This is a genomic window from Stenotrophomonas sp. STEN009 (assembly GCF_056760395.1).
Genome location: NZ_JBRRES010000004.1, coordinates 56660 through 111917, shown reverse-complemented (window position 1 = coordinate 111917; position 55258 = coordinate 56660). Strand labels below are relative to the sequence as shown.

General features: G+C 67.9%; 52 protein-coding genes, 1 pseudogene and 1 riboswitch (2 of these 54 cut by a window edge). Of the genes and pseudogenes, 28 read left to right on the top strand and 25 right to left on the bottom strand.

Annotation, left to right across the window (positions count from 1 at the left end; all coding sequences use genetic code 11):
* Together ACVOMM_RS03270 and ACVOMM_RS03265 are read left to right on the top strand one after the other, a co-directional pair.
* Positions 1-547: the final stretch of a putative DNA modification/repair radical SAM protein gene (locus ACVOMM_RS03270; protein ID WP_481525879.1), read on the top strand. It extends 737 nt beyond the left edge of the window; 547 of the gene's 1284 nt are visible here — the last part of the coding sequence; its start codon lies beyond the left edge, outside the window; the stop codon is at positions 545-547.
* Complete coding sequence (locus ACVOMM_RS03265) at positions 528-2024, top strand: UdgX family uracil-DNA binding protein (protein WP_481525878.1); 1497 nt, start codon at positions 528-530, stop codon at positions 2022-2024. The genes ACVOMM_RS03270 and ACVOMM_RS03265 overlap by 20 nt, the downstream gene beginning before the upstream one ends.
* Before the next feature lie 32 nt (positions 2025-2056).
* Here the strand turns inward: ACVOMM_RS03265 and maiA are convergent, their stop codons facing one another.
* Together maiA and ACVOMM_RS03255 are read right to left on the bottom strand one after the other, a co-directional pair.
* On the bottom strand, positions 2057-2725 hold the full coding sequence (gene maiA, locus ACVOMM_RS03260) for a maleylacetoacetate isomerase (RefSeq protein WP_053516994.1): 669 nt from the start codon (positions 2723-2725) through the stop codon (positions 2057-2059).
* Between the two features lie 14 nt (positions 2726-2739).
* Positions 2740-3729 (bottom strand): fumarylacetoacetate hydrolase family protein, encoded by a 990-nt coding sequence (locus tag ACVOMM_RS03255; protein WP_111186697.1) that lies wholly within the window; start codon positions 3727-3729, stop codon positions 2740-2742.
* Between the two features lie 892 nt (positions 3730-4621).
* Between ACVOMM_RS03255 and ACVOMM_RS03250 the strand changes: the two genes are divergently transcribed.
* Positions 4622-6034, top strand: a complete 1413-nt coding sequence (locus tag ACVOMM_RS03250; RefSeq protein WP_053518302.1) for a DEAD/DEAH box helicase — start codon at positions 4622-4624, stop codon at positions 6032-6034.
* 113 nt (positions 6035-6147) lie between these two features.
* Here ACVOMM_RS03250 and ACVOMM_RS03245 read toward each other — a convergent pair whose 3' ends face one another.
* Both ACVOMM_RS03245 and ACVOMM_RS03240 read right to left on the bottom strand, forming a co-directional pair.
* Positions 6148-8742: a M14 family zinc carboxypeptidase gene (locus tag ACVOMM_RS03245; RefSeq protein ID WP_481525877.1), complete on the bottom strand. Its 2595-nt coding sequence runs from the start codon at positions 8740-8742 to the stop codon at positions 6148-6150.
* A 72-nt stretch (positions 8743-8814) separates the two neighbouring features.
* A complete protein-coding gene (locus ACVOMM_RS03240; protein WP_193396950.1) occupies positions 8815-11454 on the bottom strand; it encodes a TonB-dependent receptor plug domain-containing protein in 2640 nt (879 codons plus the stop codon).
* A gap of 193 nt (positions 11455-11647) precedes the next feature.
* On the opposite strand from ACVOMM_RS03240, the gene queD reads away from it, so the two are divergent.
* The gene (gene queD / locus ACVOMM_RS03235) at positions 11648-12010 is read left to right on the top strand and encodes a 6-carboxytetrahydropterin synthase QueD (protein WP_065175366.1); all 363 of its coding nucleotides are present in this window, start codon (positions 11648-11650) and stop codon (positions 12008-12010) included.
* Between the two features lie 115 nt (positions 12011-12125).
* A complete protein-coding gene (locus ACVOMM_RS03230; protein WP_065175367.1) occupies positions 12126-12479 on the top strand; it encodes a phasin family protein in 354 nt (117 codons plus the stop codon).
* Positions 12480-12857: 378 nt separating this feature from the next.
* On the opposite strand, the gene ACVOMM_RS03225 is transcribed toward ACVOMM_RS03230, so the two are convergent.
* Together ACVOMM_RS03225 and ACVOMM_RS03220 are read right to left on the bottom strand one after the other, a co-directional pair.
* On the bottom strand, positions 12858-14333 hold the full coding sequence (locus ACVOMM_RS03225; protein ID WP_481525876.1) for a sensor histidine kinase: 1476 nt from the start codon (positions 14331-14333) through the stop codon (positions 12858-12860).
* The gene (locus tag ACVOMM_RS03220) at positions 14330-15049 is read right to left on the bottom strand and encodes a winged helix-turn-helix domain-containing protein (RefSeq protein WP_476342619.1); all 720 of its coding nucleotides are present in this window, start codon (positions 15047-15049) and stop codon (positions 14330-14332) included. The genes ACVOMM_RS03225 and ACVOMM_RS03220 overlap by 4 nt, the downstream gene beginning before the upstream one ends.
* A gap of 143 nt (positions 15050-15192) precedes the next feature.
* Between ACVOMM_RS03220 and msrB (ACVOMM_RS03215) the strand changes: the two genes are divergently transcribed.
* The 4 genes from msrB (ACVOMM_RS03215) (at position 15193) to ACVOMM_RS03200 (ending at position 19887) form a co-directional block, all read left to right on the top strand.
* Positions 15193-15771 carry a peptide-methionine (R)-S-oxide reductase MsrB gene (msrB, locus tag ACVOMM_RS03215; protein WP_481525875.1) on the top strand — a complete coding sequence of 193 codons (579 nt, stop codon included), beginning with the start codon at positions 15193-15195 and terminating at the stop codon, positions 15769-15771.
* Positions 15771-17540 carry a cytochrome c biogenesis protein DipZ gene (locus tag ACVOMM_RS03210; RefSeq protein WP_459062656.1) on the top strand — a complete coding sequence of 590 codons (1770 nt, stop codon included), beginning with the start codon at positions 15771-15773 and terminating at the stop codon, positions 17538-17540. Before msrB (ACVOMM_RS03215) ends, ACVOMM_RS03210 begins: the two co-directional genes overlap by 1 nt.
* Positions 17541-17554: 14 nt before the next feature.
* Positions 17555-18292: a peptide-methionine (S)-S-oxide reductase MsrA gene (gene msrA, locus ACVOMM_RS03205; RefSeq protein ID WP_053518286.1), complete on the top strand. Its 738-nt coding sequence runs from the start codon at positions 17555-17557 to the stop codon at positions 18290-18292.
* A 152-nt stretch (positions 18293-18444) separates the two neighbouring features.
* Positions 18445-19887 (top strand): aminotransferase-like domain-containing protein, encoded by a 1443-nt coding sequence (locus ACVOMM_RS03200; protein ID WP_164150978.1) that lies wholly within the window; start codon positions 18445-18447, stop codon positions 19885-19887.
* A gap of 34 nt (positions 19888-19921) precedes the next feature.
* Here ACVOMM_RS03200 and bioD read toward each other — a convergent pair whose 3' ends face one another.
* Positions 19922-20608 carry a dethiobiotin synthase gene (gene bioD / locus ACVOMM_RS03195; RefSeq protein ID WP_053518282.1) on the bottom strand — a complete coding sequence of 229 codons (687 nt, stop codon included), beginning with the start codon at positions 20606-20608 and terminating at the stop codon, positions 19922-19924.
* A gap of 67 nt (positions 20609-20675) precedes the next feature.
* On the opposite strand from bioD, the gene ACVOMM_RS03190 reads away from it, so the two are divergent.
* Positions 20676-21158 carry a GAF domain-containing protein gene (locus ACVOMM_RS03190; protein WP_053518280.1) on the top strand — a complete coding sequence of 161 codons (483 nt, stop codon included), beginning with the start codon at positions 20676-20678 and terminating at the stop codon, positions 21156-21158.
* Entirely contained in the window at positions 21155-21517 is a 363-nt protein-coding gene (locus tag ACVOMM_RS03185) for a TfoX/Sxy family protein (protein WP_053518278.1), read from the top strand. Before ACVOMM_RS03190 ends, ACVOMM_RS03185 begins: the two co-directional genes overlap by 4 nt.
* A gap of 15 nt (positions 21518-21532) precedes the next feature.
* Here the strand turns inward: ACVOMM_RS03185 and ACVOMM_RS03180 are convergent, their stop codons facing one another.
* A complete protein-coding gene (locus ACVOMM_RS03180; protein ID WP_065175373.1) occupies positions 21533-22111 on the bottom strand; it encodes a histidine phosphatase family protein in 579 nt (192 codons plus the stop codon).
* Positions 22112-22263: 152 nt separating this feature from the next.
* A riboswitch (cobalamin riboswitch) is annotated at positions 22264-22485 on the top strand.
* Between the two features lie 116 nt (positions 22486-22601).
* Here ACVOMM_RS03180 and btuB point away from each other — a divergent pair.
* The gene (btuB, locus tag ACVOMM_RS03175; RefSeq protein ID WP_481525874.1) at positions 22602-24443 is read left to right on the top strand and encodes a TonB-dependent vitamin B12 receptor; all 1842 of its coding nucleotides are present in this window, start codon (positions 22602-22604) and stop codon (positions 24441-24443) included.
* 27 nt (positions 24444-24470) lie between these two features.
* On the opposite strand, the gene gph is transcribed toward btuB, so the two are convergent.
* Positions 24471-25139 carry a phosphoglycolate phosphatase gene (gph, locus tag ACVOMM_RS03170; protein WP_481525873.1) on the bottom strand — a complete coding sequence of 223 codons (669 nt, stop codon included), beginning with the start codon at positions 25137-25139 and terminating at the stop codon, positions 24471-24473.
* A gap of 62 nt (positions 25140-25201) precedes the next feature.
* Positions 25202-26131: a LysR family transcriptional regulator gene (locus ACVOMM_RS03165; RefSeq protein WP_065175376.1), complete on the bottom strand. Its 930-nt coding sequence runs from the start codon at positions 26129-26131 to the stop codon at positions 25202-25204.
* Between the two features lie 109 nt (positions 26132-26240).
* Between ACVOMM_RS03165 and ACVOMM_RS03160 the strand changes: the two genes are divergently transcribed.
* The gene (locus ACVOMM_RS03160) at positions 26241-26879 is read left to right on the top strand and encodes an NAD(P)-dependent oxidoreductase (protein WP_065175377.1); all 639 of its coding nucleotides are present in this window, start codon (positions 26241-26243) and stop codon (positions 26877-26879) included.
* Between the two features lie 47 nt (positions 26880-26926).
* Positions 26927-27838: an MBL fold metallo-hydrolase gene (locus ACVOMM_RS03155; RefSeq protein WP_111186587.1), complete on the top strand. Its 912-nt coding sequence runs from the start codon at positions 26927-26929 to the stop codon at positions 27836-27838.
* A gap of 13 nt (positions 27839-27851) precedes the next feature.
* Here ACVOMM_RS03155 and dinB read toward each other — a convergent pair whose 3' ends face one another.
* Positions 27852-28946, bottom strand: coding sequence for a DNA polymerase IV (dinB, locus tag ACVOMM_RS03150; protein WP_053518266.1), 1095 nt, complete (start codon positions 28944-28946; stop codon positions 27852-27854).
* 190 nt (positions 28947-29136) lie between these two features.
* On the opposite strand from dinB, the gene fabA reads away from it, so the two are divergent.
* Positions 29137-29652, top strand: a complete 516-nt coding sequence (fabA, locus tag ACVOMM_RS03145) for a 3-hydroxyacyl-[acyl-carrier-protein] dehydratase FabA (RefSeq protein ID WP_053518264.1) — start codon at positions 29137-29139, stop codon at positions 29650-29652.
* Complete coding sequence (gene fabB, locus ACVOMM_RS03140) at positions 29652-30860, top strand: beta-ketoacyl-ACP synthase I (protein WP_164150991.1); 1209 nt, start codon at positions 29652-29654, stop codon at positions 30858-30860. Before fabA ends, fabB begins: the two co-directional genes overlap by 1 nt.
* Before the next feature lie 111 nt (positions 30861-30971).
* On the opposite strand, the gene ACVOMM_RS03135 is transcribed toward fabB, so the two are convergent.
* From ACVOMM_RS03135 to ACVOMM_RS03125, 3 genes are read right to left on the bottom strand one after another with little or no spacing between them, the layout of a single operon-like run.
* Complete coding sequence (locus ACVOMM_RS03135) at positions 30972-31661, bottom strand: HAD family hydrolase (protein WP_065175381.1); 690 nt, start codon at positions 31659-31661, stop codon at positions 30972-30974.
* Positions 31658-32359: a pseudouridine synthase gene (locus ACVOMM_RS03130; RefSeq protein WP_065175382.1), complete on the bottom strand. Its 702-nt coding sequence runs from the start codon at positions 32357-32359 to the stop codon at positions 31658-31660. The genes ACVOMM_RS03135 and ACVOMM_RS03130 overlap by 4 nt, the downstream gene beginning before the upstream one ends.
* On the bottom strand, positions 32356-33420 hold the full coding sequence (locus tag ACVOMM_RS03125; protein ID WP_481525872.1) for a class I SAM-dependent methyltransferase: 1065 nt from the start codon (positions 33418-33420) through the stop codon (positions 32356-32358). The genes ACVOMM_RS03130 and ACVOMM_RS03125 overlap by 4 nt, the downstream gene beginning before the upstream one ends.
* Positions 33421-33579: 159 nt before the next feature.
* On the opposite strand from ACVOMM_RS03125, the gene ACVOMM_RS03120 reads away from it, so the two are divergent.
* A complete protein-coding gene (locus ACVOMM_RS03120) occupies positions 33580-33843 on the top strand; it encodes a hypothetical protein (protein ID WP_053518254.1) in 264 nt (87 codons plus the stop codon).
* A gap of 73 nt (positions 33844-33916) precedes the next feature.
* Here the strand turns inward: ACVOMM_RS03120 and ACVOMM_RS03115 are convergent, their stop codons facing one another.
* Positions 33917-34210: a DUF3247 family protein gene (locus tag ACVOMM_RS03115; protein WP_053518253.1), complete on the bottom strand. Its 294-nt coding sequence runs from the start codon at positions 34208-34210 to the stop codon at positions 33917-33919.
* A gap of 44 nt (positions 34211-34254) precedes the next feature.
* On the bottom strand, positions 34255-36240 hold the full coding sequence (locus tag ACVOMM_RS03110; protein WP_065175384.1) for a hybrid sensor histidine kinase/response regulator: 1986 nt from the start codon (positions 36238-36240) through the stop codon (positions 34255-34257).
* Positions 36241-36488: 248 nt separating this feature from the next.
* Here ACVOMM_RS03110 and ACVOMM_RS03105 point away from each other — a divergent pair, with 248 nt between their 5' ends.
* Positions 36489-37055, top strand: coding sequence for a DUF3016 domain-containing protein (locus ACVOMM_RS03105; protein WP_481525871.1), 567 nt, complete (start codon positions 36489-36491; stop codon positions 37053-37055).
* A 113-nt stretch (positions 37056-37168) separates the two neighbouring features.
* Here ACVOMM_RS03105 and alr read toward each other — a convergent pair.
* Together alr and ACVOMM_RS03095 are read right to left on the bottom strand one after the other, a co-directional pair.
* Positions 37169-38230, bottom strand: a pseudogene (gene alr, locus ACVOMM_RS03100) (alanine racemase); the annotation flags it as partial.
* Positions 38209-39513: a D-amino acid dehydrogenase gene (locus ACVOMM_RS03095; RefSeq protein ID WP_053518245.1), complete on the bottom strand. Its 1305-nt coding sequence runs from the start codon at positions 39511-39513 to the stop codon at positions 38209-38211. The gene ACVOMM_RS03095 and the pseudogene alr, both read right to left, overlap by 22 nt.
* 149 nt (positions 39514-39662) lie before the next feature.
* Here ACVOMM_RS03095 and ACVOMM_RS03090 point away from each other — a divergent pair, with 149 nt between their 5' ends.
* On the top strand, positions 39663-40142 hold the full coding sequence (locus ACVOMM_RS03090) for a winged helix-turn-helix transcriptional regulator (protein WP_053518243.1): 480 nt from the start codon (positions 39663-39665) through the stop codon (positions 40140-40142).
* 45 nt (positions 40143-40187) lie between these two features.
* On the opposite strand, the gene ACVOMM_RS03085 is transcribed toward ACVOMM_RS03090, so the two are convergent.
* Positions 40188-40394 carry a lana protein gene (locus ACVOMM_RS03085; RefSeq protein WP_481525870.1) on the bottom strand — a complete coding sequence of 69 codons (207 nt, stop codon included), beginning with the start codon at positions 40392-40394 and terminating at the stop codon, positions 40188-40190.
* A 140-nt stretch (positions 40395-40534) separates the two neighbouring features.
* Positions 40535-40909, bottom strand: coding sequence for a classical arabinogalactan protein 4 (locus ACVOMM_RS03080; protein ID WP_481525869.1), 375 nt, complete (start codon positions 40907-40909; stop codon positions 40535-40537).
* A gap of 140 nt (positions 40910-41049) precedes the next feature.
* On the opposite strand from ACVOMM_RS03080, the gene msrB (ACVOMM_RS03075) reads away from it, so the two are divergent.
* The 5 genes from msrB (ACVOMM_RS03075) to ACVOMM_RS03055 all read left to right on the top strand — a co-directional run bounded on the left by msrB (ACVOMM_RS03075) (position 41050) and on the right by ACVOMM_RS03055 (position 44325).
* The gene (msrB, locus tag ACVOMM_RS03075) at positions 41050-41517 is read left to right on the top strand and encodes a peptide-methionine (R)-S-oxide reductase MsrB (protein WP_053518238.1); all 468 of its coding nucleotides are present in this window, start codon (positions 41050-41052) and stop codon (positions 41515-41517) included.
* Positions 41518-41609: 92 nt separating this feature from the next.
* Positions 41610-42464, top strand: a complete 855-nt coding sequence (motA, locus tag ACVOMM_RS03070; RefSeq protein WP_053518236.1) for a flagellar motor stator protein MotA — start codon at positions 41610-41612, stop codon at positions 42462-42464.
* A 3-nt stretch (positions 42465-42467) separates the two neighbouring features.
* Positions 42468-43406, top strand: a complete 939-nt coding sequence (gene motB, locus ACVOMM_RS03065) for a flagellar motor protein MotB (RefSeq protein WP_053518234.1) — start codon at positions 42468-42470, stop codon at positions 43404-43406.
* 126 nt (positions 43407-43532) lie between these two features.
* Positions 43533-44036, top strand: coding sequence for a hypothetical protein (locus tag ACVOMM_RS03060; protein ID WP_065175386.1), 504 nt, complete (start codon positions 43533-43535; stop codon positions 44034-44036).
* A gap of 13 nt (positions 44037-44049) precedes the next feature.
* Positions 44050-44325, top strand: a complete 276-nt coding sequence (locus ACVOMM_RS03055) for a DUF4031 domain-containing protein (RefSeq protein WP_111186594.1) — start codon at positions 44050-44052, stop codon at positions 44323-44325.
* Positions 44326-44371: 46 nt separating this feature from the next.
* Here the strand turns inward: ACVOMM_RS03055 and ACVOMM_RS03050 are convergent, their stop codons facing one another.
* Positions 44372-44914: a DUF6630 family protein gene (locus tag ACVOMM_RS03050; RefSeq protein ID WP_053520273.1), complete on the bottom strand. Its 543-nt coding sequence runs from the start codon at positions 44912-44914 to the stop codon at positions 44372-44374.
* 89 nt (positions 44915-45003) lie between these two features.
* On the opposite strand from ACVOMM_RS03050, the gene ACVOMM_RS03045 reads away from it, so the two are divergent.
* Complete coding sequence (locus tag ACVOMM_RS03045) at positions 45004-45252, top strand: DUF3297 family protein (RefSeq protein ID WP_053520274.1); 249 nt, start codon at positions 45004-45006, stop codon at positions 45250-45252.
* A 62-nt stretch (positions 45253-45314) separates the two neighbouring features.
* Here the strand turns inward: ACVOMM_RS03045 and ACVOMM_RS03040 are convergent, their stop codons facing one another.
* From ACVOMM_RS03040 to ACVOMM_RS03030, 3 genes are all read right to left on the bottom strand, one after another.
* A complete protein-coding gene (locus ACVOMM_RS03040; RefSeq protein WP_053520275.1) occupies positions 45315-46958 on the bottom strand; it encodes a Na+/H+ antiporter in 1644 nt (547 codons plus the stop codon).
* 117 nt (positions 46959-47075) lie between these two features.
* Positions 47076-47864: a dioxygenase family protein gene (locus tag ACVOMM_RS03035; RefSeq protein ID WP_481525868.1), complete on the bottom strand. Its 789-nt coding sequence runs from the start codon at positions 47862-47864 to the stop codon at positions 47076-47078.
* Positions 47865-47895: 31 nt separating this feature from the next.
* Positions 47896-48306: a DoxX family protein gene (locus ACVOMM_RS03030; RefSeq protein WP_164151003.1), complete on the bottom strand. Its 411-nt coding sequence runs from the start codon at positions 48304-48306 to the stop codon at positions 47896-47898.
* Between the two features lie 94 nt (positions 48307-48400).
* Between ACVOMM_RS03030 and ACVOMM_RS03025 the strand changes: the two genes are divergently transcribed.
* Positions 48401-49282: a LysR family transcriptional regulator gene (locus tag ACVOMM_RS03025; protein WP_065182533.1), complete on the top strand. Its 882-nt coding sequence runs from the start codon at positions 48401-48403 to the stop codon at positions 49280-49282.
* A gap of 66 nt (positions 49283-49348) precedes the next feature.
* Here ACVOMM_RS03025 and ACVOMM_RS03020 read toward each other — a convergent pair whose 3' ends face one another.
* Entirely contained in the window at positions 49349-52300 is a 2952-nt protein-coding gene (locus ACVOMM_RS03020) for a bifunctional diguanylate cyclase/phosphodiesterase (RefSeq protein ID WP_231108686.1), read from the bottom strand.
* 287 nt (positions 52301-52587) lie between these two features.
* On the opposite strand from ACVOMM_RS03020, the gene ACVOMM_RS03015 reads away from it, so the two are divergent.
* Both ACVOMM_RS03015 and ACVOMM_RS03010 read left to right on the top strand, forming a co-directional pair.
* Positions 52588-54699, top strand: a complete 2112-nt coding sequence (locus tag ACVOMM_RS03015) for a M13 family metallopeptidase (protein WP_481525867.1) — start codon at positions 52588-52590, stop codon at positions 54697-54699.
* A 331-nt stretch (positions 54700-55030) separates the two neighbouring features.
* A protein-coding gene (locus tag ACVOMM_RS03010) for a hypothetical protein (protein ID WP_053518857.1) crosses the window boundary here: on the top strand, positions 55031-55258 show its 5' portion. It continues 387 nt past the right edge of the window; 228 of the gene's 615 nt are visible here — the first part of the coding sequence; it begins with the start codon at positions 55031-55033; the stop codon falls past the right edge of the window.

Genomic DNA, 55258 nt, shown 5'->3' with positions numbered 1-55258 from the left:
GCAGATCCTCTGCAGCGCCGACAATCTGTACGGCAGTTACCGGATGCGCCGCGTCTACTACTCGGCGTTCAGCCCCATTCCCGACGCCAGTCTGCAGTTGCCGGTGCAGCCGCCGCCACTGCAGCGCGAGCATCGGCTGTACCAGGCGGACTGGCTGCTGCGCTTCTATGGCTACGGCGTGGAGGAGATCACCGACACCGCGCAGGGGGGCATGCTGGATCTGGACATCGATCCGAAGATGGCCTGGGCGATCCGCCATCCCGAGCGCTTCCCGGTCGACCTCAACCGTGCGCCGAAGGAACTGCTGCTGCGGGTTCCCGGGCTCGGCGTACGCAACGTGAAGCGCGTGTTGATGGCGCGCCGCCATGGCCGGCTGCGGGTGGCGGACATTGCGAGGCTGAAGGCACCGATGGGCAAGCTGCTGCCGTTCGTGCTGCTGGCTGACCACCAGCCACGCAAGGCGCTGGAGGATCCTGTGGCATTGCGTGCGCGTTTGGCGCCGCCGCCCCGCCAGGGATCGCTGTTCGATGCACCGCCGGCGGCCTGACGCCCAGCGCTGGTCGCTGCGGGTCGATCCCCCGTGGTCGCTCGATGCCTGGCGGGATGCAGCGCGCGAAGCGCTGCTGCGCGGACTGTCGCCCGAGCAGCTGGACTGGTTGGAAAGCAGCGCCGGGTCGTTGCTGGATGCTCCTGCAGCGACCCAGGCCCCGCTTCTGGAAACGCCCTCCGTGCCACATGTGCCGAGTGCGTTCCTTGAGCTGGCCTCCACCTGCCTGTGCCATGCCGATGCGCAGCCGATGCCACTGCTGTACCGGCTGCTGTGGCGGATCGTGCACGGCGAGCGCGCGCTGCTCTCCAATCCAACCGACGCCGATGTGCTGCGCGCGATGACCATGGCGCAGGCGGTCCGCCGCGACACGCACAAGATGAAGGCATTCGTGCGCTTCCGCGAGATCCCCGGCGAGCAGGATGCCTTCATCGCATGGTTCGAGCCGCAGCATCGGATCGTCGACCGGGTCGCGGCGTTCTTCGCACGCCGCTTCGCTGGCATGCGCTGGGCCATCCTCACCCCCTACCGGAGCGTGCACTGGGATGGCCAGACGCTGTCCTTCGGCGCTGGCGGGCACCGCGAGCAGGCGCCGGCGGAGGACGCACGCGAGACGCTCTGGCAGACCTACTACGCAAGCATCTTCAATCCCGCACGCCTCAACACGCGGATGATGCAGCAGGAGATGCCTGCCCGGTACTGGCGGCACCTGCCCGAGGCGCAGCTGCTGCCCGGGCTGATCCGCGATGCTGGCGACCGCGTGCAGGCCATGCACGATCGTCCGGCGCAGCCACCCCAGCGGCGGATTCCATCGCGGCAGGCGACATCCCCGGTCCCCTCACCCTCCAGTGATCTGTCCACCCTGCAGCGCCAGGCAGCGGGCTGCCGGCAGTGCCCCCTGTGGGAGTCCACCACCCAGGTGGTGTTCGGTGAAGGGCCTGGCGATGCACGGGTGATGCTGGTCGGCGAACAGCCGGGCGACACCGAGGACCTGTGCGGACGCCCCTTCGCGGGACCTGCCGGCGCGCTGCTGGACCGTGCCCTCTCCGAGCTGGGTATCGCCCGCTCCACGCTGTACCTGACCAACGCAGTGAAGCATTTCCACCACGAGAGGCGCGGCAAGGTGCGCCTGCACAAACGTCCGCAGGGCCGCCATGTGCAGGCCTGCCGTCCGTGGCTGCTCGGCGAGATCGAGCGGGTGCGGCCGGAGATCATCGTGTGCCTGGGCGCAACGGCGGCGTCGGCGGTGTTCGGCAGCCATTTCAGCCTGACGCGTGATCGCGCCCGTTGGCACACCCTGCCGGATGGCACCCGTGGCTCTGCCACGGTGCATCCCGCATGGGTGTTGCGGCAGGCCGACGAGGTCCGTCGAGAAGACGCCTACCGGCTGTTCCGCGATGACCTGCGGCAGTTGCTCATCGGGGATGCGGAATCCACAGGGCGTCGCCCCGCGCTGCCACCAACCAGCGAGGGGTAGCGCCGGACCATGCCCGGCGATCGCAGCGGCAATCAGGCCGCGTCGACCTGGTTTTCGGGGCGCGCACGCTCGAATGCGTCCAGCGCCTGGCAGGCGGCTTCGATGCGGCGCAGGGTCGGATACGGCGACAGATCCAGACCAAAGCGATGTGCGTTGTACACCTGCGGCAGCAGGCAGATGTCGGCCAGGCCGGGCCGGTCGCCATGGCAGAAGGTGCCGGTGTCGCTGCTGCCGGCCAGCAGGGTTTCCAGGGCCGCAAAGCCTTCGGCGATCCACTGCAGCGTCCACTGGGTGCGGACATCGGCGGACAGGTGCAGGCCGCGTTCCAGATGCTGCATCACCCGCAGGTTGTTCAGCGGATGGATGTCGCAGGCGACCAGCTGCGCCAGTGCACGCACGCGGGCGCGGCCGGCCGCATCGGCCGGCAGCAGCGGCATCTGCGGAAAACGTTCGTCCAGATACTCCAGGATCGCCAGCGACTGGGTCAGCACCTGCCCGTCGTGCAGCAGGGTCGGCACCCGCTCCTGCGGATTGAGTACGCGATAGGCTTCGCCGTGCTGTTCACCACCGTCGCGCAGCAGATGAACCGGGCGCGCCTCCCAGCGCAGGCCCTTCAGCTCCAGGCCGATGCGCACGCGGTAGGCGGCGCTGGATCGCCAGTAGGTGTACAGCACGATGCCGTCGTCGACCGGGATCTCCATCGCCGCGTCCCTCCTCAGGGCCTGGCCGCCTGCTCGATGCGCTGCTCGATCGCACCGAAGATGCTGTTGCCGGCGGCGTCGAACATTTCAATCCGCACCACGTCGCCGAACGACATGAACGGTGTGCTCGGCTTGCCGTCGCGCAGGGTTTCCACGGTGCGCTGCTCGGCAAAGCACGAAGCGCCCTTGCTGGTGTCCTCGTTGGCGATGGTGCCCGATCCCACGATGGTGCCGGCGCCCAGCGGACGGGTCCTGGCCGCATGCGCCACCAGCTGGGCGAAGTTGAACTGCATGTCCACGCCTGCCTCCGGCGCACCGAACCACGCACCATTGATGTGGGTGACCAGCGGCAGGTGCACCTTGTTGTCCTGCCAGGCGTCACCCAGTTCGTCAGGGGTGACGAACACCGGCGACAGTGCCGAGCGCGGCTTGGACTGCAGGAAGCCGAAGCCCTTGGCCAGCTCGCCCGGAATCAGGTTGCGCAGCGAAACGTCGTTGACCAGACCCACCAGCTGGATGTGGCCGGCGGCCTGCTCCGGGGTGACCGCCATCGGCACGTCGTCGGTGATGACCACCAGTTCGGCCTCCAGATCGATGCCGTACTCCTCGCTGACCACCTTCACCGCGTCGCGCGGGCCGTAGAAACCGGCACTGGTGGCCTGGTACATCAGCGGGTCGGTGTAGAAGCTTTCCGGAACCTCGGCCCCGCGGGCGCGGCGGACGCGCTCGACGTGCGGCAGGTAGGCGCTGCCATCGACGAATTCATAGGCGCGCGGCAGGGGCGCCGCTAGCGTCTGCGGGTCCAGGTCGAACACGCCATCGGCGTCACCGGCATTCAGTGATTCGTAGAGCGCGTTCAGGCGCGGTGCGACACGGCTCCAGTCCTCCAGGGCCTGCTGCAGGGTGGCCGCGATGCCGGTGGCGCGGACGCCGTGGCGCAGATCACGCGAGACGACGATCAGGGTGCCGTCGCGGCCGCCTTCCTTCAAAGAACCAAGCTTCATGGGTGGGTGTCCGGAGTCATGGGCAAACAAGTTTCAAGTGTAATCAAATATGGGGCGGCGCCAAGCTGCAGCGCCGCATCGCTCCACCCTACCGTAGCGGGGGTCAGGCAGGGCTGCGCCCTGCACCTGCTTCAAGCCAGGGCAACGTCAATGGCAACAGCCGGCTCTGGGTTGTCTGCGGATCTGGCGGGGGGGGGGGGGGGGGGGGGGGGGGGGGGGGGGGGGGGGGGGGGCGGGGCGCCGGCGGCCGCGCGCCCGCCCCCGGCCCCCCCCCCCCCCCCCCCCCCCCCACCTTTGACAGTTTCCCGGTGACGGTCGGTAGATCCACGCCACGCGTGGATGAGATCTTTCGGACATCGAAATCCAAACGGGGGTCAGATCCGCCAGTTCGCAGGAAACTGTCTAAGGCGGGGGGGGTGGGGGGGGGGGGGGGGGGTTGGGGGTGGTTCGGGCCGGGGGGGGCCGCGCTCCCGCCGGACTTCGCCACCCCCCCCCCCCCCCCCCCCCCCCCCCCCCCCCCGCCTACCTTCAGGAAGCCCGCTTTTGACGTTGACGTTGACGTGGCTTCGGCCTCTGCGGGTGCAGGGCGCAACCCTGCAGAGAGAACCCTTACCTGAACAGGCCTTTTTGCGTGAAGTCTCAAACATCGTTTAGACTTGTGGAGTCTGCAGCGGCCGTCCGTTTCCCTCCGGGATCGCCGGCGACCAGGGTCCGCCCTCTTCGCCCGCCCCCACTCCGACGCCGTTCGTCACGCATTCCAGCCTGCGCTTCGTGCCGGCTGCACCCAATTCTCGCAGCGCGGTTCACGGGAACGCTCCGAGTCAGCCGATCAGTTTGATCTGCCCCCGTCTGTCCATTCGGACAGGCGTTTCTTGTACTTGGAGCACACTCGATGTCTTTTGAATCGCTGGGCCTGGCGCCCTTCCTGCTGCGTGCGCTGGCCGAGCAGGGCTACGAAAACCCGACCCCGATCCAGCAGCAGGCGATCCCGCTGGCGCTGGCCGGTCGCGACCTGCTGGCCGGCGCACAGACCGGTACCGGCAAGACCGCAGCCTTCGGCCTGCCGCTGCTGCAGCATCTGGGCACCGCGCCGCAGGAAGTGCGTGGCGGTGGCCCGCGCAAGCCCCGCGCACTGATCCTGGCTCCGACCCGCGAGCTGGCCACCCAGGTGCATGACAGCCTGCGCGGCTACAGCAAGTATCTGCGCATCCCCAGCGCCTGCATCTACGGCGGCGTCGGCATGGGCAACCAGCTGGACATCCTGCGCCGTGGCGTGGACCTGCTGGTGGCCTGCCCGGGCCGCCTGATCGATCACCTGGAGCGTCGCAGCATCGACCTGTCCGGCATCGAACTGCTGGTGCTGGACGAAGCCGACCGCATGCTTGACATGGGCTTCCTGCCGTCGATCAAGCGCATCCTGGCCAAGCTGCCCAAGCAGAACCGTCAGACCCTGCTGTTCTCGGCCACGTTCGAGGACAACATCCGCCAGCTGGCGCTGGAGTTCATGCGCAACCCGGAACAGATCCAGGTGACGCCGAAGAACACCGTGGCCGAGACCATCACCCATCGCGTGCATCCGGTCGACGCCGGCCGCAAGCGCGACCTGCTGCTGCACCTGCTGGCACAGGACAGCCGTGAGCAGACCCTGGTGTTCGCCCGGACCAAGCACGGCAGCGACAAGCTGGCCGCGTTCCTGGAGAAGTCGGGCATCAAGACCGCGGCGATCCATGGCAACAAGAGCCAGGGCCAGCGGCTGCGTGCGCTGGGTGACTTCAAGGCCGGTCGCGTGACCGTGCTGGTGGCCACCGACATCGCGGCGCGAGGCATCGACATCAACGAGCTGCCGAAGGTGATCAACTTCGACCTGCCGATGGTCGCCGAGGATTACGTGCACCGCATCGGCCGCACCGGCCGCAACGGCTCCACCGGCCAGGCGATCTCGCTGGTGGCGCAGGACGAGGTCAAGCTGCTGCGCGCAATCGTGCGCCTGCTCGGACGCGACATGGACATCCGCGATGTGCCGGGCTTCGAGCTGCAGGTGCCGATCCGCTGGGGCAACAGTGCACCGGGCAAGGCCGAGCACGACAGCGGCGAGCGCGCCCCGCGCAAGAGCCACGCGCGACGTCCGCACGGCGATGCGCCGCGCCATGCCCACGCCGGCCCGAAGAAGGCCGGTGGTGGCCGTCGTGAGGGCGGTGGCAACGGCCAGCAGCGTGCCGGCGCAGGTCAGGGCCAGCGTCGTGGCGGAGGCGGCAACGGCGGTGGTCGTGGCCGTGGCCAGGGCGGCGGCGGTCGCGCCGGCTGATCCTGACTGACAGGAATGAGGCGTCCCGCTGCGCGGGGGGCCTCACATCGGGGACGGCGCTGGCGCGCCGTCCCTTTTTTGTTGCCCGCGCATCGAACAAGGCGCCAGACGCCTCACCCGCGCGCTTTCGCCGGATTCGCCAGATTCCCGAAGAAGATCGCATTGATCAGCAGTCGATCCGTGCCATGCCAGTACTTGCGGTGTGCCGGATCATCGGCGAACAGCACCACGTTGCCCTTTCCCTGGGCCGACACCAGCAGCCACGCACTGCCTGCCACCCGCGCACGATTGCGCTCGGACAGGTAACCGTTGACCCGTGGTGACGCGTCGATGCGCACCACCGTCGAGAACGGATTCGCACTCGGCTGCAGCGTCACGCTGTTTTCCTTGTTCACCGCCAGCTGCCGGCCCGGCACGCCGAACGCCAGGGGATGGCTGGTATCGACATCGGCGCTGAGGATGTTGCCGCTCACCCGCTCGATCGCAGCGATGTCGCGCTGGTCACCGAAGGCGCGACGGGATTCGTCGCCGGCCTCTTCGTCCTTGCCGGTCTTCTCGCCATCGGCGAGCTTCTGCTCGATCGCCCACTTCGACGCGCTGCCATAGGTCACCAGCGAGCCGCCGGCCTGCACCCAGCGCTTCAGTGCGGCCACCGCGGTCGCATCGACACTGCTGTAGGTGCCACCGGACAACACGAGCGTGGTATAGCGATCCAGCGGAACCTTGCCCAGCTGCTGCGGATCCAGCTTGCTGGCCGGCAGGTGCAGGTGCTGGTCCAGCAGGAACCAGGCCGATCCGATCTCGGTGGCCGCCACGCCTTCGCCCATCACCAGTGCCACGGCCGGCTTGCGCAGTGCCTTCACGCCATCGCTGCCGAGATCGATGCCCTCGCGGCTGCGGCCACTCGACAACGCATGCACCTGTACGCCTGAAGCACGTGCCGCCGCGGCCACCGCGTCGAGCAGGGCCGCCCCCTGCAGTGGCTGGCCGGCGACCGGAACGACGATGCTGCCGGCCGCGAAAGCCACATCGCCCTGTGCGGTTCCGGCGGTGAACGGCTGGAATGCAGCGCGGGCGGCCAGTCCCCTGCCCTGCAGCTCGGCCAGCGCACGGCTGGCGTTGTAGTCACGCCAGTCGATGGCATAGGCGAACCCCGCCTGGCCGCCGACGACCGCGCCCTGCAGTGGTGGCAGCTCGCTCACCTGTGCACCGCCGTCGATGCGGCTGCGGCTGCCGGCGAAGGCCACGCCGTAGGCTGGCGCAATAGCGTAGCTGGTGCTGCCATAGAACACGTCGCCCTTGATCGGCGGCGTCTCGGCGAAGATCGAGTGCACCAGGCGGAACTGCGCCTGCTGCACGGGCACGACATAGGCACTGCCTGCCTGGAAGCGCTTCCCCTCGACGGTGACATCGCGATCCAGCGCGCGTACCTCGATCCGGTGCAGGAGCAGCAGTTCAAGCAGGCGCCGGGTCAACGCCGGATCATGCGCGTCGCCGAACACGAAGGTCTTCTGCGGCTGCTGCGCGGCCTGCTTCAATGCGCTCTGGAAGAAGGTCTTCTGCAGGTCGAACAGGCCACTGCGCTCGGCCACCGCACCGCGCACCGTGCCCAGGCCGGTGGCGACCTGGTTGCGGATGGTGAACGGGAAGGTCAGCAGCCCGTTCACCGACTCCTGCACCCGTCCCCGCGAACTGGCCTGCTCAACGGTGACACCGACCGCGCCATGGAAGTCCGGATAGGTCGAGCCATACACCGGCGAGAAGTTGTCGAAGTTCTCCCCCGTGTAGTACAGCGACCCCAGTGCGTCCAGCGCCTGTGCGTGGTACGTGGCCAGCGTCCTGTTGAACTCGTAGGAGGCAGCCGGGATCAACGGGCTGTGCATGCTCTTCGGCGAAGGCTCGAAGTAGTACGTGCTGTCCTTGCCCATCTCGTGGAAGTCGATCTGCACGTTCGGGTACCACTGGTGGAAGGCGGCCACCTTTGGCCGCGAATCCTGCTGGGTCAGCGCCAGCCAGTCGCGGTTGAGATCGGTGAAGTAATGGTTGGTACGGCCCTGCGGGAACGGCTCGACATGCTCTTTGTCGGCCGGATCGGCCGAGGCCGGGTCCGATGCCCAGGCGTTGTGCCAGTTGGCGGCACGGTCGCGTCCGTCCGGATTCTGCGCCGGGTCGAACAGCACTACGGCCTGCTGCAGCCATTGCTGGGTTTCATTGCTGCGATTGGCCACCAGGTAATACGCGGTGAGCATCGCCGCTTCGCCGCTGGAGGTTTCATTGCCGTGCACACTGTAGCCCAGCCAGACCACCACCGGGCTGTCACCGGCTGCGCTGCGCGGTTGTGCCGGATCGACCAGGGTCGCGTGCTGCTGGCGGATCTGTTCCAACCGCGCCTGGTTGCTGGCCGCGGTGATGGTGGCAATCAGCAGGGGGCGGCCTTCATAGCTGCGTCCAATGTGCTGGACGCGGATCCTGTCCGAATGCCTGGCCAGTTCCTCGAAATAGGCGACCAACTGGTCGTGGCGGGTGTAGCGGCTGCCGATCGGATAGCCGAGGAACTGCTCCGGCGTGGGAATGGCGCTGTCGAACGCGCCGGCCTCGCTGGCCTGCGGGAAGAAATAGGCGCTCTGCGCCTGCGCGGACAACGCGGGGAACACTGCGCTGGCAGCGGCGATCAGCAACGGAAGAACGGCACGGCGGTGGAAGGACACGGTGACTCCCCGAAACAGGACGGCAGAGGGCAACGTGGCGCGTCACGGCAGGTGACCGGCCACGGCGGTGGATCAGAAGCGGTAGTCGAAGCCCAGCGTGAAGTAGCGACCCCGCAGGTCGTACTGGGTGAAGTCATACGGCGCACGGATGCCCGGGAACGACGCATCGTAGGGCGGCGTCTTGTCACCCAGGTTCTGCACCTTGGCGTACAGGGTCAGGCTGTCGATGCCGGTGTACCCCAGGTACAGGTCGTACTGGCTGTAGCTGCCGACACGCTGCTGCACGGCCTTGGCGGCGGTACTGGCTTCCTGCCGATAGCTGCTGGTGTAGTACCAGGTCACCGCCGCGTTGAAGTCGCCGTACTTCCAGTCCAGCGTGGTGGTGGCCTTGTCCTTGGGCAGGGTGGCGCCGAGGTTGCTGCCGGCGTAGTCGACCAGGGGCCCACCGACCACGGTCGGACGGCGGTAGTCACGGACGTGGGTGTAGGCCGAAGACAGGGTGAAATCTCCCAGGCGCGCCGTCGGAATGCGCTGGCGCAGTTCCACGTCGATGCCCGATGTCTTCAGCTCGCTCAGGTTCTGGTAGCGGTTGTAGACGGCCTGCAGCTTGCCGCGCTCATCGCGCTGCACGGCACCGGCAACGTTGTCGTTGATCAGCGTCTGCGTGTTGTTGGTGCCGACCAGGTTGTCGAGCTGGATACGGTAGTAGTCGACACTCAGATTGGTGTTCGCCCACGGTGACAGCACCACGCCGAAGTTCACGCTCTTGGTGCGCTCCGGCTTCAGGTCACTGTTGCCCACGGTGAAGAACGTCGGGCTCTGCCGCGAGCCCGGCACATCCGGGTCGCGCGGATCGACCACGCTGCCGTAGGAGATGCTGGTGCTGTTGGAGTTCTCCGACAGCGAGGGCGCACGGAAGCCCTTCGAGGCCGACGCGCGCACCAGCAGGAAGTCCAGCGGTTGCCAGCGCAGTCCGAGCTTCGGCGAGAACGCATCGCCGAAGTCATCGTAGTGATCGGCACGCGCAGCGGCGGACAGTTCCAGGGTCGAGGCCAGCGGCACGTTCACTTCCGCGTACGCAGCGCTGACCTGGCGCTCGCCGTGCACCTCGGCGATGGCCGGACGCACCTGCAGGCCGGCATCGATCTGCCAGGGGTTGTTCGAATCGAGCTTCTCGCGGCGCCACTCGGCGCCAGCGGCAAAGCCGATGTCACCGGCCCAGGTGCGGCCCAGGCTGCCCGAGATCTTCGCATCGACACCCTGCAGCTTCGATTCGGCCGGACGCAGCGTGGCGATGTTGATCGCATCACGCACCGACTGCGGGGTGGCCGCCGGGTCGAGCAGATTGTAGCTGCCGCTGGCCAGCGCATCGGCCAGCGCCCAGCGGTTGGCGAAGCCGCCCGAGACGGTCTCACGCTCGCTGCTGCGCGCGCCGAACGCCGCCACTTCCCAGTCCCAGTTGGCGGTGGTGCCGCGCAGGCCGAACACGCCGCGATAGGCGGTGGAGCGGTTGGTCTTGATGGTGCCGCCGAGATCGAAGAACGTGTACTCGATCGGCACGGCACGCCCGTAGGGGTTGTACGGATTGCCCGCCGGCAGCTGCGACGACACCGGCTCGGCCAGACCGGTCTCGGCATTCAGGGCAAAGCGGCCGCTTTCCAGGGTGAAGAACGGGCTGCTGCCGAACCAGGCCGCGCTCTTGATCTGGCTGTACAGCACTTCACCGAACGCTTCGACGTTGTCGCCCAGGCGGAAGGTGCCGTTGGCATAGGCCTGGTAGCGCTTCGTGGATGGAATCAGCGTGGTGTACGGCGCTTGGTTGAAGCCGCAGGTGTCGCCAGCCAGGCCGTCGATCGGAGCGCTCGCGACGCGCGTGGTCCCGGTGGGGCAGTTGCCGCTGGCGTCGAGCATCGGCACCGACACGCCATTGATCAGATAGCGCGCACCCTTGGCCGACCAGCCGTTCCAGCGCCCGCCCGGCAGGTCGGTGTAGATGCCGCTCTTGGTCAGATCGCGCTCGTCCTGGTCCAGGCGGTCGCGGTTGTAGCCCTGCAGACTGAACAGGATGTTGTAGCCATCGCTGTCCAGATCACCGAGGCCACCCACGAACTTCAGGTTCTGCTCGCGCAGGCCCCCTTGGTCGGCGCCTCCGAAGCTGCCACCGATCTCGGCACCTTCGAAGTTCTGGCGGGTGATGATGTTGACCACGCCGGCCACGGCATCGGAACCATACACAGCCGAAGCACCATCCTTGAGCACTTCGATGCGCTCGACCGCAACCAGCGGCAGGGCATTGAGGTCGACGAAGGTATCGGACAGGCCACCGGCCGGGAAGCCGTAGTTCGCCACGCGACGGCCGTTGAGCAGCACCAGCGTGTTCTTCGGTGACAGGCCGCGCAGGCCGATGCTGGCCGAGCCGGAGGCCCAGCCGTTGTTGGTGGTCTCGTTGTTGGCATTGCCGGTGTTGGCGGAGATCGAGCGCAGCACATCGGCGACGGTGGCCTTGCCGGTCTGTTCCAGCTGCTGGCGGCCGATTACCTGCACCGGATTGGACGCCTCGGTATCGGCGCGCTTGATGTTGGAACCGGTGACGCGGACGGCGGCCAGGGTACTGGCTTCGCCACTGGCGGCAGCGGTGGTTTCGGCGGCGGCGGACAATGGCGCGGCCAGAGCGGCGGCCAGGGCCGCCACGAGCAGGGTGTGCTGGGGCATGACGATGTGTGGGGTGGTGGTAGGGCGACGAAGTTCCGCAGTAATCCATGACTGGCCGGGGTCCGACCAATAACATCTCTTCATACGGATATAAGAGAAGCTAACATCTCTTCATCCGGATGGAAATAGTCACTCCGCTTCAGGGCCGGCGCGATCCCGGTCGGATGCGACAGCAGCGGCGTACAATCCGCTCATGGAAATCTTCAAAGTCTTCATGCTTGAGGCGGCCCACCGCCTCCCGAACGTACCGCCGGGGCACAAGTGCGCGCGCCTGCATGGCCACTCCTTCCGGGTGGAACTGAAGGTCGAGGGCGAACCCGGCGCGCAGACCGGCTGGATCATGGATTTCGGGGACGTGAAGGCGGCCTTCCAGCCGATCTACGAACGCCTGGACCACCACTACCTCAATGACATCCCCGGCCTGGAAAACCCGACCAGCGAGAACCTGGCGGTGTGGATATGGAACGAACTCAAGCCCGCGCTGCCGGCGCTGAGCGAGATCACGGTCCACGAGACCTGCACCTCCGGCTGCCGGTACCGGGGCCCCAGCACCTGAACAACTCATTGATATCTAAAGATTTCTAAAGGCGCCTTGGGCGCCTTTATGATTTTTGTTGCAATGCGGCATCATCGGCGTATGCTGCAATGCATCAAGTCCTCTCCTGACGCCCATGACCGCCGCCTTCAGCGATCGCTTCAGTGATGCCACCCGCCAGCTGGCCGCCGCCGCAACGCGCGCGAACCGGTTGGCGCTGGAGAACGCTGAAAGCATGTTCGGCGTGCAGCTGAAGGCACTGGAACGCAACCTGACCGCGACGGGCGGCTGGCTCGGCGAGCTGGCACGAAGCGAAGATCCGGCCGGATTGCTGTCGCAGGGCGCTCAGCTGTGGCAGGACAACCTGCAGCGGTTTGGGCAGGCCCAGCAGGACGTGGTCGGTCTTGGCCTGCTGGCTGGACGCTCCTGGTCCGAGCTGGTGCAGGGCTACAACGAATCAACAGCGGACGCGACCGGCCACACGCCCTGACGCGACGCTTTCGCTCATTGCATGGGTCCCTCCCCCCATGCAATCCGGACCCGGCAGATCCCTCCCTCTGCCGGGTCTTTTTTTATTCCTCGCCTGCGTGCAGATGCGCGTCTTCGCCCGAGCAGATCGCGAGCGCAAAGGCCTCGCGTCGGCCCGCAGCATGTGGGCAAATGTCCCCGGCGCATTTTCGCACCTCTGCGCACCGATAACCCCTGCACGCCGGGTGGATGCCCTTGCGTGCGAAGCAAAGGAGGAGGTGACGGCCACCGGCCGGCGCCGGGGAACATTCGCACGCAAGGGCATCCGCCCGGCGCCACCCGGAAAAACGCACATACCTGCGCGCAGAGGCAAACACCGCCACCCGGAAACCAGCTGCGCCTAGGCCACCGCCGCCGACTCCGCCCGCGGCAGCTCGAACACGAACGTCGCCCCTGCCTCACTGTCGCGCAGCGCGATGCTGCGGCCATGCAGCTGCACGATACGCTGCACGATCAGCAGCCCCAGGCCACCGTTCTCGCCCCGTCGCGCCCCCAACGCAGCAGGCGCCTGGAACAGCTGCGCACGCACCGCAGCAGCAACGCCGGGACCGTCATCAGAGACGATCACCTCCACGCTGTCAGCCACCGCGCGCAGCCGCACCTCGATCCGCCCTCCCTCCGGCGCATGGCGCAGGGCGTTGTCGAGCAGGTTGGTCAGCACCCGCTCCACCAGACCCAGGTCCGCACGTACCAGCGGCAACCCCTGCGGGAAATCCGCGTGCAACTGCTGGCCGCGCGCCTGCGCCGCCAGCTCGAACTTCTGCAGCACGTCCTGCAGCAGCTCGGGCAGCGCGAACACCTCCCACTCCAGCCGCACCTCGCCGTGTTCCAGGCGTGCCAGCTCGAACAGCGCGCGCGCCAATCGCCCGACCTTCACACTCTGCGCCAGGGCAATGCCGAGATAGCGCCGGCGCTCCTCCGGCGACAGCGTCGCGTCCTTCAACGCCATCGTCTCAAGGTAGCCATGCAGTGAAGACAGCGGCGTGCGCAGATCATGCGAAATGTTGGCCACCAGCTCGCGCCGCTGCAGGTCCTGCTGGCGCAGCTGCTGCCACTGCTCACCCAACCGCTGCGCCATCTGCGCATGTGCATGTTCGAGGATGACCAGTTCATCGCGCTCACCCGGCCGCAGCGGGCCGGGCGGCGGCAGCGGCGTCGGCGCATCGATGTCAAATGCCTGGATGCGACGTGTCAGGCGGCGCAGCGGCCGGGTCACCCAGTAGAACGCCACCAGGCCGGCCAGCAGGCCCAGGCTGCCCACCAGCATCACCGACCACAAAGTGGTGTTCCACTGGTTGCTGGCGGCGAGGTCGTCGGCGAGCATCTGCCGGTGCTCGCCCACCAGCACCACGTAGACGTAGCCGGCCTGCCGCCCCTGCACCACCAGCGGCGCCACGCTGAACACCTTGCGACCCTCGCTACTGCGCGGATCGTCGCCCAGGATCGGCAGCGGCGCGCCCGCCAGCAGACGGCGCAGCGGTGCCACGTCCACGCGGTTGCGCATCAGGTGCCCGCTGGGTGCGTCGTGGCCGAGAATGCGACCCTGGTCGTCCAGCAGGTACACCTCGACGCTGGGGTTGACCGCCATCAGTTGCCCGAACAGCGCACGCACCGCCGCATCGCGCATGCCGCTGGTATCCATCAGCTCACTGCGCTGCGCGATGTGCTCGGCCAGCCCCAGCGACAGCCGCTGCACGACTTCCTGCTCGTGCCGTGTGTTCGAGCGCATCTGCAACGCCAGCAGCGCCATGCAGCACATCAGCATCAGCGCCGCGATCACCGCGGCCAGCTTCTGCCACAGGTTCGGCCGGATCATGCCGCCGCCCCGGCCGGGTCCACCAGCTTGTAGCCCCGGCCCCAGACCGTCAGCAACCGCCGTGGGTTGGCCGGATCGGCTTCGATCTTGCTGCGCAGGCGGTTGATGTGGGTATTGACCGTATGCTCATAGCCATCGTGCTGGTAGCCCCAGACCTGGTTGAGTAGTTCCATGCGCGCGAACACCTGGCCGGGATGGCGCGCGAAGAACAGCAGCAGGTCGAACTCGCGCGGCGTCAGTTCCAGCGGCCTGCCATCCACGTCGGCAGTACGCGCGACCGGGTCCAGCTGCAGTCCTCCCAGCTCGATGGCACCGGCATCGATGCGCGCGTTCTGCGCCATGGCCTCGGCGCGACGCAGCAGGGCACGCACGCGCGCGACCAGCTCCGGCATGGAGAATGGCTTGGCCAGATAATCGTCGGCGCCGAGTTCCAGGCCGACGATACGCTGGGTTTCGCTGCCGCGTGCACTGATGATGATGATCGGGACATAGCGCGCCATCGCCCGTGCGCGCTGGCAGACCTGCAGGCCATCGACACCGGGCAGCATCACGTCCAGCACCAGCGCGTCCCACGGGCCTTCCTGTTCGAGCAGGCGCAGCCCGCCATCACCGCTGTCGGCGTGGGCGACCTCATACCCCTCATCGCCCAGGTGCATGCGCAGCAGGTCGGCGATGTGGGCATCGTCTTCAACGATCAGGACACGTTTCGGGGACATCGGCAGCTCGGGCCAGGGGGGAGGCTGAGCGCATTGTGGCGCGGGATCGCCGCCGATACCTCACGAAAAATTGAATCCTGCGTGAGGATTCGTTGACCGGAGCAGGCGCAGCATGGCCCCGTCGCCCCTTCCCGGAGTCCGCCATGCCCCTCACCCGCCGCCATCTGCTGGGTCTGGGCGGTATCGCCACCACCGCCGGCCTGCTCGGTCTCGGGGCCTGCAGCCGCGCCGCGCCAGCGGCAGCAGAAACGCGCCCTGCGCGACAGTTCGAGATCATGCGCAGTGATGCTGACTGGCGCCAGCGGCTGACCCCCGCCCAGTACGCAGTGCTGCGCCAGCAGGCGACCGAACGCCCCTGGAGCAGCCCGCTCAACAAGGAACACCGGCAAGGCACGTTCACCTGTGCCGGCTGTGCGCTGCCGCTGTTCTCTTCGTCCACCAAGTTCGAGAGCGGTACTGGCTGGCCCAGCTTCTGGGCACCGTTGCACAACGCTATCGGTGAGGACCGCGACGTCACCTTTGGCATGCTGCGGGTGGAAGTGCATTGCCGCCGCTGCGGCGGCCATCTGGGCCATGTCTTCAACGACGGCCCACGCCCTACCGGCCTGCGCTACTGCATCAACGGCGCGGCGCTGGCCTTCCAGCCCGGACCTGCTGCGCATGACAGCGATGCGGGCTGGCGCGTGCCGGTGGGATCGTCCCCTGCTTCTGGAGCCCGATGATGCTGCTGTTGCTGCTTGCCTATCTTGGCGGTGTGCTGACCCTGCTCAGCCCCTGCATCCTGCCGGTGCTGCCGTTCGTATTCGCGCGTGCTGACCGCCCGTTCCTGCGCAGCACCCTGCCGCTGCTGCTGGGCATGGCGCTGACCTTCACCCTCGTCGCCAGCCTGGCGGCGGTCGGCAGCCAGTGGGTGGCGCAGGCCAACCAGATCGGTCGCTGGATCGCCCTGCTGCTGATGGCGCTGTTCGCGGTGGCGTTGCTGTGGCCCGCACTGGCAGACCATCTGCTGGCGCCGTTGCAGCGTGTCGGCGCGCGGTTGAGCGCACGCGCGGACGCTGCCGATGCCGCCGGGCGCGGCGGTGCCTGGACGTCGCTGCTGATCGGCATCGCCACCGGCCTGCTGTGGGCGCCGTGCGCGGGCCCGATCCTTGGCCTGGTACTGACCGGGGCTGCGCTGCATGGCGCCAGCGCCAGCACCAGTACGCTGCTGCTTGCCTACGCGCTGGGTGCGGTCACCGCGCTGGCATTGGCGGTCTGGATCGGCGGCCGGGTGTTCCGCGCCCTGCAGGCACGGCTGGGGCTGGGCAATCTGCTCCGCCGCGTGCTCGGCGTCGCTGCGCTGCTGGCGGTCGTGGCCATTGCCCTGGGCTGGGACACCGGCCTGCTGACCCGGCTGTCCACCGTCAGCACCGCGCGTATCGAGCAGGGCCTGCTCGATGCGGTACCCGGCGCGCAGCCTTCTGCTCCGCCGATGATGATGATGGGCCCGGCCACTGCAGGCAGCGAGGCACCGCTGCCGGTGGAAGGCACGCTGCCCGCCCTGGACGGCGCCACCGGCTGGCTCAACAGCCCACCGCTGGACGCCGCCCAGCTGCGCGGCAAGGTGGTTCTGATCGACTTCTGGACCTATTCCTGCATCAACTGCCTGCGTGCGATGCCGTTCGTGCACGAGTGGCAGCGGCGCTACCGCGATCACGGCCTGGTGGTGATCGGCGTGCACACCCCCGAGTTCGCCTTCGAACGCGACCCGCGCAACGTCATGAAGGCCGTGCAGCAGTTGAAGGTCGACTATCCCGTCGCGCTGGACAACCAGTACGCGATCTGGCGTGCGTTCAACAACCGCTACTGGCCCGCGCACTACTTCGTCGATGCGCAGGGCAACATCCGCGGCCATCAGTTCGGCGAGGGCAACTATGCGCGTTCGGAGCAGATGATCCGCCGCCTGCTGGCCGAAGCCGGCCAGACCCGGCTGCCACCGCCGGCCGATCCGGCCGCAGCGGACCTGCAGGGCGTGGCCGCGCAGGCGGACATGGGCAACCTGCGCTCGCCGGAGACCTACCTGGGGCATGCGCGCGCCGAGCAGTTCGCCTCGCCAGGCGGGCAACGTGTGGACACCGCATTCGACTACGCGCTGCCACCCGCGCTGGCGCTGAACCAGTGGGGCCTGTCCGGCCACTGGATCATCGACGACGAGGCGGCACGGCTGCAGCAGCCCGGAGGACGCATCGCCTTCCAGTTCCATGCCCGCGATCTGCATCTGGTGCTCGCGCCACGCCAGGACGGCACGCCGGTGCGCTTCCGCGTCTGGCTGGATGGTCGGCCGTTGCCCGCGGCCGACGCCGGCAGCGACGTTGGCAGCGATGGCAGCGGCGTGATCGACGAACACCGTCTGTACCAGCTGGTGCGCCAGCGCGGCGCCGTCGCGCCACACCGCTTCGAGATCGAATTCCTCGATGCCGGCGCCCAGGCCTACGCCTTCACCTTCGGTTGATCCGGGAGGACACGATGAAGATTTCGTTCGAACAGGGGATCGCCGCCGGCATTGCCGGGCTGGTCGCTACCGCACTGATTGCCGGGGTACTGCTGGTTGATCACGGTGCCATCGCCGCGCCGCTCGAGCGCAGCGCACAGGTGCAGGTGTTGCCTGCGCCCACCGGTGAAGCCGCATTCCGCGATGACGGCACGCACGCCAGCGTAGTGTTTGCCGGCGGCTGCTTCTGGGGCGTGCAGGGCGTGTTCCAGCACGTCAAGGGCGTGAGCAACGCAGTCTCGGGCTACGTCGGCGGCAGCGCGGCGGATGCGCGCTATGAGCGTGTCAGCAGCGGACGCACCGGCCACGCCGAGGCGGTGAAGGTCGACTACGACCCGCGCCAGGTGAGCTACGGCCAGCTGATGCAGGTGTTCTTCTCGGTGGTGCATGACCCGACCCAGCTCGACCGGCAAGGCCCGGACCATGGCAGCCAGTACCGCTCGGCGATCTTCGTCGATGATCCCCGCCAGCAGGCGGCCAGCCGTGCCTACATCACCCAGCTGGGCCAGGCCGGAAGCTATCGCGCGCCCATCGTCACCCAGGTGGGGAGCGGCCAGCGCTTCTATCCGGCCGAGAGCTACCACCAGAACTACATGAGCAACTATCCGCAGGCCGCCTATATCCGCTACTACGACGCTCCGAAGCTGGCAGCACTGGGCAGGCAGTTCCCTGCCCTGTATCGCCGGGATCCGGTGCTGGTGCCGATGCGTTGACTGCATGGTGCGCCGCCCCATGCAAAAAAGGGGCGCGCGGCCATCCAGCCGCGCGCCCTTGAAATATCGGCGGGCACCGATCAGGCCCTGCCGACGAGGACATGCTAGGCTCGGAATCCTCATGGGTACAGCACCAGATGCGGCCGGAACCGATGGATACAGATCAACGCAGCAGCGCGTCCGCTCCTCGCTACCAGCGGCTGTCCGATGAGCTGGCCGAGGCCATCCAGGGAGGGCGCCTGCCGGTCGGCAGCCGCCTGCCATCGCTGCGGCAGATGGCAGCACAGCGTCAGCTCAGCCTCAATACGGTGATCGCCGCCTACCGCCAGCTGGAAGACGCCGGCCTGGTGGTTCCGCGGCCAAAGGCAGGTTTCGAAGTGGCGCCGCGACTGTCAGTGCCGCAACGGTCGCTGCGCGATGCGCCGTCGGCCCCCACCGCGCCGTTGCAGCAGGTGCTGATGGCACGCGTGCTGGAGGCGCAACGCCGTTCCGGGGTGATCGACCTCGCCTTCGCCGGGCCACGCGGGCGCCAGTTCTATCCTGGCGCCCAGCTGGCCCGGCACACCGCCCAGGTATTGCGCCACGGCCAGCAGACGGTCGAAACCTACGCACGCCCCAATGGCTCGCCGCGGCTGCTGGCGCAGATCGTGCGGCGCGGCCCGCGCATGGGCCTGCACACGCACAGCGATCGCCTGCTGCTGACCCACGGTGCGATGGAGGCGCTGCAGCTGGCACTGCGTGCGGTGACCCAGCCCGGCGATTCAGTGGGTATCGAAGCACCGTCGTACTTCAACCTGTATCCGCTGCTGGCCAACCTGGGCCTGCAGGCCATCGAACTGCCGACGCATCCGCAACAGGGCCTGGACGTCGATGCGTTGGAGGCGATGCTGGAGCACACACCGCTGGCCGCGCTGGTGCTGATGCCGACCGTGCACAATCCATTGGGCTGCACCATGCCGGTGGCGGCCAAGCAGCGTCTTGCCGAGCTGGTCAACGCGCGGCAGCTGCCGCTGATCGAGGATGCCGTGTACGCGGAACTGCAGTTCTGCGAGCCACCTGCGCCGCTGCTGAAGGCCTTTGACCGCGACGGCTGGGTGATGGTGGTCGGCGGTTTCTCGAAGACGCTGGCCCCGGACTATCGCATCGGCTGGCTCGACGGCGGGCGCTTCGCTGAACGCATCGCCCTGCTGAAGTTCCAGTCCACGGGCGGCGAGCCGCAGCTGCTGGGTGATGCCGTGGCCGCGTACCTGGAAGGGAGCGGATACGAACATCACCTGCACCGCATGCGGCGCCTGTATCGCGAGCAGGTGGGACGGCTGCGCCAGCTCGTGGCCGAGCATTTCCCGCCTGGCACACGCGCCACGGAACCACAGGGTGGCTTCCTGCTGTGGCTGGAACTGCCGGGCGTGGACACCCGCGCACTGTTCGAGCGGGCGCTGGAAGAGGGCATCGTGTTCATGCCCGGCCAGGTGTATTCGCGCGGTCCGCGCTACCGGCACTGCCTGCGGCTGTCGTGCTGCCAGACCTTCGACGCACGTTTCATCGCTGCCGTGGAGCGCCTGGGCGCCCTCGCGCGGGAGCTCGCGGCCGGTTGATCGCAGCGGGTCGCAGGCTCCGCTCTACGGGAACTCAGCCCTCATGCAGGTGCATCGCCAGGGCCTGAGCATCGGCGCCCGGCAGGTGCGGCAGCCGTCCCCAGCATGGCATCGGCAACCGCTGCACCAGCGTGGCCACGTTCTCGTCCTGGCGCTGCATGGCCGGATCGATGTGATTGCCGATCCAGCCCAGGCACTCCACGCCGCTGGCCTGCAAGGAGTGCGCGGTCAATCTCGCGTGGTTGACGCAGCCCAGCCGCAGGCCGACCACCAGCACGACCGGCAGACGCAGTGCCCGCACGATGTCGAGCTGGTCCAGGTGGACGGAGACCGGCGCCAGCCATCCCCCTACGCCTTCCACCACCACCACGTCGGCGGTGGCACGCAGGCGCTCGAACGCGGCGACGATCGGTGCCAGGGCGATGTCCACCCCGTCCTCGGCCGCCGCCAGTTCGGGAGCGATCGGCTGCCGCAGGGCATAGGGATTCACGTCGACGTAGTCCGGCACCGGCCGACTGGCCGCCTGCAGCGCCAGCGCATCCTCGTTGCGCAGGCCCTGCCCCAGATCCTGGCTGCCACTGGCCACAGGCTTCATTCCGACCGCTCGCAGGCCACGCCGGCGCAGGGCGTGCAGCAGCGCGGTGCTGGCCGCCGTCTTGCCGATCTCGGTATCGGTGCCGGTGACGAACAGCGCGGATGGCAGGGCAGCGGGCAACGGCATCAGAGGCTCCAGCGGGGCAACAGAGCGTGCATTATCGCTGGCCCGGCACGCTTGCTAGACTGCGGTCATGTTCGCCAATGCCTCGCTTACCGGCAGCAAGCCGGAACAATACGCCCAGTTGCTTGAACAGGCCCGTGGCCTAGTCCATGGAGAGTCCGACCGCATCGCCAACGCGGCCAATCTCTCGGCGCTGGTCTTCCACGCCCTGCCCGACCTGAACTGGGTGGGTTTCTATCTCTACGATGGCCAGGAGCTGGTGGTCGGCCCGTTCCAGGGGCTGCCGGCCTGCGTGCGCATTCCGCTGGACAAGGGCGTGTGTGGTGCCGCGGCCCGCCAGCGCGTGACCCAGCGCGTCGACGATGTCGATGCCTTTCCGGGCCACATCGCCTGCGACTCGGCCTCCCGCTCGGAACTGGTCGTTCCGCTGCTGCGCGGCGATGAACTGATCGGAGTCTTCGACATCGACAGCCCGAAGACCGGTCGCTTCGATGCCGATGACCAGGCCGGACTGGAAGCCATCGCGCGCGTCTTCGTCGAGGCGTTGGGATGAGTGCGCCGAAGCTGCGCAACATCGGTCCGAAAAGTGCGGCGTGGCTGCGCCAGGTCGGTCTGCGCAGCCGTGACGATCTGGCCGCCGTCGGCGCGGTGGGTGCCTTCGTCAAGGTCAAGCGCGCCGGCTTCAAGCCCAGCCTGAACCTGCTCTACTCGCTGGAAGGCGCCCTGCTGGACTGCCATTGGCAGGAACTGAGCGAGCCGCAGCGCGAGGCGCTGGTGCAGGACTACGAAGCGCGCATCGCCGCGCACCCGCTGAAGGCGGCCGGCCCGGCCTCGGGGCCGGTGCACGAGCAGCGTTTCGACGCAGACGACGACGCAGAAGAAGACGTGACCGGAAGCGCCGACGAGGACTGATCGGCGCCGGCCGGATCAGGGCTGCTGCAACTCCAGCAGCTCGCCCACCAGGCCTGCCTCGCCACGCTCCAGCCTGACCCGCAGGCGCGTACCGTGGTCGATGCGCAGCGCCCAGCACAGCGACATCGGCAGGCCGCAGACCTGTGACAGCACCATGCGCAGCGGGCCACCGTGGCTGACCACGACGGTCGGCAGCGGGTCGTCATCGTCGAGCAGGCGGTCGAGCGCACGCGCGATGCGCCGCTCGAAGTGCCCCCAGCTTTCGCCGTTGGGCGGCGGATACGCATGCGGATCGGCATGGAATGCCGCCAACGCCTGCTCCGGCAGGTCGAACAGTGCCTGCCCGTCCCAGTCGCCGAAGTCGAGTTCTTCCCACTCCTCGTCCGCATCCACGTCCAGCCCGCGCGGGGTGGCCAGCGCCATCGCTGTGTGCAGTGACCGCAGGCGGGGCGAGCTGATCACCCGCTCCCAGGGCTGCGTGGCGTAGGCCTCCACCAGTTCCTGTGGCAGGCGGGCCAGCTGCGGTGGATCGCTGCGGCCATCGAGGTACTCGTCGCGACCGTTGCCAGCGTGGCGGACCAGGTCGAGGATCATGCATGCATCCTGTGCAGGCAACGCGGGGACAGCGGAAAACGGGCGGACATCGGCAACGGCACCACGGGATCAAGCAGCAATTCTAGTGGCTGGGGATCATCAGCTCCACAGACATTGCCGCATATGCGCCGCACCGGGCATGCCGATGCCGTAGACTGCGCGCACTTCCAGGTGACCTGCGGCATGGCCGGCAGGTTGAAACGGGAAGCCGGTGACGCGTGAACCCACGCCATGCCGGCGCTGCCCCCGCAACGGTAAGCACGTCAGTTCCAGGCAGTACCGCCACTGTGCCAACAGCATGGGAAGGCGCCTGGACGGTGGCCTCGCGCCGCCTGGCGGCAAGCCCGGAGACCGGCCCGGAAGCCTCAGGTCGCGATGCGGTGGGCATGGCGCTGGATGTCCGCAGCACTGCCTGCGGCATCGGCGCTTGCCTGCCTCCGCGGCTCCTCCCCTTCGCCACGCGGGCGTGCGTGGCACCTGGAGTCCCCCGATGAAGCTGCAGTCCCGATTGCTTTCCCTGGCCGTATTGGCCGCCCTGCCCGCGTTGGCCCAGGCCGATGATGGCGCCCGCGCGCTCGATCCCATCCTGGTCACGGCCACCCGCACCCCCATCGCCCTGCAGGACAGCATCGCGCCTGCGCAGGTGATCGACCGGACGCAGATCGAGTCCAGCCAGGCCACTTCGCTGCAGGACCTGCTGCGTGGCCGCGCCGGCATCAACCTCACCAACGCCGGCGGCCTGGGCAAGCAGAGCTCGCTGTTCCTGCGCGGCACCAACTCCGGCCACACGGTGGTGCTGGTCGACGGCGTGCGCATCAACAGCGCCGATCTCGGCCTGGCGATGATCCAGGACCTGCCGCTGGCGCAGATCGAACGCGTGGAGATCGTGCGCGGCCCGCAGTCCAGCCTGTATGGCGCCGACGCCATCGGCGGTGTGATCCAGATCTTCACCCGCCGCAACCAGGGCGACTTCGCGCCATATCTGCAGCTGGGCGGTGGCAGCAATGGCCTGCGTGAGGCCAGCGGCGGCATCGGTGGCAGCAGCGAACGCGGCTGGTTCGGCGCCGACATCGCCTACCAGCATTCCGATGGCATCGATGCCTGCCGGGGCTCGGCCACGCTGTTCACCGGCTGCTTCGCCGACGAACCCGACCGCGACGGCTACCGCAATCTCTCCAAGAGCCTGCGCGGCGGCTACAACTTCAACGAGCAGTGGACGGTGGAGGGCAGCGCGCTGCGCGCCGACGGCCAGAACCACTACGACGGCTACTACAACTACTCCGAGACGCGCCAGCAGGTACTGTCCGGCAAGGTCCGCTACACGCCGGCCGAACGGCTGGTGCTGACCGCCAACGTCGGTCGCAGTGACAACGAATCGGACAACGTCGGCGCGGACGGCGTGCATGGCAGCGCGCAGACGCATCGTGACAGCGCGTCGCTGCAGGGCGACTTCGGCGTGGCCGAAGGCCAGCTGCTGAGTGCCGGTGTGGACTGGAGTGAGGACAACCTGGACGGCAGCAGTGCCGGCTATCGTGTCGACAGCCGTCGCAACACCGGTGTGTTCGTGCAGTACCAGGGGCGCTTCGGCCGGCACCAGTTGCAGGCCAGCGCGCGCAACGACGACAACGAGCAGTTCGGCAACCATGCCACCGGCAGCATCGGCTGGGCGATGGAGCTGGATCACGGCCTGCGCATCAACGCCAGCTACGGCACGGCCTTCAAGGCACCCACCTTCAGCGACCTGTATGACCCGTGGAGCGGCGTGCCGACGCTGCATCCTGAGAAGTCGAAGAGCGCCAACCTGGGCATTTCGCAGCAGGGCCAGGGCTGGCGCTGGGGCCTGGATGTGTACGAGACCCGCATCGATGACCTGATCACCTACGATGCAGCCACCTTCAGGATGCAGCAGGTGGAGAAGGCGCGCATCCGCGGTGCCGAACTGACCGGCGGCGTCGTGCTGGCCGGCTTCGACATCGCTGCACAGCTGAGCTACACCGACCCGCGCAACCGCACGAACGGCAGCAGCCAGTTCGACAACTGGCTGCCGCGCCGTGCACAGCAGACGGCACGGCTGGATGTGGATCGCCGCTTCGGCGCATTCCGTGCCGGCCTGACCGTACAGGGTGCGGGCAAGCGCTATGACGATGCCGCCAACACGGTGAAGGTCGGCGGCTATGGCACGTTGGATCTGCGCGCCGAGTACGCGCTCACGCCATCGTGGTCGCTGCTGGCCCGGGCAACCAATGTGTTCGACCGCAGGTACGAGACCGTGGCGTGGTTCAACCAGCCGGGCCGCGAGTATCAGCTGAGCGTGCGCTACCAGCCGAAATGAGCAGGCGCGCCGGGCGCAGGCCCGGCGCTATACCGGGATGCGCGCGGCCAGGCCCGGCAGTTCGCGCAGATCGTCGATCACCGCCACCGCAGCTGCGGTGGCCAGGTCCAGGCCACGCGGGTAGCCGTAGCGCACCAGCGCGATCGGCATTCCCGCGTCTTCCGCCGCGCGGTAGTCGGTCAACGAATCACCCACCATCAGGCATGCATTCACCGGCAAGCCGAAGTGTGCCGCGATGTGCCGCAGTGGTTCACCGCTGGGCTTGCGCTGTGGCAGCGAATCGCCGCCCAGCACCAGCGCGAACGCATCGCCGATGCCCAGATGCTGCAGCAGCGGCGGCACCAGCGCTGCAGGCTTGTTGGTGCAGATGGCCAGCGGCACAGCACGTTCCCGCAGCTGCGCCAGTGCTTCGGCCACACCGTCGAACAGGCGTGGGCTGCGCAGCAGGCACTCACGGTAATGCACCATGAACACCGGCATGACCTCGGCCAGATCGACCTGCCGCCCTGCGGCATGCACGGCCTGCTCGACCAACCGGCGGACACCGTCGCCAATCCAGCCCAGCACGGTGGCTTCCGGCACACGGGCCAGGCCGATGTCCTCCAGCGTGCGGTTCAGGGCTTCGGCGATATCGGCGGCGCTGTCGACCAGCGTGCCATCGAGGTCGAATACGACCAGCGGGTAGGGATACGACACGCAACGCACCTGTACGACGTGGGGCCGCTCATTGTATGCCGTGTGCGCATCGCACCGGGATGTCATGCAGGTTCCACACGCGCCGGTCGCCAGTCCAGATCCTGGAAGGCCGGGCTGGCGAAACACTCGCCCAGGAAGTCGAGGAACCGCCGCATGATCGCCGACTGCTGGCGACGCGATGCGTACACCGCATGAATGCCCAGCTCGTCCAGGGTATACGCCGGCAGCAGTTCCACCAGCTCGCCACTGCGCAGCAACGGCGCCACCTGGTAGGTGGGCAGCATCGCAATGCCGGCGCTGGCGCGAACGGCTTCCAGCAGCAATGACGCTTCGTTGGCGCTGATGTTGCCGCCCACCGCCACCGACTGCGAACGTCCGTCGCGGTGCAGGTGCCACAGGCTCTTGCCCACGTAGTGATGGGTCAGGCAGTTGTGTGCGGCCAGATGTTCCGGGGCGGTCGGCGTGCCGCGCACCTCCAGGTAACCGGGCGTGGCGCACAGCACCGAGCGGCATGTGGCCAGCCGCCGCGCGATCAGGCTGGGGTCGATCTGCCGGGCGATGCGTACCGCCAGATCCACCCGCTCCTCGACCAGATTCACCGTGCGATCGACCAGCAGCAGTTCGATGCGCGCCGCCGGATGACGCTTGACGAAGTCGGCGACGGCGCGCGCCAGATGGCTCTGCCCGAACGAGACGCTGGCGGTCACCCGCAGCGTGCCATGCGGTTCGGGATCGTCGCTGGCCAGTTCGCCCTGCAGCGCCTCGCCGATCTCCAGCATCTGCCGGAAGCGCGCCAGCGCCGCCTCCCCCGGGCCGGTCAGGCTGACCCGGCGCGTGGTCCGGTGCAGCAGGCGCGCCCCCAGCCAGGCCTCCACCTCGGCGAGGTAACGGGTGACCATCGCCCGCGACATGTCCAGCACCTCAGCGGCGGCCGTGAGGCTGCCGCGCTCGGCCACCTCGATGAATACGGTCATGGCGGTCAGTCGATCCATCTGCTCGATCCATGCAACAAACAAGCGCGTTATACGCTGTTTTTCGGACAATTACAGCGTCCTACAGTGGCCCCGTCGTCTTCCCCTCCCCTTGCTTATGGAGTTCGCCATGAAAATCGCCCTCGTCGGTGCCACCGGCAACATCGGCCGCCAGATCGCGCGCCACGCGCTGGCCGCCGGCCACGAATTGACCCTGATCGTGCGCAGCACGCAGGACCTGCCGGCGGAGCTGGCCGGTGCCCATCCGGTGATCGCCGCGCTGGATGATCCCGACGCGCTGGCCGCGGCCATCGCCGGCCACGACGTGCTGGCCAGCGCCTACGGGCCACGTCCGGGCGATGACATCAGCCGCGTCGGCGAAGTGGCCGGACAGCTGGCAGCCGCGGCACGCAAGGCCGGGGTGCCGCGCCTGGTCGTGGTCGGCGGTGCCGGCAGCCTGGAAGTGGCACCGGGTGTCCAGCTGGTCGATACGCCGGACTTCCCGGAGGCGTACAAGCCTTATGCCCTGGCCCACCGCGAAGCACTCAAGCGCCTGCAGGCGGTAGACGACCTCGACTGGACGTTCTTCTCGCCGGCCGCGGAAATCGGACCGGGCGAAGAGCGTGGCCAGTACCGCGTGCAGGCCAAGGCCTTCCTCGCCGACGCCAGCGGCCACAGCCGCATCAGCTACGCCGACTATGGCGCTGCCTTCGTGGCGGAACTGGAGGCGCATGCCTACCCGAAGCAGATCATCACTGCGGCGTACTGATCGACCTACATGCCGGGCATGGCCCGGCGCTGCGCAAGGAGTTCCGCATGCGTTCCGTTGCCCTGCTGCTTCCGCTTGCACTGGTCACCAGCTTCGCCAGCGCCCCGCTGCTGGCCGCGCCGGCTGCCCCGGCGCCGGCCACGGCGGCGAAATCACAGTTGCACCTGCAGTACTTCCATCCTGGCCCGCAGGCGATGTTCTCCGTGTCATCGGTGCTGATCGAAGGCCGCCACGATGCGATCCTGGTCGACGCGCAGTTCGCGGCCAGCGACGCGCGCAGGCTCGTCGAGCTGATCCGTGCCAGCGGCAAGCAGCTGACCACGATCTACATCAGCCATGGCGATCCGGATTACTACTTCGGCCTGGCCACGCTGCAGGACGCCTTCCCGCACGCACGCATCGTCGCCACTGCGCAGACCGTGGCCCACATCCAGCAGACCCACGCCGGCAAGCGTGCCTACTGGGGCCCGAAGATGGGGGCCGACGCACCGGCGCGCATCGTTGTGCCGCAGGTGCTGGAGGGCGACGCGCTGCTGCTGGAAGGGCAGCGCCTGCCCTTGATCGGACTCGATGGCCCTACGCCGGACCGCAGCGTGCTGTGGGTGCCTTCACTGCGCGCGATCGTCGGTGGCATCCCCGTGGTCGCCGGCGAGCATGTGTGGATGGCCGACACGCAGACCCCGAAGTCGCATGCCGACTGGCTGCAGACCCTGCAGCGACTGCAGGCACTGAAGCCGCAGGTGGTGGTACCGGGCCATTACGCGCAAGGGGCGGCGCTGGACGCCAGCGCACTGCGCTTCACCGCCGGGTACATCCGTGCGTTCGATGCGGAAGCGGCCAAAGCGAAGGACAGCCAGGCGCTGGTGAAGGCGATGCAGGCGCGTTACCCGCGGCTGGAGGGCGTGGAGTCGCTGCAGCTGAGCGCGAAGGTGGCCAAGGGCGAAATGCAGTGGCCGTGAGGCAGGACCGCGGTCAGGGGCGGTGCGGATCGTTCGACGCCTGCTCGAACAGCTCCCCCTGCACCACCGGTTCCTTGTCGCGGAAACCGCCCAGGCCGACACCCACCAGGCGATAGCGCGTGTCGGCCGGCAGGTCCACGCGCGCGCGCAGCGCCAGCGCGGCATCGCGCAGCTCCTCCATCGATTCCGGCGGGCGGTCCGGGGTGAAGCTGCGGGTAAGGATGCGGAACTGCGCCGTCTTCAGCTTCAGCACCACGGTGTGGCCCACGCGTTCCGTCCGGCGCGTGGCGTTCCAGGTTTTCTCTGCCAGCTGCACAATGGCCTCGCCCAGGTCTTCAAGCAGCAGGTCCTCGGCAAAGGTGTCCTCGGAAGAGATCGACTGCACCGGCTGGTCCGGCTCCACCGGCCGTTCATCGACGCCGCGTGCACGGTTGTAGAGGCTGCGGCCGAAGCTGCCGAACGCGTCCTCCAGATCCGCCAGCGCCCATTGCCGCAGGTCACCGCAGGTGATGATGCCGCGCGCCGTCAGTTTGCCTTCCATCACCTTGCCCACGCCGGGCACGCGGCTGACCGGCAGCGGCGCCAGGAATGCGTCCACCCGTTGCGGTGGAATAACGAACTGGCCGTCGGGCTTGCGCCAGTCCGAGGCGATCTTGGCCAGGAACTTGTTCGGCGCGATGCCCGCTGAAGCGGTCAGCTGGGTCTCGTCGCGGATCTGTGCGCGGATCGTGCGTGCGATCTCGGTTGCCAGCTCGATGCCACTTTTCGGCTCGGTCACGTCCAGATAGGCCTCATCCAGCGACAGCGGCTCGACCAGGTCGGTATGGCGCAGGAAAATCTCGCGCACCTGGCGCGACACGGCCTTGTAACGCGCGAAGTCCGGCGGCACGAAGATCGCGTCCGGGCACAGGCGCTCGGCACGCATCGCCGGCATCGCCGAACGCACGCCGAACACGCGCGCTTCGTAGGACGCCGCGCATACCACCGAGCGCGCACCGCGCCACGCTACCACCACCGGCCTGCCGCGCAGTGAGGGATCGTCGCGCTGCTCCACCGACGCGTAGAAGGCGTCCATGTCGACGTGGATGATCTTGCGCAGTCGGGTCATGTCAGGTGTACGGGGCGGGTTCGGCGTGGGTGGGCCACACGCCGAGGTATGGTCGTTGCACATCAACAGGATGCGCGTATTCCATTGAAAACACTACGGTTGCGTACGGTTGAAATGTTTGATCGGCAGCGCTTCCAAGGGCATTCTCGAGCACTTGTATCCCTGTTCGTCGCTTCCAGGATTGCGTTTCATGACTCGTCTCCACGCGTTCAACCGCGACCAGCTGCTGGCCAGCGCACGCGGTGAACTGTTCGGCGCCGCCGCCGGCCGTCTGCCCAACGACCCGATGCTGATGTTCGACCGCATCACCGACATCCGCGAGGACGGCGGCCCGCATGGCAAGGGCATGGTACGCGCCGAACTGGATATCCGCCCGGACCTGTGGTTCTTCGGCTGCCACTTCATCGGCGACCCGGTGATGCCCGGCTGCCTGGGCCTGGATGCGATGTGGCAGCTGACCGGCTTCTACCTGACCTGGCTGGGTGCTCCCGGCAAGGGCCGCGCCCTGGGCTGCGGCGAGGTCAAGTTCACCGGCCAGGTACTGCCGGACGCCAAGCGCGTGCGCTACGAGATCGACATCACGCGCGTCATCAACCGCAAGCTGGTGATGGCCCAGTCCGACGCCCGCATGTATGTGGACGATCGCGAGATCTACAACGCTCGCGACCTGCGCGTGGGCCTGTTCACTGAAACCGGGAGCTTCTGATGCGTCGTGTCGTCATCACCGGCATGGGCATCACGTCCTGCCTCGGCAATGATCTGGATACCGTCTCTTCCGCACTGCGCGAGGGGCGTGCCGGCATCACCGCATTGGCCGACCACGCCGAAGCGGGCCTGCGCAGCCAGATCGGCGGCCGTGTCGACCTCGACCTGGACGCCCTGATCGACCGCAAGCAGAAGCGCTTCATGAGCGATGCAGCAGCGTTCGCCTACATCGCCATGCGCGATGCCATCGCCGATGCCGGGCTGGACGAGGCGCAGGTCAGTGGCCTGCGCACCGGCCTGATCGCCGGCTCCGGCGGCGGCTCCAGCGAGTGGCAGATCGGCGCGGTCGATCTGCTGCGTGCACGTGGCGTGCGCAAGGTCGGCCCGTACATGGTGCCGCGCACGATGTGCTCCACCGTGTCGGCGTGCCTGGCCACCGCGTTCCAGATCAAGGGCGTGAGCTACTCGCTGTCGGCGGCCTGCGCGACGTCGGCGCACTGCATCGGCGCCGCCGCGGACATGATCCGGCACGGCGCGCAGGACATCATGTTCGCCGGCGGTGGTGAAGACCTGCACTGGTCGATGAGCGTGATGTTCGATGCGATGGGCGCGCTGTCGACCAGTTTCAACGACACCCCGGCCAACGCGTCGCGCCCCTACGACAAGGACCGCGACGGCTTCGTCATCGCCGGTGGTGGCGGCATGCTGGTGCTGGAAGACTACGATCATGCGGTTGCGCGCGGCGCACGCATTTATGCCGAGCTGATCGGTTATGGCGTGACATCCGATGGTGCGGACATGGTGGCACCGTCCGGCGAGGGCGCGGTGCGCTGCATGAAGATGGCACTGCAGAACGTGGACCGCCCGCTGGACTACCTCAACACGCACGGTACCTCGACCCCGCTGGGCGATGTCACCGAACTCAACGCGATCCGCGAGGTGTTCGGCGAGGCCGTGCCGCCGCTGTCCTCGACCAAGGCGCTGTCCGGCCATTCGCTGGGCGCGGCCAGCGTGCACGAAGCCATCTACTGCCTGCTGATGATGCGCGATGGCTTTGTTGCCGGCTCGGCCAACATCAGCGAGCTGGACCCGGCGGTGGAAGGCTTCCCGATCCTGCGCGAAAGCCGCGCACAGGTGCTGGACACGGTGATGTCCAACAGTTTCGGCTTCGGCGGCACCAACGCGGCCCTGGTGTTCGGCCGGGTCTGATCGCCGGCCATTGGCCTGCACGGTCGCCGGGCATGCCCCGGCGCTACCGCGTAGTCGGCAGCACCGCCTCTGGTAGCGCCGGGCCATGCCCGGCGCAAAGGCAGCGCGCGCCTACGCCAAGCGCGGCAGCAGCGGCAGCAGCAGGGCGTGCGCGTCGCGCAGCGAGCCGACGATGCGATGGCCGAGCGCGCGCAGTTCCTCATCGGGATGCACCAGGTCCGGCACCTGGATCACGGTCATGCCTGCGGCCAACGCCGCACGGGTCCCCGCAGGTGAGTCCTCCAGCGCCAGGCAGCGCTCCGGCGCCTGCCCCAGCCGCTGTGCGGCCAGCAGGTAGATGTCCGGCGCCGGCTTCGGCCGCGCCACGTCGCCACTGGTGATCACTGCATCGAAGTACGGCAGCAGACCGGCAGCGCCCAGCTTGCGGTTGGCCCGCGGCTGACGCGTGGTGGTCGCCACCGCACGCGGAATCGCATGCGCCTTCAGCAGTTCCAGCAGCTCCAGGATGCCCGGCCGCAGAGGCAGGCCGGTCTGCGTGCGTTGCTCATACAGATCATGGCAGCGCAGCGCCATCGCCTCGATCACACTGTCCTCCACGCCCTGCTGGCGCAGCAGCGATTGGCTGTCGCGATCGCCAAGGCCGACCATGCGCACGAAGAAGGATGCATCCAGCGGCAGGCCGAACGCTTCGGCAGCCTCACTCCAGCAGGCGATGGACACCCGCTCGCTGTCGATCATCAGGCCGTCCATGTCGAAGATGACGGCGTCGGGAAGAAACGGCAGCGCAGCGATGACAGTCATGGAGCGAACAGCGTATCCAGGTCGGTGGAGGTCAGCAGCCGCCATTGCCCCTCGGCCAGCCCCTCCAGGTCCAGGCCACCGACGCGGCTGCGGTGCAGTGCCTGCACATGGTTGCCGGTAGCGGCGAACATGCGGCGCACCTGATGGTAGCGGCCTTCATGCAGTACCAGGCGCGCCTTGCGTGGACCCAGCACCTCCAGTTCAGCCGGCAGCAGGGCGGTCTTCTCCGACTCCAGCATCAGCGTGCCGCTGGCGAACAGGGCCACTTCGTCGCCGCGCAGGTCTTGGGCCAGCTCCACCTCGTAGACCTTGGGCAGTTTCGACTTCGGCGAGATGATCCGGTGCAGCAGGCCGCCATCGTCGGTCAGCAGCAGCAGGCCGCTGGTGTCGCGGTCCAGCCGGCCGACCGTGGACAGCACCGGGTCGCGGTCGCGGAAACGCGGCGGCAGCAGATCGTAGATCAGGCGGCCGGTGTCCTTGGTCGAGCAGGTGTAGCCGGCCGGCTTGTGCAGCGCGATCGAAAGCCCCGGCGGCGGATCCAGCGGCTCGCCGTCGACCCGCACGGCCTCGTGCGGCACCTGGTCGTCGGCATACAGCACCTCGCCGTCGGCGTCGGTGATACGGCCTTCGCGGAACATCCACTGCACCTGCTTGCGGCTGCCATAGCCCAGGTTGGCGATGTGCTTGACCAGCTTCATCGGCCCTTCCCCTTTACCGCTTCGACCAGCTTGAACCCGTCACGCTCGGCGACCACGCGCACCGCGCCGAAGCTGTCGTTGAGCGTGTGTTCGTACGGCAGGTGGCGGTTGGCCACCACATACAGGCGACCACCCGGGCGCAGCGCCTGCGCCGCCACGGCGATGAAGCGCTGGCCGATATCCGGCCGGTCCGCGCGCGACGGGGTATGGAACGGCGGATTGCTGATGATGACGTCGTACCCCGGCTCGATGCCGGCGGTGACGTCCCGCCACAGGAAGCGCAGCGGCAGCGGGCGCGGCGGTGGTGCAAGATTCAGCTCGGCCAGTGCCAGGGCCCGCTGCTCGGCTTCGTACAGATCCAGCGCGGTGATCTTCGGGCAACGCTCCAGCAGCTCTCGCGACAGGTAGCCGTAGCCGGCCCCGAGGTCGGCCGCGCGTCCGGCCAGATCGGCCGGCAGGTGCTCGGCCAGCAGCGCCGAAGCCGGGTCGATGCGGTCCCAGGCGAACACGCCCGGGCGGCTGAGGAAGCGGCCACCCACGATCGGCCGCACCGCATCCAGCGCGCTCCAGCGCTTGGCCAGGTCAGCATCGTACTGACCCTGCAGTGGCGCGGTCCAGTACACCCGGCAATGGTTCTTGGTCAGGCTGCCGCCGAGGCCGGCCAGCTGCTTGAGGTCGCCTTCGCCGGAGCGCGCGCCCTCGTTGTTGGACTGGCAGGCGACGATGCGGCCCCCTTCTGCGGCCAATGCCAGGGCACGGGCGAACAGCGCGCGGGCCTCCTCGCGCTGGCGCGGCGGCAGCACCAGCACCAGCGGGTAGCGGCCCCGGCCCGCGACATCGTCAAGCTGGCCGCTGACGGTCCAGCCGGCGGCCTGCTGCAGGGGCTGCGCGAACGGCGCAAAACTCTGCTCGCAGTGCACCTCGCGCCCGCCGGCCTGCTCACGCAGTGGCCAGCCGTCGCGGGCACGCAGGAACGCAACCGGCCCATCCGGCCAGCGCAGCGCGCCCTGGGAGAACGGCAGGAACAGGGTCTGCAGGGGGGCGTCGTCGCTGGCGGCCATCGGCGCGGTTACTTGAAGCGTGAGGGCCGTCCATTGTACCGGCTCGCGCGGTCCGGCCCGGCAGGCCACTTTGCGAAACTTCAACGGGGCATTGATGCCCCAGCAACATCGGACCCTTCAGGGTAGAGGTCCCCCGAGACTTCCAGCAGGAGAATCCGCATGCGTGCCTTGTTCGTCGGTGGCGTGGTCGACAACAGCGAAATGGACCTGGAAGGCAGCCATCCTCCCGTTCACTACCCCGAGGACACCGGCGGTGGACATTCACGCTACCGGCTGCACCAGGTCGGCCACGGCGCCGATGGCAGCGTGGCATACGCGGTATACGGCGCACCGGACCTGGCCGACGACGAGGTGGCGCGGGTGGCGGAGGAGCGCGCCTATGCCCGGCGGTTCGAGGCAACCCCGACGGTGTTCGAGCACTGACGTGCCAGTCGCGCCCGAGCCGAGGCCCGGGCGTGCGGACCGCAGCCGGGCGTGAGCCCGGCCCCCTGCCGGATCATGTCGTTCTGGGTGGCAGCTGGCGGATGCTGGCGATCTCGTCGAGCCAGACGTGATGCTGCTGCACCGGCGTGTCGTAGTCGTCCAGGCGCAGCTGGCCGTTGCTGCCTTCATCGCCGGCGTCGTTGCGGTACTGCTGCACCGTTGGGCGCACGGCGACCGTGCCCAGCAGGCGGCGGCCATCGAGCAGAGTCAGTTCGACCTGCGTTTCGCCGTCGAGCTGCGGCAGCAGGGCCTCCAGGCGCGCGATCTGGGCCGGGTCGGTATGGATGCGTGGAGCAATACGGGACATCGGAGAACCTCCTGCATGCAGCGTCGCCGATCCACCGTGAATGCTCAGTGCAGCGCGCTGTCGGCGCGCGGCACCTGCACCTTGCGCACCGCAGCCACCAGCTGGGCCACCGAGTACGGCTTGGCCACATGCTCCTGGAAGCCCGAGGCCAGCGCGCGCCGACGGTCATCCGCACGCGCCAGCGCGGTCACGGCCACCGCCGGCAGGGTCGCCGCATCCACGCCCATGTCTTCGCGCAGGGTGCGCACCAACCCATAACCGTCCATACCCGGCATGCCGATGTCGGTCAGCATCACGTGGTACTGCAGGTGGCCGGCATCGGCCAGCAGCGCCAACGCTTCGCCGGCCGAACTGGCAGCTGACACCGTCGCGCCCTGCTCTTCCAGCATGCGCCGCAGGTACTCCAGCACTTCCGGCTGGTCTTCCACGGCCAGTACGTGCATGCCCCGCAGCGGATAGGGCTCGACGACCACCGGCTCCAGAATCGGCCCGCTGATCACCTCGCGCAGCGGCCGCCGCTCGGCATCGGGCAGATGCTGCGGCAGGCGTACGGTGAACGTGGCACCGTGGCCATGGCCTTCGCTGGCCGCAGTGACCGTGCCGCCGTGAAGCTCGACCAGCTGCTGCACGATCGCCAGGCCCAGGCCGAGCCCACCATGGCGGCGGGTGGTGGTGCCGTCGGCCTGCCGGAAGCGGCTGAACAGATGATTGAGGAACTCCGGAGCAATACCATCACCGGTATCGCGCACGGTGATCTCCCAGTGCTTGCCGTCGGCCCGCAGCTGCATCTCGATGCGGCCCTCGGCCGGCGTGAACTTGATGGCGTTCGACAACAGGTTCCAGAACACCTGCTGCAACCGCGTCGCATCCCCCAGCACCAGGCTGGGCTGCTCAGGCAGCCGCAACTGCACGTCCAGTGCCTTACCCTCGGCCACCAGCTCCTGCGCGCCGATCGCCTCGCCCAGCAGTTCGCGCAGGTCCAGTACTTCCACTTCCAGCTGCACCTTGCCCAGCAGCATGCTGCTGAGGTCGAGCATGTCCGAGATCAGCCGCTTCTGTGCACCGGCGCTGTTGGCGATCACGCCCAGCCCCTTGTACAGCGGGCTGGTGTTGTCGACACGCTGCAGCAAAAGCTCGCTCCAGCCAAGGATGGTGGTCAGCGGCGTGCGCAGTTCGTGCGACAGGGTCGCCAGGAATTCATCCTTCAGGCGCGCCATGTTCTCGGCGGCACTGCGTGCGGCGCGCTCGGACTGCAGCAGCTCTTCACGGGCCAGTTCGATCTCGCGGCGCTCGGTCACGTCCGGACTGCTGCCGGCCAGGCCGATGAATCGACCCATCCGCGAGAATCGCGGACGCGCGTTCATTTCCAGCCATCGCCACTGTCCGTCCGCACGCCGTGCGCGGACGAGGGCATGCATGGAGCGTTGCGCCTTCAACGCTTCCTGCAGTTCGTACTCGAACACCGACGCATCATCCGGATGCACCAGGCCGCGCCAGACATCCTCCGGCACACGCGTCTCGTCGCCACCAAAGAACTCACTGAAGGCGCTGTTGACGAAGCGCGCATGTCCGCGCTCATCCAGCACCCAGACCGGCATCGGCAGGCCATCGGCCAACGCGCTGAACCGGGCCTCGCTCTCGCCCAGCTCCAGCTCCATCTGCTTGCGTGCGGTGATGTCGAAGAACAGGATGCCGACCTTGTCCTCGCCGGGGCGGCCCACACGGACCGCGTCCACCGCGAACGAGCGCCCCAGCGCCCGTGCTTCCATCTCGAACTGCGCCGGCCGTCCGCTGCGCGCCACCTCGCCGTAGATGCGGTACCAGTCGCTCTCGTGGTTCGGTTCCAGTGCGCTCATGCACTTGCCGCGGGCGTCCTTGAGACCGGTGTGGCGCTCGAAAGCGTCATTCACCTCAAGGAAGCGGTAATCCACTGCGCGATCGGCGTCGAACATGACCTGGATCACACAAAAGCCGGCGTTGATGCGTTCAAGCACACCGCGATGCAGGTCGGGTTCGGGCGCCGGAACCATCAAGGGCGGGCGCTCCGCGAGGGGCGGCAGTGTGGACAAGGGCGTCTGGGGCGTACCGGATGGAGGCACAGCATCTTCCAAAGGACGTATTCACAGCGTCAAGCGCCGTCAGTCATGGTTGACGACCATGAATTGGCGACAACCGCCGACGCTGTTGACGCATTCGGCCATTGCTGGGCCCCGCCGGCAGGATCACACTCGATGCGAGATCAACATCCGCCCCCATTCCGGGGACGCAGGAGACCGCCATGAACCGCTCTCTGTCCGCCACCCTGCTGCTGGCCGCGGCCCTTACCGCGGGTGCTGCGAACGCCGCGCCGCGCACCGTCACCAGCCCGGATGCGCCGCGCACGCTGCAGGCCGACGGCCCGGTCAACGTGCAGTGGAACGATCCGGCGACATTCACCGAGATCCGCCAGAGCCACAACCGCTTCGAGGCCGAACGCGGCGACTGGGTGCAGCAGCTGGCGCGCTACCTGCAGACCAGCGCCGCCAAGCCGCTGCAGGCCGGGCAGACGTTGGACATCACCCTGGTCGACATCAAGCGCGCGGGCGACTACGAACCGTGGCATGGCCCGCGCGCCAATGACATACGCGTGATGCGCGACATCTATCCGCCGCGCATCACCCTGCAGTACACGCTGAAGGACGCCAGCGGCCGCATCGTCGACGAGGGCGAGGCCAAGCTGACCGATACCGGCTACCTGCACACCCTCGGGCTGCGCAGCGACAGCGATCCGCTGCGCTACGAGAAGCGGCTGATCGATGACTGGGTGAAGCGGCAGTTGACCGCCCAGGCCACCGCCGCGCGTTGACCGGCACCCGCCGGGCATGGCCCGGCGCTACCTGTGCATTTCCGACACCCGCCGGGCATGGCGCTTTGGACATCCGGTAGCGCCCGGCCACCCCCGCCGGCGCCTAAATCCCCGTAGACGCGGGCGCCCCGCTTGCCCGCGCACGGCAGCTCGTAGGCCCTCACCCCCCAACGTGGCGCCAGTTCCGAAAGCGTCGGGGCCTGCCCCCACAGTTCCACCACACTGCCAACGCCGGCCTGTGCATGTGCGGTCAGGTCCACCGTCAGCATGTCCATCGAAACCCGACCGATCAGCACGCCAGGCTGGCCGTCGATCAATACCGGGGTGCCGTTCGGCGCGAACTGGGGATAGCCGTCGGCATAGCCCAGGGCCACCACGCCCACGCGTGTACGCGCCTTGGCCACGAAGCGCGCGCCATATCCCACCGGCTCACCGGCTTCGATCCAGCGCTCGGCAATCACCTTGGACTGCATGGTCATCACCGGGCGCAGCCGCGCGGTCAGATCCGTGTCGTCCGGCATCGGGTTGGCGCCGTACAGCATGAGCCCCGTGCGCACCCAGTCGCTGCGCACGTCGGGCCACCCCAGCAGGGCCGGCGAATTGCACACGCTGGTCTCACCCTGCAGGCCCTCGATTGCACGTGCGAAGGTGGCGGCCTGCTCGTGGGTACGTTCGCTGTCCAGTTCATCGGCACGCGCCAGATGGGTCATCAGCACGATCCGCTCCACCTGCGGCATCGCCTGCAGGCGCGCGTGTGCGGCGCGGAAGGTCTCCACGTCCAGACCCAGGCGATGCATGCCGCTGTCCAGCTTCAGCCAGACCGTCAACGGATGCGGGCTGTCGAAGGCAGCCAGCGCTTCCAGCTGCCACGGCGAGCCGACCGAGAACCACAGCGAATGCTCGGCCACCAGCGCCATCTCGCTGGCTTCGAAAATGCCTTCCAACAGCAGGATGGGCGCGCGGATACCGGCCTTGCGCAGCTCCAGCGCCTCTTCGATGGTCGCCACCCCGAAGCCGTCGGCCTCGTCTTCCAGGGCCTGCGCGCAGCGCACGGCGCCATGGCCATAGGCATCAGCCTTGATGATCGCCAGCGCCTTGCCGCCCCCCAGCTCGCGGGCGAGCCGGTAGTTGCTGCGCAGCGCGTGCAGATCGATCAGCGCGCGGGCAGGACGCATGTGCGGCTCTCGTGTTGCGGGGCATGGCCGAACTGGCCGTAGCGGAAGATGTCCAGGCCTTCAGTGCTGATCTGTGGCTGGCGTGCACTCATCAGGTCGGCCAGGTAGCGACCTGAACCACACGCCATGGTCCAGCCCAGGGTGCCGTGACCGGTGTTGAGATACAGGTTGCGGAAGGGCGTGGCGCCGATCACCGGCGTGCCATCCGGCGTGGCCGGGCGCAGGCCGGTCCAGAACTGCGCGCGCGACAGGTCCCCGCCCTTCGGGTAAAGGTCACGAACCACCAGCTCCAGGGTCTCGCGGCGACGCGGTGACAGCGACAGGTCGAAACCGGCCACCTCGGCCATGCCACCGACACGGATGCGGTTGTCGAAGCGGGTTACAGCAACCTTGTAGCTCTCATCGAGGATGGTCGAGGTCGGCGCCATGGCCGGATCGGTGATCGGCAGGGTCAACGAATACCCCTTCAGCGGGTACACCGGCAGGCGCATGCCCAGCGGCGCGACCAGCGCCGGCGAGTAACTGCCCAGCGCGACCACATAGCGGTCGGCAGTCTCCAGCTTGCCGGCGATGCGCACGCCGGTGATGCGCTCTCCATCCGACTCGATGGCGCTGATGTCCTGGTCGAAGCGGAACTCGACACCGGCATCGGTGCACATCTGCGCGAGGCGGCGGGTGAACAGCTGGCAGTCGCCGGTCTGGTCACGCGGCAGGCGCAGCGCACCGACCAGGCCATCAACGTGCGCCAGCGCCGGTTCCGCGGCGATGATGCCGGCGCGATCCAGCACTTCGTACGGCACGCCATAGCGGGCCAGGATCTCGATGTCCTGTGCCGAGGCATCCAGCTGCTGCTGGGTGCGGAACAGCTGGGTGGTACCCAGGTCGCGCCCCTCGAACTCGATGCCGATCTGCGCGCGCAGCTCGTTCAGGCAATCGCGGCTGTACTCGGACATGCGCACCATGCGCGCCTTGTTGATCGCATAGCGCTCGTGGGTGCAGTTGCGCAGCATCTGCCACAGCCAGCGGTACTGGGCCAGATCCATGCCGGGACGGATCGCCAGCGGTGCATGCTTCTCGAACAGCCAGCCGATCGCCTTCTTCGGCACGCCGGGCGCGGCCCAGGGCGAGGTGTAGCCGAATGACAGCTGGCCGGCATTGGCGAAACTGGTCTCCAGCGCGGGGCCGGGCTGGCGGTCGACGACCGTGACATCAAACCCGGCCTGTCGCAGGTACCAAGCACTGGTGGTGCCGATCACGCCGCTGCCGAGAACTAGGACTCGCATGGAAATTCTCCAACCCGATCATTCCCTGCGTTTGAGCACGACAGGGCCATAATCGGGGAAGTATATTCTTCCATTCATAGGCGATTTGCCTGTTTTTCACGCTGTGGGCAAGATGTTTCCCCGTGATTCACTTCCCCAGGTTGACGCCCATGGCCGCCCGCCCCCGCGAACTGGACAAGATCGACCGCAGGATCCTGCGCATCCTCCAGGCCGAAGGCCGCATTTCCTTTACCGAGCTGGGCGAGCGCGTGGGCCTGTCGACCACCCCGTGCACCGAGCGCGTGCGCCGGCTGGAGCGCGAGGGCGTGATCACCGGCTATCACGCTCACCTGGATCCCACGGCGCTGAAAGCCAGCCTGCTGGTGTTCGTGGAGATCAGCCTGGCCTACAAGTCCGGCGACATCTTCGAGGAGTTCCGGCGTGCGGCGCTGAAGCTGCCGAACGTGCTCGAGTGCCATCTGGTGTCCGGCGACTTCGACTACCTGCTGAAGGCGCGGATCAGCGAGATGGCCTCCTACCGCAAACTGCTGGGCAGCACCCTGTTGACCCTGCCGCACGTGCGCGAATCGAAGAGCTACATCGTCATGGAAGAGGTCAAGGAGACGCTCAGCCTGCCGATTCCGGAATGAAGGGCCAGAGCCCGCGCTGCGGGTTCCGGCCCTGTTCCAGGGGCGTCAGCGCTGCTGCGGGTGCTTCATCGAGCCCTGCTGCTGACGTGTCTCCTGCTGTTTGCCGCCCTTCTGCGGCCGCTGCGGGTCCATCTGCTGCTGTTGCTGCTGCTGTTGCTGCTGTTGCTGCTGCGGTTTATGGCTCTGCGCTTCCTTGCCGGGATGACGGTTCTGCGGATTCTTCATGATCGCGATCCAAAGGACGAAGGACACGCGACGGCGGGATGCCGGCGCAGGGCCACGGTGGTCCTGCGGCGGTTAATCACAGGCGAAAAAGCCGTGAGCGGCAGCAGTGTGTTTTCAGGCGTTCAGCCGGCGCGGTCACCACCCGCCGCGGGCGGTGGCGGACTGCCCTATGGCTTGACCTGCTGGCCACTGCCGGCCGGCACACTGTCGTAGTAGCGGCCGGTACGGGAGTCGAACACACGGTTCGGGCCGACCGGCTTGACGCCGGGAACGATGCGCCCGTTGCGGTCATAGACCTTGTCCGGCAGCTTCGGCGCCGGCGTCGGCACCACCTGCGCCGGGCCGGTGGACTTGATCGGCTGCGTCGGCTGCGGTGACGGCAGGACCTGCGGCTGCGGTCTTGCCGGCTGTGGGGGCGGCGTCACCGGCGCTGGCGCCACGGTGGTGGTGCTGCGGGTGGTGGTCGGCGATGTGGTGGGCCCCTGGGCCTGTGCCGACAGGGGCAGCAGAGCCGACAGCACCCAGACGGAAAGGGTCTTCATGGCACGCTCCAGCAGGAATCCTCCCCACCATGCGCCCGCGCCCGTGTGCCGCCCATGAACGCAGCTCACACTTGCAAGACGGCGGTCACACCCCCACGTCTGCAGGCATCCCCAGGCCATCGACCCCACGGAGAGCCAGCATGAGTGCCTTCGACCTGACGCCCCCTACCGCCTCCCAGACCGACACCCTGGTCGCCGGCCTCAGCAGCGAAGAACGCCGCGTGCTGCTGCAGCACGGCACCGAAGCACCGTTCTGTGGCGTGTTCCTGGACAACAAGCGTGAGGGTGTCTACTGCTGCCGGCTGTGTGGGCTGCCCCTGTTCCGCTCCAGCACCAAGTTCGATTCCGGCACCGGTTGGCCGAGCTTCTTCGCCCCCTACGACGCGGCACACGTGCGTGAGATCCGCGATACCAGCCACGGCATGATCCGCACCGAGATCACCTGCGCCCGCTGTGGCAGCCACCTCGGCCACGTGTTCCCGGACGGGCCGCCGCCCACCCATGAGCGCCACTGCCTGAACTCCGTCTCACTTTCGTTTGCCGGCAACGGCGAGGCCTGGCCCAACCCGTTGCAGCGTGGCGGTGCGGAAAGCGGCGTGGCGGGCTGAAACACCCCCGCCGACCGGTTTCACAGAATTCCCTCTTCAGAAATCCGCAGGGTGGGCCGACAAGGAGATATCCCCCCTCCCTGCGTTGCCCCATGCTCATCATCGTTGGATTCCTGGTCGTCATCATCAGCGTGATCGGGGGCTACCTCGGTGCCCACGGCCGCCTGGGGGCTCTCTGGCAGCCCTACGAACTGGTCATCATCGGCGGTGCCGCGCTGGGTGCGTTCCTGGTCGGCACCCCGGCCAAGACGGTCAAGCAGACGCTGCAGGCCATCGTCGGCGTGTTCAAGGGCCCGCGCTACAAGCAGCAGGACTACATCGACGTCCTCAGCCTGCTCTACGAACTGCTCAACAAGGCGCGCCGGGAAGGCTTCATGGCGCTGGAGGACCACGTCGAACGCCCGGCCGAGAGCGCCGTGTTCGGCAACTATCCGAAGGTGCAGGCCGACCACCACCTGATCGATTTCATCACCGACTGCCTGCGCCTGATGATCGGCAGCAACATCGAGCCGCATGAACTGGAGCCGCTGCTCGAACTGGAGCTGGAAAAGCACCACGCCGAAGCGATGGCCCCGTCGCAGGTGCTGACCAAGGTGGCCGACGGATTGCCCGGTTTCGGCATCGTCGCGGCGGTGCTGGGCATCGTCATCACCATGGGCTCGATCGGCGGCGACATCGTCGAGGTCGGCGGCCATGTCGCCGGTGCGCTGGTCGGCACCTTCCTGGGCATCCTGCTCGGTTACGGGTTCGTCGGCCCGATGGCAGCGGCGATGGAAGCACGTGCCGAGCAGGACAGCCGCATCTACGAATCGGTGAAGACCGCACTGCTGGCCTGCCTGCGCGGTTACAACCCGAAGATCGCGCTGGAATTCGCCCGCAAGACGTTGCCGTCGAACGTGCGCCCGGCCTTCTCCGATTTCGAGCAGCACCTGAAGACGGTCAAGTAAGCCATGGCCGAGAGCAAACCCACCGTCATCGTCCGCAAGGTCAGGAAGGCCGGCCATGCCGCCCACCATGGCGGCTCGTGGAAGGTGGCCTATGCCGACTTCGTGACCGCGATGATGGCCTTCTTCCTGGTGCTGTGGCTGATGGCCACCACCAGCAAGAACGATCGTGCGGCCATTTCCGAGTATTTCCGCAACCCCAGCCCGCTCAGTGGCCAGAGCGCCACGCCGGCCCCGGGCATGGCCGGGCCGGGCGGTGCCAGCACGTCGATGATCAAGCTCGGCGGCGCCACCGACATCTCGCGTGGCAGCAGCAACGATCCCTTCCAGAACCAGCAGGAAGCCGTGCCGCACCCGGTGGACCAGCAGCAGCGCGACAAGCAGCAGCTGGAACAGCTGATGAAGGAACTGCAGGAAGCGATCAGCCGCAGCCAGGCGCTGGAGCCGTTCAAGGACCAGCTGCTGCTGGACCTGACCCCGGAAGGCCTGCGCATCCAGATCGTGGACAAGCAGAACCGGCCCATGTTCGACCTCGGCAGTGCCACGCTCAAGCCGTACACGCAGCAGATCCTGCATGAGCTGGCCGAGTACCTGAACCACGTGCCGAACCGGATCAGCCTGACCGGCCACACCGACATCACCGCCTACACCGCCGCCCGCGGCTACGGCAACTGGGAACTGAGCGCCGACCGCGCCAATGCGGCCCGCCGCGCCCTGATCGATGGCGGACTGGAGGACAGCAAGATCACCCGCGTGGTCGGCCTGTCCTCCTCGGTGCTGTTCGACCGGGCAGACCCGCAGAACCCGATCAACCGCCGCATCAGCATCGTGGTGATGACCCGCGCCGCCGAGCAGGCCGCGCTGGCCGGCGCCGGTCCACAGGTGGGTCTGTCGGCGCCGGTCATCGACGCGGACGTACAGGCGGCGCAGGGTGAGGCAAAGTAGACGGTGGGTGCGGACCTTGGTCCGCACATCCGGGAAAACATGCGGACCAAGGTCCGCACCCACCAGGGGCATGGCCCGGCGCACCCGGTACAATGGGGGTCTTTCCGTTTTCAGGTGACACCCCCGATGTCCAAGTCTTCCAAGGCCAAGCGCGACCAGCGCAAGAAGCAGCAGGCCAAGCGCCCGTTCCTCCGTCTGAACGCCCAGCAGCAGGTGCAGAACCACGCCGTGCTGACCAGCGAGGACGGCCAGGTGGTCGCCGCCATCGGCCTGCAGGGTCGCGAGTGGCTGCTGGCCATCGGCGGTCAGACCATGGGCAATGCCGAGAACCCGGTGCCGATGCTGGCCATGCTCAAGCACCTGGCCAACGTGCAGGAGAAGGAAGGCCGCAAGGTCAGCCTGGAGTATTCCGAACTGCTGCAGAAGCTGCTGGATACCCTGGCCGCCGAAGCGGGCCAGACCGCCGACGAGTACCTGGACGCGCTGGTCGCCGAGTTCGAAGGCGTGGAAGCAGAGGGCGAGACCGCTGAAGGCGATGTGGCCGAAGAAGCCAGCGCTGCCGAAGGTACCGCTGACGCCGAGGCTGCTCCGGCCGCCGACGCCGACGCCGACGGCAAGCCGCAGGCCTGATCCGGCCGCGGCGGTGACGGTCTACGTCGATGACGCAGTGCATGCCTGGCGCGACCAGCGCTGGGCGCATCTGATGGCCGACACCCTGGCCGAGCTGCACGCCATGGCGGCGCAGCTCGGCATCCCCCGCCGGGCCTTCCAGAACAAGGCCAGCGGCGCGCACTACGACGTCACCACCGAGCTGCGCGCACAGGCGATCGCACTGGGTGCCGTGGCGATTTCACGGCACACGGACCGCGCACAGGTGAAAGCGGTGATCGCCAACGCGCGGGCGCAGTACCGGCCGTAGGCCGCAGCGCCCCCGCCGGGCATGGCCCGGCGAACCGGGATGACGCTCAGAACGGGTCGCTGCCCAGGCGGATTTCCACGTTCAGCAGCGAGCACAGCGCCAGCATGGCGTCGTCGTCACGGGTCAGTGCCATCCAGCCGGTGAAACCCGCGCTGCCGGCATCCACGCTCCACAACGTGTAGTTGTGCTCGCGCAGGCGGTCGAAGGCGGTGGACATCAGCTGCACGCCATCCAGGTCTTCGGTGAAATCCTCATCGTCCAGGTCGCCGCCCCAGTCAAGCTGCAGGTTGAAGCGCGCGGACAGCTCGTTCACCGCCGATATCAGCGTTTCCAGGTCATCCCGCTCCACCTCGAAGCCGGATTGCCAACCGATCGCGGACAGCAGTGGCGGCAGCCAATCGGCGTCTGCCTCCAGCGGTTCGCCGGCTTCGGCCAGCAGCTCGCGCCAGCGGTTGAACTGCTGCAGCGCCAGCTCCTCGTCGCCCGGGTTGATCAGTACCAGCAGGTTCCAGACCCGCGCTTCGAAGCCATCCTCATCGAAATCATGGACGTCCTCCTCGAAGTCGAAGTAGTCGCTGTTGTCGGGCATGGCGGGAACTCCTCGGGGCAGGCCGGCATTCTACGGTTTATCCTGTATCGCTGAAGCCGGCCTTGGTGGCCGTCACTGTGAATGATGCGATGAGCGATACCCCTCCCGACCACCTGGCGATCAATCCGGCCAGCCCCTTCCATGATGCGCAGGCGCTGGAGCGCGGCGTCGGCGTGCGCTTCAACGACGTCGAGCGCGACAACGTCGAGGAATACTCGGTCAGCGAAGGCTGGATCCGCGTGCAGGCCGGCAAGGCCCGTGACCGTCGCGGCAACCCGATGACGATCAAGGTCAAAGGCAAGGTCGAGGCCTACTTCCTCGACCAGAAGCCGGCCTGACGGAGCCCGGGGTCAGATCCCTTTCCGCGGGAAAGGGATCCGACCCCGATGCACAGGGCCGGTCACTCGCGCTTGCGCGACTCCAGCAGATCCAGGTTGCGGATCAGGCGCCTCGAGATCTCGTCGGAGATCACTCCGCGCCGGGTGAGGCGGAACAGTTCCTCGCGCTCGGCAGTGAGGCCGGCGCTGCGCAACTGGCGATAGCCCTCCTCCATCCGCTTCACCTTCTCCGGATCCACGTCCGGGTTCTCGCGATCCAGGTGCCGCTGATACAGCAGGCTGACCCGCGAGGCCGCGTCGTTGTACAACTGCACGTTCTCGGTGTTCTGGTTCAGCACCAGCTGCTGCCGCTTGCGCTCCACCCCGGCCAGCGCCGCCTTCGAGGACAACCGGCGGGCCAGATCCTCTTCCTTGCGCTCACCGGAGTCGGCCGGCAACTGCAGGCCCTTCAGCAGCTGCGGCAGCGCCACGCTGGCGCCGACCAGCGAGAACAGGATCACCGCTGCAGCCAGGAAGATCACCAGGTCGCGTGCGGGGAACGGGCTGCCATCGGGCAGGAACAGTGGCAGCGTCAGCACGCCGGCCAGGGTGATCGCACCGCGCACGCCTGCCACCGAGGTGGCCACCACGATGCGCCAGTTCGGCGCCTCGCCCCGCTCCAGGCCACGCCGACGCGCACGCAGCAGGTTCCAGCGCAGTGACAGCCACACCCACAGCAGGCGCAGGGCGATCAGGCTGGCATTGATCACCAGCACGTACACCAGCAGCCACCACGCGCTCTGGTGACCGGTCTCGTTCATCGTGGTGGTTGCACGCTCGACGATGCCCGGCAACTGCTCGCCCAGCAGCACGAACATGATGCCGTTGAAGCTGAACTGCAGCATATTCCACACGCCCGCGCGCTGCACGCGCATGCTGCCGGAAACACGGCCGGTCATTTCCACGTAGCTCATCGAGATGCCGGCCGCGACCGCCGCGAGGATGCCCGAGGCATTGATCTCTTCGGCCAGCAGGTAGGCCGCGAACGGGATCAGCAGGTTGACCAGCATCGCCGCACCCGGCTCTTCACCGAAACGGCGCCACAACCAACGCTGGAAGGTCGACACGCCCAGCGTCACCGCCACGCCCACCGCCAGGCCCGCCACCGCCACCCACAGGAAGGTCAGCGAAGCGGTGGCCAGCGAGAAGGTACCGGTCATCACCGCCGCCACCGCGAAGCGGAAGCAGACCAGACCGGAGGCGTCGTTGAGCAGTGATTCGCCCTCGAGGATGTGCATCAGCCGCTTGGGAATGGGGGCCTTGGAGGCGATCGCTCCAACGGCCACCGGATCGGTCGGCGAAACAATCGCCGCCAGCGCGAAGCACACCGCCAGCGGCATCACCGGGATCATCCAGTGGATCAGCAGGCCGGCGCCGATGACGGTGAACACCACCAGGCCGAACGCCAGCTCGAGAATCGCGCCCTTGTCGCGGAACAGGCCCTGCTTGGGGATGCGCCAGCCGTCAAGGAACAGCAGGGGCGGCAGGAACAGCAGGAAGAACACTTCCGGCTCCAGCGCATGGCCGCGGTTGAACACGCCGGCAATGACCGCGCCCAGACCGATCTGCACCAGTGGCAGCGGCAGTGAGAACGGCAGGACGCGGACGAGGTATCCGCTGGCGACGACCGCCACCAGCATCGCCAGCACGACTTCAATGGTATGCATGCTTCTTCCAGGAAGCGGCGCGCGGGGGGGGCATGAAGCCAGCGCCGGAAACCCGGAAAAAACTACCACAGGCGACCACGGCTGCGACAACCGCGGCGACGCTGCGTCAGCACAGGCTCATGCCCCGTCGAAGCGGTAGATGTCCATCGCCAGGAAGCCGCCATCGACGCCGGCATCGATGCGACGTGCGCCGAAGCGGTGGTCACCGGCCGCACCCATCGCGAAGAACAGCGGCAACAGGTGTTCATCGGTGGGATGGGCGCGTTCGGCGAACGGTGCCTGCCGGCGGTAGTCCAACAGCGCCGGGCGGTCATCGGCCGCCAGCCGCTGCTCCACCCACTCGATGAACGGCCGCACATAGGGCGCTTCCTTGCCGTCCTGGTAGTCGCCCCAGTCGTGCAGGTTGTGGGTGATGCTGCCCGAGCCGACCAGCAGCACGCCCTGTTCGCGCAGAGGTGCCAGCGCGCGGCCCAGCGCAAACTGGTGCGCAGGCCCCAGCAAGGGCTGGATCGATACCGGCACCACGGGAATGTCGGCCTGCGGACGCAGCAGGCGCAGCGGCACCCAGGCGCCGTGGTCGAGACCACGCTGGGTATCGATGGCCACCGGCAGGCCTGCCGCGGCGATGCGCCCGGCAATGTCTTCGGCCAGCGCCGGATCGCCCGGTGCCGGGTACTGCAGTTCAAACAGCGCGCGCGGGAAGCCGCCGAAGTCATGGACGGTCGGCGGTTGTGGGTGGGCGCCGACCAACGGCTGCCGCCCCAGCCAGTGGGCCGAGGCGATGACGATGGCGCGCGGCGTGGGCAGGTCGCGGGCCAGTTCGGCCAGGCGCACGCCCACCTCGCCCGGCTGCAGCGCAGTCATCGGGGAGCCGTGCGAGATGTACAGCGAAGGCAGGCGGGACATGGAATTCTCCGTTTGCAGTATCAGCCAGCGCTCAACGCGAACGCAGGGTCCAGCGACCGTCACCGACCAGGAACAGCACCACCAGCGCCAGCGCCCAGAAGGCCGGGTACTCCCAGCCACCGCCAGCATTGGCAAAGCCGAAGCCGTTCGCGCCGTGCACGGTGACGATGGTGCCCAGCAACAGGGGCACGCCGGCCAGCCCGAACCAGCGCGCGTAGACACCGAGCAGCAGGGCTGCGGAAATCACCAGTTCTGCCGCGAGGGTGAGGTAACCCAGCACACCCGGCAAACCGAGCGACTCGAAGAACGCCGCGGTACCGGCCGGGGTGAACACCAGCAGCTTGGTCAACGCGTGGACCAGGAACAGGACGCCCAGGGCCAGGCGCAGCAGCGTCGCGCCATAGGGCGCCAGGGGCGGAGCGGAAGCAACAGAGGTCGTCATGGCGGGGCCTCGAAGGGAAGAAGCACAGCTTATTGCGCCGACCCATGCCAATAAATACGATGATTCGACCGTATTTATTTCATAAGGCGCAACAATGGACACTCTGGACGCCATGCGTGTGTTCGTGGCCGTGGTCGAGCGCAACGGCTTCAGTGCGGCCGCCCAGGCACTGGATCTGTCCACCGCCGGCGTCACCCGGCAGGTTGCGGCGCTGGAGAAGCGCCTGTCGACGCGGCTGCTCCACCGCACCACCCGCCGGGTCAGCCCCACCAGTGCCGGCGCCGCGTACTACGCGCAGTGCGTGCGCCTGCTGGCGGAGTTCGACGCACTGGAGGCCAGCATCGGCGCACAGGCACTGGAACCGTCCGGCCTGCTGCGCATCAATGCGCCGGTCAGCTGGGGCATCGCCCGTCTCGGCCCGCTGCTGGCCGGCTTCCGCGAGCGGTTCCCGCAGGTGGAACTGGACCTGGCCCTGTCCGACCGCCTGGTGGACATGGTCGAAGAAGGCTACGACGTGGCCATCCGCATCACCCGCGAGCCCGGGCCCACGTTGATCGCGCGTCGCCTGGGCGAATCGCGGATCAGCCTGTGCGCGGCCCCCTCCTACCTGGCTGCGCACGGCACGCCGGCCACGCCGCAGGCACTGCAGGATCACGCATGCCTGGGCTACAGCTACTGGGCCGGCGGCGACCAGTGGCCACTGCACGGCCCCGGAGGCGACGTCCAGGTCACGGTGAACAGCGTGCTGCGCGCCAACAACGGCGACGTGCTGCGCGAGGCGGCCATTGCTGGCATGGGCGTGATCCTGCAACCGGATTTCCTGCTCCAGGAGGCGCTGGCCGACGGCCGCCTGGTGCGCATCCTGCCGGACTGGGAAGCGGCGCCGATCGGCATCTTCGCCGTCTACACCAGTCGCAGCCACCTGGCGCCGAAGGTACGCAGCTTCATCGATTACCTGGTGGAGGCCGGGATCTGACCGCGCCACCGGACAACACCCGTGACACGCGGGCGCAAGGCCGTGCCCGGCGAGCCGCAACATGGGCTAGACAGCGACCTCGTCCAGCATGCCGATGATCCGCTCCAGAGGGGCCGGACGTCCCAGCAGGTAGCCCTGCACCTGGTCGCAACCGTGCGCGGCCAGCCAGTCGAGCTGCCCCGGCGTTTCCACGCCCTCGGCAATGATGGTCAGGCCCATGCTGTGGCCCAGCGACAGCAGCGCCCTGCAGATCGATGCGTTGCGCGGATTGGTCTCCACGTCGGCGACGAAGCTGCGGTCGATCTTGAGGATGTCCAGCGGCAGGTGCTGCAGGTAGGACATGCTGGAGTAGCCGGTACCGAAATCATCCAGCGACACGCAGATGCCCTGCTCGTGCAGGCGCTGCATGGTCTGCATCGCCTGCGCCGGCTTGCGCATCAGGCTGCTCTCGGTCAGCTCCACATGCAGCGCGCCGCGGGCCAGGCCGAAGTCCTGCTGGGCACGGGTGAACTCGGCCACCAGGTCGCTGTTGAAGAACTGCACGGCCGACACGTTCACCGCGATCGGCAGATCGCCCCAACCCGCCTCCACCAGGCGCCGCTGCGCCTGGGCCGCCGCACGGATCACCCAGCGCCCCAGGGCCAGGATCAGACCGGTGTCCTCGCACAGCTGGATGAACTCGTTGGGAGGAATGAAGCTGCCATCGGCCTGCGGCCAGCGCAGCAATGCCTCCAGTGCCGCCGGACTGCCGTCGCTGGCGTGCCGGATCGGCTGGAAGTACAGCTGGAACTCGCTGTCGATCGCCGCATGGATGCGCCCGGCCAGGCGCAGGCGATCAGCCAGGCGCGTGGTCACCGCAGCGTCGAACCAGGCCACCACATCCCCTTCGGCGCGCGCGGCGTGCGCCGCCTGTGCCGCCATGCCGATCACCTGCTCGGCGCTGTGGCCATCATCTGCCGTGTGAACCGCCACGCCGATGCGCGGCTCGAACTGGTGCAGCGAATCCTTGCCACGCATTGGTGCCGACACGATCTGCAGCAGATCGTCGAGTACGCGCCGGGTGTCATGCGCGGCGCCGATGGCGAACACGAAATCTTCCGCCGGCTGGAAGGCCAGCGCGCCGTAACGTGCCGCCAGCACAGCCAGGCGCGAGGCCATCGACTGCAGCACCGCATCGCCGATCTCCCGGCCCAGCGTGTCGGCCACCAGCTGCAGGCCACGCAGCTGCACGAAGGCGATGGTATAGCCCTCCGCCTGGGCATCCAGCTGCTCGGTCAGCGCGCGCACGTTGAGCAGCCCGGTCGCCGGGTTGTGCCGCGCCTGGTAAGCCAGGTCGCGCTCATAGGCCATCCGCTCGCTGACATCCTCGGCCAGTACCAGGCAGGCCGGCTGGCCATCGAAATCCAGCCGGGACAAATGCGCGCGCACTTCGAACACACTGCCATCCTTGCGCCGGTGCAGGCGCACGGCAGCATCGGGAAGGTCGCCCACGCGTGCCCGCGCGATGGCTCCCTTGACCTCGTCCCACCCTTCCCGCGGCCGGATGTCGAGGATGCTCATGGTGAGGAATTCCTCACGGCTGTAGCCGTACTGCCGCACGGCCGCATCGTTGACCTCGATGAAGCGCAGCGTGTCCGGATCGAACACCCAGAACGGCGCAGGATTGCGGTCGAACAGCAGGCGGAAGCGCCGTTCGACCTGGTTCATCTGTTCACGGGCCTGATACCGCTCGCTGAGATCGGTGAGCGCGCCGATCATGCGCCGCTGGCGATCGGCCACCGGCACGCGCTGGCCCCGCGCGCCGACCCAGCGCACCGCACCCCCCGGCAGCACCAGGCGGAATACCTCATCCATCACCGCGTTGCCGGCAAATGCCTGGTCAAACGCCTTCTGCAGCCGTGCGGCATCATCGCGGTGCACCCGGGCAAAGAAATCGGCCACCGGCAGCGCGTCGGTCTGTACGCCGAAGATCTCGCGTGCCAGCGGTGACCAGCGCAGCAGTGCAGCGTCCTCATCGACATACCAGGTGCAGACCCGCCCGACCTGATGGGCCAGCCGCAGTTCCGCATTGCCGGCCTGCAGTTCCTCGGCCATCGATTGCTGCCGGCGGATCGTTCGCCGGACGGCGAACAACAGCACCAGCAGCACGGCCACATAGACCAGCACGATGGCCACCGATGCCTGCAGGTAGGGCCACCACGGCGCCAGCACGTCCTTTTCGGCCAGGCCCACCTGCACCGCCAGCGGGTTGCGTTCCAGCGTACTGATGGTGGTGATGCGCGGCACGCCGTCGACCACGCCGGGCATGTTCCCCAGTTCGATCACCGCCTGCCTGCCGAGCAGATCGCGCCCGGGCAGCTCGTAGCGGTGTCCGACCGTGCCATGCGGATCGGGCACGCGCGCCAACATGTAGCCTTCGGCATCACTGATCGACACCAGGCCGTTCGGGCCCACGTCCAGCCCGCCGATGATGCGCTGCAGTTCGCCGCAGCGCAGGCGCGCCAGCAGCCAGCGGTCGTCGTCCAGCGGCAGCGCCAGCGGCACCACCCAGCCATCATCGCTGCCCCGCTGCGGCGGCCCGATGTACAGCGCACTGCCAGGGCCGCGCCGTTGCGGATCGGTCCACAGGGGCAGCTGCAGGTCGCCCTGGCCCGCGGTCAGCGCACGTCCGTAGCTGTCGAGCACCACGATGCTGTGCAGCTCGGCGTGCCGTTGCAGCACGCCGGCCACGGCCGCATCGAGCAGCCGCGGTGCCTGTGCCGGCACGCTCCGGAACAGCTCGGCGGCGTCGGCGGAAATGCCGCCCATCGCCCGCTCCAGATTGCGCAGCTGCAATGCCAGCAGGCGCTCGCTGCCGACCGCCAGTGCCCGGCTCTGCCGCTGCGCCGCTTCCAACCGCCGATGGTGGTCATTGACCAGCATCATCGCCAGACCGGCCACCAGCAGCACGCCCAGCACCACCCCGCCCCAGGTGATGGCGCGCAGTGGCCGGGCCAACGCGCGTTTCAGCGCGGGCATCGGTGGGTGTTCCCTGTCCAGTCGGCTGGCTTCATGCGCGAACGATTCCTCCACATCCCCGACCTCAGCGGCCGGCGACTGCCATTCTTGACCGCCGGGCCCGCCACGCCGGATCACCGCCCTGCGTCCGCGCAGGGGTCCGGCATGCAGCATGCACCACGGCGGTGACGGCGTGAAGATCGCCGCACCGCGTTCAGCCAGATCGTGCACAGCCTTGCGCCACAACGGTGCGACCCATCGCATCGGAGCGGATTAGACTTGGCGTTTTCCCGCCGCAAGAGAAGTCCATGTCCAAGCTGCGCCGTCCCACCCTGGCACTGGCCATTGCTGCCAGCCTGTCCCTGGCCGCCTGCGACCGCGCCGCCGATCCGGCGGCCAGTACCGCCGCGCCGGCCGCATCCGCCCCCGCAGCCGCCAAGCCGATGCTGGGCAGCTTCGGCTTCGATGCCAGCGGCATGGATCGCAGCATCGCCGCCGGCGACGATTTCTTCGGCTTCGCCAATGGCACCTGGGTGAAGAACACCCAGATCCCCGCCGACCGCTCGCGCTTCGGCAGCTTCAACGTCATCGCGGAGAAGACCCAGGCCGACACCCGCGCCATCCTCGAAGGCGCTGCCGGCAATGCCCAGGCCAGCGGCGAGGACAAGCTGATCGGCGATTACTACGCCGCCTTCATGGATGAGGCCGGCATCGAGCAGCGCGGTATCGCGCCGGTGCAGCCGCAGCTGAAGGCGATCTATGCGATCACTGACAAGGCCGGCCTGGCCCGCGCGCTGGGCGGCGACATGCGCGCCGATGTCGACCTGCTCAATGCCACCAACTTCTACACCGACCGCCTGTTCGGCCTGTGGGTCTCGGTCGATCTGCTGCAGCCGGACCGCACCGCGCCCTATCTGGTGCAGGGCGGACTTGGCATGCCCGACCGCGACTTCTATCTGGGCGACGGCCGCATGGCCGAACTGCGCAAGCAGTACCAGGCCTATATCGCGCAGCTCCTGCAGCTGGCCGGCAGCGCCGACCCGGCCGGCAAGGCGCAGCGCATCGTTGCGCTGGAAACGAAGATCGCGCAGGCGCACGCCACCCAGGAAGAAACCAACGACGTGACCAAGGGTGCCAACCCCTGGACCCAGGCTGACTTCAACGCCAAGGCCCCGGGCATGGACTGGACCGCCTTCCTCGATGCCGCTGCACTGGGCAAGCAGCAGGACTTCATCGTCTGGCAGCCCAGGGCGGTGGCCGGGCTGTCCAGGCTGGTGGCCACCGAGCCGCTGGAGGTCTGGAAGGATTACCTGACCTTCCATGCGCTGGATCGCGCCGCGGCGTACCTGCCGAAGAAGTTCGCCGATGCCCGCTTCGCCTTCCACGGCACCGCGCTGAGCGGCACGCCGCAGCAGAGCGATCGCTGGAAGCGCGCGGTGGATGATGCCAACCACGCCGTCGGTGAGGCCATCGGCAAGCGCTATGTCGAGAAGCACTTCGACGCCAGGACCAAGGAGCGCGCGGACGAAATGGCGAAGAACATCATCGCCGCGTTCGCCAGGCGCATCGACGCGCTGTCGTGGATGTCGCCGCAGACCAAGGCCAGCGCCAAGGCAAAGGTGGCCGGCCTGACCGTGGGCATGGGGTATCCGGAAAAATGGCGCGATTACAGCGGTCTGGAAATCCGCCGCGACGACCCGCTGGGCAATGCACAGCGGGCCGAGCTGTTCGAGTATCAGCGCAACATCGCCAAGCTGGGCAAGCCGGTCGACCACGGTGAGTGGGCGATGCTGCCGCAGACCATCAACGCGATGAACGTGCCGCTGGAGAACCGCCTGGTGTTCCCGGCCGCGATCCTGCAGCCGCCGTTCTTCGATGGGGCCGCCGATGATGCGGTGAACTACGGTGCGATCGGTGCGGTGATCGGCCATGAGATCAGCCACGGGTTCGACAATGCCGGCGCGCTGTTCGACGAGACCGGCAAGCTGCACAACTGGTGGACCGCCGAGGACCTGAAGCAGTTCAACGCCGCCGGCGACGCGCTCGCGGCCCAGTTCAGCAGTTACGAGCCGTTCCCCGGCGTGCACGTCAACGGCAAGCTGACGCTGGGCGAGAACATCGCCGACGTCGCCGGTCTGGGAACGGCGTACGACGCCTACCAGCTGTCGCTGCAGGGCAAGCCGGGCCAGACCCTGGAAGGCTTCACCCCGGACCAGCGCTTCTTCCTCGGCTTCGCCCAGGCATGGCGCAGCAAGAGCCGCGAGCAGGCGCTGCGCAATTCGCTGCTGACCGACGTGCACGCGCCGGGCCAGTTCCGCGCGCTCACCGTGCGCAACATCGACGCCTGGTACCCGGCGTTCGAGGTGAAGGAGGGCCAGAAGCTGTACCTGGCCCCCGACAAGCGGGTCAAAGTCTGGTGAGATGAGGGAAACGGGCGCCGCGAGGCGCCCGTTTTCATCCGCACCGGGCCTGGCAGGCTGCGCGGTCGGTGCCGATTCAGGCCGAAGACGAGGCCGATTGCCGGGATCCCTGCTCATCCCCGGTTTCATGTGCGCCCGCAGCACGTTTCACCCTGCGACATCCTGTCGCAGGGTGCGGGCACTGTGCTGCATCGCACAAAACTTCACCCGGCCGGACAAGACCCTTACGCCGCTTGGCGTTCCGCCCATTGCACCGCTCGCTGGAAGTGCTAGAACTGAACCCGCCACACCGTCCAACGCTGATCGACGCACGTTCCACAAGGAGCCAGCCATGATTGCTTTGTTCAAGGGTTTGGGAATTCTGCTTCGCGACAACGAGCTCTACAGCAGCCCGTTCGACAAACAGGTCGCGCACTGGCGCAATCTCAGCGAGCAGCAGATCCGCGATGAAGTGGCGGTGCTGGCCCAGGCCAAGTGCCAGTGGCTGATCGCCTCCATCATCGGCTGGCAGGCGGCGTCGCTGGTGATTCTGGGCCTGATCGCCAACTACCTGTGGCGT

Bases quoted from the DNA above. Each gene is read 5' to 3' on its own strand.
- ACVOMM_RS03265 (WP_481525878.1), top strand. From the start codon at position 528: ATGCACCGCCGGCGGCCTGACGCCCAGCGCTGGTCGCTGCGGGTCGAT.
- maiA (WP_053516994.1), bottom strand. From the start codon at position 2,725: ATGGAGATCCCGGTCGACGACGGCATCGTGCTGTACACCTACTGGCGA.
- ACVOMM_RS03255 (WP_111186697.1), bottom strand. From the start codon at position 3,729: ATGAAGCTTGGTTCTTTGAAGGAAGGCGGCCGCGACGGCACCCTGATC.
- ACVOMM_RS03250 (WP_053518302.1), top strand. From the start codon at position 4,622: ATGTCTTTTGAATCGCTGGGCCTGGCGCCCTTCCTGCTGCGTGCGCTG.
- ACVOMM_RS03240 (WP_193396950.1), bottom strand. From the start codon at position 11,454: ATGCCCCAGCACACCCTGCTCGTGGCGGCCCTGGCCGCCGCTCTGGCC.
- queD (WP_065175366.1), top strand. From the start codon at position 11,648: ATGGAAATCTTCAAAGTCTTCATGCTTGAGGCGGCCCACCGCCTCCCG.
- ACVOMM_RS03230 (WP_065175367.1), top strand. From the start codon at position 12,126: ATGACCGCCGCCTTCAGCGATCGCTTCAGTGATGCCACCCGCCAGCTG.
- ACVOMM_RS03225 (WP_481525876.1), bottom strand. From the start codon at position 14,333: ATGATCCGGCCGAACCTGTGGCAGAAGCTGGCCGCGGTGATCGCGGCG.
- ACVOMM_RS03220 (WP_476342619.1), bottom strand. From the start codon at position 15,049: ATGTCCCCGAAACGTGTCCTGATCGTTGAAGACGATGCCCACATCGCC.
- msrB (WP_481525875.1), top strand. From the start codon at position 15,193: ATGCCCCTCACCCGCCGCCATCTGCTGGGTCTGGGCGGTATCGCCACC.
- ACVOMM_RS03210 (WP_459062656.1), top strand. From the start codon at position 15,771: ATGCTGCTGTTGCTGCTTGCCTATCTTGGCGGTGTGCTGACCCTGCTC.
- msrA (WP_053518286.1), top strand. From the start codon at position 17,555: ATGAAGATTTCGTTCGAACAGGGGATCGCCGCCGGCATTGCCGGGCTG.
- ACVOMM_RS03200 (WP_164150978.1), top strand. From the start codon at position 18,445: ATGGATACAGATCAACGCAGCAGCGCGTCCGCTCCTCGCTACCAGCGG.
- bioD (WP_053518282.1), bottom strand. From the start codon at position 20,608: ATGCCGTTGCCCGCTGCCCTGCCATCCGCGCTGTTCGTCACCGGCACC.
- ACVOMM_RS03190 (WP_053518280.1), top strand. From the start codon at position 20,676: ATGTTCGCCAATGCCTCGCTTACCGGCAGCAAGCCGGAACAATACGCC.
- ACVOMM_RS03185 (WP_053518278.1), top strand. From the start codon at position 21,155: ATGAGTGCGCCGAAGCTGCGCAACATCGGTCCGAAAAGTGCGGCGTGG.
- ACVOMM_RS03180 (WP_065175373.1), bottom strand. From the start codon at position 22,111: ATGATCCTCGACCTGGTCCGCCACGCTGGCAACGGTCGCGACGAGTAC.
- btuB (WP_481525874.1), top strand. From the start codon at position 22,602: ATGAAGCTGCAGTCCCGATTGCTTTCCCTGGCCGTATTGGCCGCCCTG.
- ACVOMM_RS03165 (WP_065175376.1), bottom strand. From the start codon at position 26,131: ATGGATCGACTGACCGCCATGACCGTATTCATCGAGGTGGCCGAGCGC.
- ACVOMM_RS03160 (WP_065175377.1), top strand. From the start codon at position 26,241: ATGAAAATCGCCCTCGTCGGTGCCACCGGCAACATCGGCCGCCAGATC.
- ACVOMM_RS03155 (WP_111186587.1), top strand. From the start codon at position 26,927: ATGCGTTCCGTTGCCCTGCTGCTTCCGCTTGCACTGGTCACCAGCTTC.
- dinB (WP_053518266.1), bottom strand. From the start codon at position 28,946: ATGACCCGACTGCGCAAGATCATCCACGTCGACATGGACGCCTTCTAC.
- fabA (WP_053518264.1), top strand. From the start codon at position 29,137: ATGACTCGTCTCCACGCGTTCAACCGCGACCAGCTGCTGGCCAGCGCA.
- fabB (WP_164150991.1), top strand. From the start codon at position 29,652: ATGCGTCGTGTCGTCATCACCGGCATGGGCATCACGTCCTGCCTCGGC.
- ACVOMM_RS03135 (WP_065175381.1), bottom strand. From the start codon at position 31,661: ATGACTGTCATCGCTGCGCTGCCGTTTCTTCCCGACGCCGTCATCTTC.
- ACVOMM_RS03130 (WP_065175382.1), bottom strand. From the start codon at position 32,359: ATGAAGCTGGTCAAGCACATCGCCAACCTGGGCTATGGCAGCCGCAAG.
- ACVOMM_RS03125 (WP_481525872.1), bottom strand. From the start codon at position 33,420: ATGGCCGCCAGCGACGACGCCCCCCTGCAGACCCTGTTCCTGCCGTTC.
- ACVOMM_RS03120 (WP_053518254.1), top strand. From the start codon at position 33,580: ATGCGTGCCTTGTTCGTCGGTGGCGTGGTCGACAACAGCGAAATGGAC.
- ACVOMM_RS03115 (WP_053518253.1), bottom strand. From the start codon at position 34,210: ATGTCCCGTATTGCTCCACGCATCCATACCGACCCGGCCCAGATCGCG.
- ACVOMM_RS03110 (WP_065175384.1), bottom strand. From the start codon at position 36,240: ATGGTTCCGGCGCCCGAACCCGACCTGCATCGCGGTGTGCTTGAACGC.
- ACVOMM_RS03105 (WP_481525871.1), top strand. From the start codon at position 36,489: ATGAACCGCTCTCTGTCCGCCACCCTGCTGCTGGCCGCGGCCCTTACC.
- ACVOMM_RS03095 (WP_053518245.1), bottom strand. From the start codon at position 39,513: ATGCGAGTCCTAGTTCTCGGCAGCGGCGTGATCGGCACCACCAGTGCT.
- ACVOMM_RS03090 (WP_053518243.1), top strand. From the start codon at position 39,663: ATGGCCGCCCGCCCCCGCGAACTGGACAAGATCGACCGCAGGATCCTG.
- ACVOMM_RS03080 (WP_481525869.1), bottom strand. From the start codon at position 40,909: ATGAAGACCCTTTCCGTCTGGGTGCTGTCGGCTCTGCTGCCCCTGTCG.
- msrB (WP_053518238.1), top strand. From the start codon at position 41,050: ATGAGTGCCTTCGACCTGACGCCCCCTACCGCCTCCCAGACCGACACC.
- motA (WP_053518236.1), top strand. From the start codon at position 41,610: ATGCTCATCATCGTTGGATTCCTGGTCGTCATCATCAGCGTGATCGGG.
- motB (WP_053518234.1), top strand. From the start codon at position 42,468: ATGGCCGAGAGCAAACCCACCGTCATCGTCCGCAAGGTCAGGAAGGCC.
- ACVOMM_RS03060 (WP_065175386.1), top strand. From the start codon at position 43,533: ATGTCCAAGTCTTCCAAGGCCAAGCGCGACCAGCGCAAGAAGCAGCAG.
- ACVOMM_RS03050 (WP_053520273.1), bottom strand. From the start codon at position 44,914: ATGCCCGACAACAGCGACTACTTCGACTTCGAGGAGGACGTCCATGAT.
- ACVOMM_RS03045 (WP_053520274.1), top strand. From the start codon at position 45,004: ATGAGCGATACCCCTCCCGACCACCTGGCGATCAATCCGGCCAGCCCC.
- ACVOMM_RS03040 (WP_053520275.1), bottom strand. From the start codon at position 46,958: ATGCATACCATTGAAGTCGTGCTGGCGATGCTGGTGGCGGTCGTCGCC.
- ACVOMM_RS03035 (WP_481525868.1), bottom strand. From the start codon at position 47,864: ATGTCCCGCCTGCCTTCGCTGTACATCTCGCACGGCTCCCCGATGACT.
- ACVOMM_RS03030 (WP_164151003.1), bottom strand. From the start codon at position 48,306: ATGACGACCTCTGTTGCTTCCGCTCCGCCCCTGGCGCCCTATGGCGCG.
- ACVOMM_RS03025 (WP_065182533.1), top strand. From the start codon at position 48,401: ATGGACACTCTGGACGCCATGCGTGTGTTCGTGGCCGTGGTCGAGCGC.
- ACVOMM_RS03020 (WP_231108686.1), bottom strand. From the start codon at position 52,300: ATGCCCGCGCTGAAACGCGCGTTGGCCCGGCCACTGCGCGCCATCACC.
- ACVOMM_RS03015 (WP_481525867.1), top strand. From the start codon at position 52,588: ATGTCCAAGCTGCGCCGTCCCACCCTGGCACTGGCCATTGCTGCCAGC.